The 56,522-nt window shown below is 73.1% G+C and carries 53 protein-coding genes and 1 riboswitch (2 of these 54 only partly in view); of the genes, 30 read left to right on the top strand and 23 right to left on the bottom strand.

Annotated features, from left to right (window positions below):
• Positions 1-38: the final stretch of an S-adenosylmethionine:tRNA ribosyltransferase-isomerase gene (locus AC07FV_RS05675; RefSeq protein ID WP_479084844.1), read on the top strand. The gene continues 1,042 nt to the left of window position 1, outside the view; 38 of the gene's 1,080 nt are visible here — the last part of the coding sequence; the start codon falls outside the window, past its left edge; it ends in the stop codon at positions 36-38.
• 354 nt (positions 39-392) lie between these two features.
• On the top strand, positions 393-1,103 hold the full coding sequence (locus AC07FV_RS05670) for a transglycosylase SLT domain-containing protein (protein ID WP_479084843.1): 711 nt from the start codon (positions 393-395) through the stop codon (positions 1,101-1,103).
• Positions 1,104-1,221: 118 nt separating this feature from the next.
• Here AC07FV_RS05670 and AC07FV_RS05665 read toward each other — a convergent pair whose 3' ends face one another.
• Positions 1,222-3,825 (bottom strand): ABC transporter ATP-binding protein/permease, encoded by a 2,604-nt coding sequence (locus AC07FV_RS05665; protein WP_479084841.1) that lies wholly within the window; start codon positions 3,823-3,825, stop codon positions 1,222-1,224.
• Between the two features lie 241 nt (positions 3,826-4,066).
• Between AC07FV_RS05665 and AC07FV_RS05660 the strand changes: the two genes are divergently transcribed.
• Positions 4,067-5,869 (top strand): streptophobe family protein, encoded by a 1,803-nt coding sequence (locus tag AC07FV_RS05660; protein ID WP_479084839.1) that lies wholly within the window; start codon positions 4,067-4,069, stop codon positions 5,867-5,869.
• A 184-nt stretch (positions 5,870-6,053) separates the two neighbouring features.
• Entirely contained in the window at positions 6,054-7,298 is a 1,245-nt protein-coding gene (gene serB, locus AC07FV_RS05655) for a phosphoserine phosphatase SerB (protein ID WP_479084838.1), read from the top strand.
• Positions 7,299-7,458: 160 nt separating this feature from the next.
• On the opposite strand, the gene AC07FV_RS05650 is transcribed toward serB, so the two are convergent.
• The 4 genes from AC07FV_RS05650 to AC07FV_RS05635 form a co-directional block, all read right to left on the bottom strand.
• On the bottom strand, positions 7,459-7,977 hold the full coding sequence (locus AC07FV_RS05650; RefSeq protein WP_479084836.1) for a SixA phosphatase family protein: 519 nt from the start codon (positions 7,975-7,977) through the stop codon (positions 7,459-7,461).
• A gap of 100 nt (positions 7,978-8,077) precedes the next feature.
• Positions 8,078-8,287 (bottom strand): hypothetical protein, encoded by a 210-nt coding sequence (locus tag AC07FV_RS05645; RefSeq protein WP_479084834.1) that lies wholly within the window; start codon positions 8,285-8,287, stop codon positions 8,078-8,080.
• 194 nt (positions 8,288-8,481) lie between these two features.
• A complete protein-coding gene (locus AC07FV_RS05640; RefSeq protein ID WP_037922852.1) occupies positions 8,482-8,598 on the bottom strand; it encodes an SGM_5486 family transporter-associated protein in 117 nt (38 codons plus the stop codon).
• Positions 8,599-8,720: 122 nt separating this feature from the next.
• On the bottom strand, positions 8,721-10,124 hold the full coding sequence (locus tag AC07FV_RS05635) for a CynX/NimT family MFS transporter (RefSeq protein ID WP_479084832.1): 1,404 nt from the start codon (positions 10,122-10,124) through the stop codon (positions 8,721-8,723).
• A gap of 46 nt (positions 10,125-10,170) precedes the next feature.
• Here AC07FV_RS05635 and AC07FV_RS05630 point away from each other — a divergent pair, with 46 nt between their 5' ends.
• A complete protein-coding gene (locus AC07FV_RS05630) occupies positions 10,171-10,863 on the top strand; it encodes a FadR/GntR family transcriptional regulator (RefSeq protein ID WP_479084830.1) in 693 nt (230 codons plus the stop codon).
• On the opposite strand, the gene AC07FV_RS05625 is transcribed toward AC07FV_RS05630, so the two are convergent.
• The 3 genes from AC07FV_RS05625 to fabG all read right to left on the bottom strand — a co-directional run bounded on the left by AC07FV_RS05625 (position 10,841) and on the right by fabG (position 12,893).
• Positions 10,841-11,206, bottom strand: a complete 366-nt coding sequence (locus AC07FV_RS05625) for a hypothetical protein (protein WP_479084828.1) — start codon at positions 11,204-11,206, stop codon at positions 10,841-10,843. The genes AC07FV_RS05630 and AC07FV_RS05625 overlap by 23 nt on opposite strands.
• Before the next feature lie 194 nt (positions 11,207-11,400).
• Positions 11,401-12,168 (bottom strand): enoyl-ACP reductase FabI, encoded by a 768-nt coding sequence (gene fabI, locus AC07FV_RS05620; protein WP_479084826.1) that lies wholly within the window; start codon positions 12,166-12,168, stop codon positions 11,401-11,403.
• Positions 12,169-12,173: 5 nt separating this feature from the next.
• Positions 12,174-12,893 (bottom strand): 3-oxoacyl-[acyl-carrier-protein] reductase, encoded by a 720-nt coding sequence (gene fabG / locus AC07FV_RS05615; protein ID WP_384693396.1) that lies wholly within the window; start codon positions 12,891-12,893, stop codon positions 12,174-12,176.
• A gap of 289 nt (positions 12,894-13,182) precedes the next feature.
• Here fabG and AC07FV_RS05610 point away from each other — a divergent pair, with 289 nt between their 5' ends.
• Genes AC07FV_RS05610 through tyrS form a run of 3 tightly spaced genes read left to right on the top strand, consistent with a single transcriptional unit; the run spans position 13,183 to position 17,409 of the window.
• Positions 13,183-14,706, top strand: a complete 1,524-nt coding sequence (locus tag AC07FV_RS05610) for a TldD/PmbA family protein (protein ID WP_479084825.1) — start codon at positions 13,183-13,185, stop codon at positions 14,704-14,706.
• Positions 14,703-16,097 (top strand): metallopeptidase TldD-related protein, encoded by a 1,395-nt coding sequence (locus tag AC07FV_RS05605; protein WP_479084824.1) that lies wholly within the window; start codon positions 14,703-14,705, stop codon positions 16,095-16,097. The genes AC07FV_RS05610 and AC07FV_RS05605 overlap by 4 nt, the downstream gene beginning before the upstream one ends.
• A gap of 43 nt (positions 16,098-16,140) precedes the next feature.
• Entirely contained in the window at positions 16,141-17,409 is a 1,269-nt protein-coding gene (gene tyrS / locus AC07FV_RS05600) for a tyrosine--tRNA ligase (protein ID WP_479084822.1), read from the top strand.
• Positions 17,410-17,504: 95 nt separating this feature from the next.
• Here the strand turns inward: tyrS and AC07FV_RS05595 are convergent, their stop codons facing one another.
• Positions 17,505-17,786, bottom strand: a complete 282-nt coding sequence (locus AC07FV_RS05595; protein WP_383647416.1) for a GlsB/YeaQ/YmgE family stress response membrane protein — start codon at positions 17,784-17,786, stop codon at positions 17,505-17,507.
• A 261-nt stretch (positions 17,787-18,047) separates the two neighbouring features.
• Here AC07FV_RS05595 and AC07FV_RS05590 point away from each other — a divergent pair, with 261 nt between their 5' ends.
• Together AC07FV_RS05590 and AC07FV_RS05585 are read left to right on the top strand one after the other, a co-directional pair.
• Positions 18,048-18,446, top strand: a complete 399-nt coding sequence (locus AC07FV_RS05590) for a DUF3099 domain-containing protein (protein WP_384693383.1) — start codon at positions 18,048-18,050, stop codon at positions 18,444-18,446.
• Positions 18,447-18,658: 212 nt separating this feature from the next.
• Complete coding sequence (locus tag AC07FV_RS05585; protein ID WP_391972499.1) at positions 18,659-18,886, top strand: hypothetical protein; 228 nt, start codon at positions 18,659-18,661, stop codon at positions 18,884-18,886.
• A 46-nt stretch (positions 18,887-18,932) separates the two neighbouring features.
• Here the strand turns inward: AC07FV_RS05585 and moaA are convergent, their stop codons facing one another.
• The 3 genes from moaA to AC07FV_RS05570 all read right to left on the bottom strand — a co-directional run bounded on the left by moaA (position 18,933) and on the right by AC07FV_RS05570 (position 22,088).
• Positions 18,933-19,922 (bottom strand): GTP 3',8-cyclase MoaA, encoded by a 990-nt coding sequence (gene moaA, locus AC07FV_RS05580; protein ID WP_479084821.1) that lies wholly within the window; start codon positions 19,920-19,922, stop codon positions 18,933-18,935.
• A 178-nt stretch (positions 19,923-20,100) separates the two neighbouring features.
• Complete coding sequence (locus tag AC07FV_RS05575; RefSeq protein WP_479084819.1) at positions 20,101-21,735, bottom strand: solute symporter family protein; 1,635 nt, start codon at positions 21,733-21,735, stop codon at positions 20,101-20,103.
• On the bottom strand, positions 21,732-22,088 hold the full coding sequence (locus AC07FV_RS05570) for a DUF485 domain-containing protein (RefSeq protein WP_356607657.1): 357 nt from the start codon (positions 22,086-22,088) through the stop codon (positions 21,732-21,734). Before AC07FV_RS05570 ends, AC07FV_RS05575 begins: the two co-directional genes overlap by 4 nt.
• Positions 22,089-22,351: 263 nt before the next feature.
• Between AC07FV_RS05570 and AC07FV_RS05565 the strand changes: the two genes are divergently transcribed.
• The 9 genes from AC07FV_RS05565 to AC07FV_RS05525 all read left to right on the top strand — a co-directional run bounded on the left by AC07FV_RS05565 (position 22,352) and on the right by AC07FV_RS05525 (position 33,320).
• The gene (locus tag AC07FV_RS05565) at positions 22,352-23,926 is read left to right on the top strand and encodes a S8 family peptidase (protein WP_479084817.1); all 1,575 of its coding nucleotides are present in this window, start codon (positions 22,352-22,354) and stop codon (positions 23,924-23,926) included.
• Between the two features lie 52 nt (positions 23,927-23,978).
• The gene (locus AC07FV_RS05560; RefSeq protein ID WP_479084816.1) at positions 23,979-25,499 is read left to right on the top strand and encodes a S8 family peptidase; all 1,521 of its coding nucleotides are present in this window, start codon (positions 23,979-23,981) and stop codon (positions 25,497-25,499) included.
• Between the two features lie 166 nt (positions 25,500-25,665).
• Positions 25,666-27,072 (top strand): CoA transferase, encoded by a 1,407-nt coding sequence (locus AC07FV_RS05555; protein ID WP_479084815.1) that lies wholly within the window; start codon positions 25,666-25,668, stop codon positions 27,070-27,072.
• Between the two features lie 130 nt (positions 27,073-27,202).
• Positions 27,203-28,210, top strand: a complete 1,008-nt coding sequence (locus AC07FV_RS05550; protein WP_479084814.1) for a CopD family protein — start codon at positions 27,203-27,205, stop codon at positions 28,208-28,210.
• A 181-nt stretch (positions 28,211-28,391) separates the two neighbouring features.
• A complete protein-coding gene (locus AC07FV_RS05545) occupies positions 28,392-29,384 on the top strand; it encodes a DEDDh family exonuclease (RefSeq protein WP_479084812.1) in 993 nt (330 codons plus the stop codon).
• 95 nt (positions 29,385-29,479) lie between these two features.
• Complete coding sequence (locus AC07FV_RS05540) at positions 29,480-29,713, top strand: hypothetical protein (protein ID WP_071528763.1); 234 nt, start codon at positions 29,480-29,482, stop codon at positions 29,711-29,713.
• A 204-nt stretch (positions 29,714-29,917) separates the two neighbouring features.
• Positions 29,918-30,709 carry an SURF1 family cytochrome oxidase biogenesis protein gene (locus tag AC07FV_RS05535; RefSeq protein WP_479084811.1) on the top strand — a complete coding sequence of 264 codons (792 nt, stop codon included), beginning with the start codon at positions 29,918-29,920 and terminating at the stop codon, positions 30,707-30,709.
• Positions 30,710-30,772: 63 nt separating this feature from the next.
• Positions 30,773-32,560 (top strand): glycoside hydrolase family 15 protein, encoded by a 1,788-nt coding sequence (locus tag AC07FV_RS05530; protein ID WP_479084809.1) that lies wholly within the window; start codon positions 30,773-30,775, stop codon positions 32,558-32,560.
• Positions 32,561-32,564: 4 nt separating this feature from the next.
• Positions 32,565-33,320 (top strand): SDR family oxidoreductase, encoded by a 756-nt coding sequence (locus tag AC07FV_RS05525; protein WP_383647447.1) that lies wholly within the window; start codon positions 32,565-32,567, stop codon positions 33,318-33,320.
• 37 nt (positions 33,321-33,357) lie between these two features.
• Here AC07FV_RS05525 and amaP read toward each other — a convergent pair whose 3' ends face one another.
• The 5 genes from amaP to AC07FV_RS05500 are packed head-to-tail and all read right to left on the bottom strand — an operon-like array spanning position 33,358 to position 35,683.
• A complete protein-coding gene (gene amaP / locus AC07FV_RS05520) occupies positions 33,358-33,945 on the bottom strand; it encodes an alkaline shock response membrane anchor protein AmaP (RefSeq protein WP_479084807.1) in 588 nt (195 codons plus the stop codon).
• Complete coding sequence (locus AC07FV_RS05515; protein WP_479084805.1) at positions 33,942-34,607, bottom strand: DUF6286 domain-containing protein; 666 nt, start codon at positions 34,605-34,607, stop codon at positions 33,942-33,944. Before AC07FV_RS05515 ends, amaP begins: the two co-directional genes overlap by 4 nt.
• Positions 34,607-34,987: a hypothetical protein gene (locus tag AC07FV_RS05510; protein WP_479084804.1), complete on the bottom strand. Its 381-nt coding sequence runs from the start codon at positions 34,985-34,987 to the stop codon at positions 34,607-34,609. Before AC07FV_RS05510 ends, AC07FV_RS05515 begins: the two co-directional genes overlap by 1 nt.
• Entirely contained in the window at positions 34,984-35,169 is a 186-nt protein-coding gene (locus tag AC07FV_RS05505) for a hypothetical protein (protein WP_383647457.1), read from the bottom strand. Before AC07FV_RS05505 ends, AC07FV_RS05510 begins: the two co-directional genes overlap by 4 nt.
• A 31-nt stretch (positions 35,170-35,200) precedes the next feature.
• A complete protein-coding gene (locus AC07FV_RS05500; protein WP_383647459.1) occupies positions 35,201-35,683 on the bottom strand; it encodes an Asp23/Gls24 family envelope stress response protein in 483 nt (160 codons plus the stop codon).
• Between the two features lie 87 nt (positions 35,684-35,770).
• On the opposite strand from AC07FV_RS05500, the gene AC07FV_RS05495 reads away from it, so the two are divergent.
• Positions 35,771-36,499: a nucleopolyhedrovirus P10 family protein gene (locus AC07FV_RS05495; protein ID WP_479084802.1), complete on the top strand. Its 729-nt coding sequence runs from the start codon at positions 35,771-35,773 to the stop codon at positions 36,497-36,499.
• A gap of 17 nt (positions 36,500-36,516) precedes the next feature.
• Here AC07FV_RS05495 and AC07FV_RS05490 read toward each other — a convergent pair whose 3' ends face one another.
• The 3 genes from AC07FV_RS05490 to AC07FV_RS05480 form a co-directional block, all read right to left on the bottom strand.
• Positions 36,517-37,320 (bottom strand): enoyl-CoA hydratase/isomerase family protein, encoded by an 804-nt coding sequence (locus AC07FV_RS05490; RefSeq protein WP_479084801.1) that lies wholly within the window; start codon positions 37,318-37,320, stop codon positions 36,517-36,519.
• A 159-nt stretch (positions 37,321-37,479) separates the two neighbouring features.
• Complete coding sequence (locus tag AC07FV_RS05485; protein WP_053128672.1) at positions 37,480-37,701, bottom strand: helix-turn-helix domain-containing protein; 222 nt, start codon at positions 37,699-37,701, stop codon at positions 37,480-37,482.
• Positions 37,702-38,035: 334 nt separating this feature from the next.
• Entirely contained in the window at positions 38,036-39,634 is a 1,599-nt protein-coding gene (locus tag AC07FV_RS05480) for an ABC-F family ATP-binding cassette domain-containing protein (protein ID WP_383647467.1), read from the bottom strand.
• Between the two features lie 301 nt (positions 39,635-39,935).
• On the opposite strand from AC07FV_RS05480, the gene AC07FV_RS05475 reads away from it, so the two are divergent.
• Complete coding sequence (locus AC07FV_RS05475; protein WP_479084799.1) at positions 39,936-40,349, top strand: VOC family protein; 414 nt, start codon at positions 39,936-39,938, stop codon at positions 40,347-40,349.
• Between the two features lie 18 nt (positions 40,350-40,367).
• Here the strand turns inward: AC07FV_RS05475 and AC07FV_RS05470 are convergent, their stop codons facing one another.
• The 3 genes from AC07FV_RS05470 to AC07FV_RS05460 form a co-directional block, all read right to left on the bottom strand.
• Positions 40,368-41,798, bottom strand: a complete 1,431-nt coding sequence (locus tag AC07FV_RS05470; RefSeq protein WP_479084798.1) for a hypothetical protein — start codon at positions 41,796-41,798, stop codon at positions 40,368-40,370.
• 166 nt (positions 41,799-41,964) lie between these two features.
• Entirely contained in the window at positions 41,965-43,092 is a 1,128-nt protein-coding gene (locus AC07FV_RS05465) for an alpha/beta hydrolase family protein (protein WP_479084796.1), read from the bottom strand.
• Positions 43,093-43,315: 223 nt separating this feature from the next.
• A complete protein-coding gene (locus tag AC07FV_RS05460) occupies positions 43,316-43,996 on the bottom strand; it encodes a class II aldolase/adducin family protein (RefSeq protein WP_479084901.1) in 681 nt (226 codons plus the stop codon).
• A 237-nt stretch (positions 43,997-44,233) separates the two neighbouring features.
• On the opposite strand from AC07FV_RS05460, the gene AC07FV_RS05455 reads away from it, so the two are divergent.
• The 9 genes from AC07FV_RS05455 to cobI all read left to right on the top strand — a co-directional run.
• Positions 44,234-45,469 carry an inorganic phosphate transporter gene (locus AC07FV_RS05455; protein WP_479084795.1) on the top strand — a complete coding sequence of 412 codons (1,236 nt, stop codon included), beginning with the start codon at positions 44,234-44,236 and terminating at the stop codon, positions 45,467-45,469.
• Positions 45,470-45,505: 36 nt separating this feature from the next.
• Positions 45,506-45,727 (top strand): hypothetical protein, encoded by a 222-nt coding sequence (locus AC07FV_RS05450; RefSeq protein ID WP_383647486.1) that lies wholly within the window; start codon positions 45,506-45,508, stop codon positions 45,725-45,727.
• Positions 45,728-45,878: 151 nt separating this feature from the next.
• Positions 45,879-46,018, top strand: a riboswitch (cobalamin riboswitch).
• Positions 46,019-46,190: 172 nt separating this feature from the next.
• Complete coding sequence (locus AC07FV_RS05445; RefSeq protein WP_479084793.1) at positions 46,191-47,156, top strand: cobalamin biosynthesis protein; 966 nt, start codon at positions 46,191-46,193, stop codon at positions 47,154-47,156.
• Entirely contained in the window at positions 47,153-48,697 is a 1,545-nt protein-coding gene (locus AC07FV_RS05440) for a cobyric acid synthase (protein WP_479084791.1), read from the top strand. The genes AC07FV_RS05445 and AC07FV_RS05440 overlap by 4 nt, the downstream gene beginning before the upstream one ends.
• Positions 48,694-52,371 (top strand): cobaltochelatase subunit CobN, encoded by a 3,678-nt coding sequence (cobN, locus tag AC07FV_RS05435; RefSeq protein ID WP_479084789.1) that lies wholly within the window; start codon positions 48,694-48,696, stop codon positions 52,369-52,371. The genes AC07FV_RS05440 and cobN overlap by 4 nt, the downstream gene beginning before the upstream one ends.
• A complete protein-coding gene (locus tag AC07FV_RS05430; protein ID WP_479084787.1) occupies positions 52,368-54,377 on the top strand; it encodes a putative cobaltochelatase in 2,010 nt (669 codons plus the stop codon). The genes cobN and AC07FV_RS05430 overlap by 4 nt, the downstream gene beginning before the upstream one ends.
• A complete protein-coding gene (gene cobO / locus AC07FV_RS05425) occupies positions 54,377-54,976 on the top strand; it encodes a cob(I)yrinic acid a,c-diamide adenosyltransferase (RefSeq protein WP_479084785.1) in 600 nt (199 codons plus the stop codon). Before AC07FV_RS05430 ends, cobO begins: the two co-directional genes overlap by 1 nt.
• Positions 54,970-56,361: a cobyrinate a,c-diamide synthase gene (locus AC07FV_RS05420; protein ID WP_479084784.1), complete on the top strand. Its 1,392-nt coding sequence runs from the start codon at positions 54,970-54,972 to the stop codon at positions 56,359-56,361. The genes cobO and AC07FV_RS05420 overlap by 7 nt, the downstream gene beginning before the upstream one ends.
• Positions 56,358-56,522 carry the 5' portion of a precorrin-2 C(20)-methyltransferase gene (cobI, locus tag AC07FV_RS05415; RefSeq protein WP_479084783.1) on the top strand. It continues 585 nt past the right edge of the window, so only the first 165 of its 750 coding nucleotides appear in the window; its start codon is at positions 56,358-56,360; its stop codon lies beyond the right edge, outside the window. The genes AC07FV_RS05420 and cobI overlap by 4 nt, the downstream gene beginning before the upstream one ends.

Below are 56,522 nucleotides of genomic sequence, written 5' to 3'. Positions count from 1 at the left end.
GGCACGAGTTCGGCGACGTCCATCTCCTCCTGCCGTAGGAGGAGACCTCCAAGGGCTTCACGCAATGGATTGCTCCAGCAACACATCGTGAGAACGACGAGGGGTGGATGTGAGCCCTCGCATAGGGCGCACGTCACGTACGAAGGGGAGTAGGAGAAGGACTCGTCCGTTTTGAGCGGGGCAGACAGTCCAATCTGCCCCGTTTTGCCCTTCCCTGATCCACTACCCGGGATCGTACGTCACACCTTTGCCTCAGGATTTTGCGGCCGCTAAGAATTGCTCTCGTCGCTCAGCGCCGCGGGTTGTCGCCCCGCGGTGCTCGTGCCGGAAGCATCCTGTCCCCCGCCGGACGAGAGCGACCTCCGCGCTAATCCGAAGAGGTCTATCCCGCCATGCCCAAGAACATCTTCACCCGTGGTCACAGTCGTCCCCTGACCCGCACCCACAAGCTCGCGATCGCCGGTGTCGGCACGCTCGGCGCCGCCGCCGTCGCGCTCACCGCGGTCCCCGCCAGCGGACAGACGACCACGAGCGAGGCCGCTCCGACGGCCAAGGTGGCGTACAGCACCAAGCAGATCCAGGACGTGCACGCCGGCGTCACCGGCCAGCTCGCCGGTGCCAGCCAGAAGGTCGCCGCCATCGAGGCGAAGAAGGAGGCCGCCGCGACCGCCGCGAAGGCCACCGCGGCGAAGAAGGCGGCCGCCGAGAAGGCCGCGGCCAAGCGTGCGGCGAAGGAGACCGCCAGCCGGTCCACCCAGCGCACCGAGGTCAAGAAGTCCTACCCGGACAACCTGGACGGCTGGATCCGCGAGGCCCGGGACATCATGAAGAAGCACGGCATCCCCGGCTCCTACGAGGGCATCCACCGGAACATCATCCGGGAGTCCTCCGGCAACCCGAGGGCCATCAACGACTGGGACATCAACGCCATCAACGGCATCCCGTCGAAGGGCCTGCTCCAGGTCATCCCGCCGACCTTCGAGGCCTACCACGTGGCCGGCACCCCGAAGAACATCTGGGACCCGGTCGCCAACATCGTCGCCGCGTGCAACTACGCCGCGGACAAGTACGGCACCATGGACAACGTCGACAGCGCGTACTGAGGTCGGCGCGGACCTCTTCACGACGTCGCCGACGCCGCACCGTACGCCGAAGGGCGGCACCCTCCTGACGGGGTGCCGCCCTTCGGGGCGTTCACGGGGCCGGCGGCCGGCCCCGCGGTCACTTCCGCATGACCTCGGGCTCGTGACGGCGCAGGAAGCGCGCCACGAAGAAGCCGCAGATCACGCCGAGGGCGATCAGCGCGGTCATGTCCATGGCCCAGGCGCCGACGGTGTGCTCCCACAGGGGGTCGGTCTCGGCGCCCTGCTCGGGCGGGCTGATCCTGTTGAAGTCCAGCGTGGCGCCGGCCGCGGCCACCGCCCAGCGCGAGGGCATCAGGTACGAGAACTGGTTGACGCCGACCGCGCCGTTCAGGGCGAAGAGGCAGCCGGTGAAGACGACCTGGATGATCGCGAACATGACCAGCAGCGGCATGGTCTTCTCGGCGGTCTTCACGAGCGCCGAGATGATCAGGCCGAACATCATCGAGGTGAAGCCCAGCGCCATGATCGGCAGTGACAGCTCGACCAGGGTCAGGCCGCCGAGGACGAGTCCCTCCTCGGGGATCTCCCGGGTGGCGAAGCCGATGACGCCGACCAGCAGGCCCTGGAGCACGGTGATCATGCCGAGCACGAACACCTTGGACATCAGGTACGCCGAGCGGGACAGGCCGGTCGCGCGCTCCCGCTCGTAGATCACCCGTTCCTTGATCAGCTCGCGGACCGAGTTCGCGGCGCCGGCGAAACAGGCGCCGACGGCGAGGATCAGGAGCACCGTGGTCGCGGTGCCGTTCGGGATGATCCGGCCCGTCTGCGGGTTGGCCGGGTTGGGCAGCAGGCCCTTGTCGGCGTCGATGAGCAGGCTCACCGCGCCCAGCACGGCCGGCAGGATCACCATCAGGGCGAGGAAGCCCTTGTCGGAGACGATCACCGACACGTAGCGGCGCACCAGCGTGACGAACTGCGACATCCAGCCCTGCGGCTTCGGCGGCTTCATCGCCTGCATGGCCGGCATCTGTACGGCCTGCGGCGCGACGGCGTCGATGTCGGCGGCGTACATCTGGTAGTGCTGCGAGCCCTTCCAGCGGCCCGCCCAGTCGTAGTCGCGGTAGTTCTCGAAGGCGGAGAAGACGTCGGCCCAGGTGTCGTAACCGAAGAAGTTCAGCGCCTCCTCGGGCGGGCCGAAGTAGGCCACCGAGCCGCCCGGCGCCATGACCAGCAGCTTGTCGCAGATCGCCAGCTCGGCCACGGAGTGGGTGACGACGAGGACGGTGCGGCCGTCGTCGGCCAGGCCGCGCAGCAGCTGCATGACATCGCGGTCCATGCCCGGGTCGAGGCCGGAGGTCGGCTCGTCCAGGAAGATAAGGGACGGCTTGGTGAGCAGCTCCAGGGCGACGGAGACGCGCTTGCGCTGGCCGCCGGACAGGGAGGTGACCTTCTTGTCCCGGTGGATGTCCAGCTTCAGCTCGCGCAGCACCTCGTCTATGCGGGCGTCGCGCTCGGCGGCCGTGGTGTCGGCCGGGAAGCGGAGCTTCGCCGCGTACTTGAGGGCCTTCTTGACGGTCAGCTCCTTGTGCAGGATGTCGTCCTGCGGGACCAGACCGATGCGCTGGCGCAGCTCGGCGAACTGCTTGTAGAGGTTCCTGTTGTCGTACAGGACCTCGCCCTGGTCGGCGGGCCGGTAGCCGGTGAGCGCCTTGAGCAGGGTCGACTTGCCGGAGCCCGAGGGGCCGATGACCGCGATCAGCGACTTCTCGGGCACCCCGAACGAGACGTCCTTGAGGATCTGCTTGCCGCCGTCGACCGTCACGGTCAGGTGGCGGGCGGAGAAGGAGACCTCACCGGTGTCGACGAACTCCTCGAGCCGGTCCCCGACGATCCGGAACGTCGAGTGGCCGACGCCCACGATGTCGGTCGGGCCGAGCAGCTGGGAGCCGCCCTTGGCGATGGGCTGACCGTTGACGTACGTGCCGTTGTGCGAGCCCAGGTCGCGGATCTCCATGCGCCCGTCGGGCGTCGAGTGGAACTCCGCGTGGTTGCGGGAGACCTGAAGGTCGGAGACGACCAGCTCGTTCTCCAGGGCACGGCCGATGCGCATCACGCGGCCGAGCGAGAACTGGTGGAACGTGGTCGGGCTGCGGTCGCCGTGGATCGGCGGCGCCCCCGCCGCGCCACCGGGTCCCTGCTGCTGGGGGAAGTGCGGCGCACCCTGCTGCGGCTGCTGCCAGCCGGCCTGCTGCTGCGCCTGCGGCGCGGGCTGGTGGTGCTGCGCCTGATGCTGCGGGGCCTGGTGCTGCGGCGTCTGGTGCTGCGGCTGCTGCGCGGGGGCCTGCTGGGCCCAGCCGGCGCCCGCGCCCTGCGCGGCGTACGGCTGCTGCTGCGACTGCTGCTGCTGCGGCTGCTGCTGGGCGTGCGGCGTGCCGGCCGCGGCCTGGGCGCCGGTCAGGCTGACGCGCGGTCCGTCGGTCGCGTTGCCGAGGTTCAGCACCGAGCCGGCGCCGAGCTCCGTCCGCTGGATCCGCTGACCGTGCACGAAGGTGCCGTTGGTGCTGCCGTGATCCTCGACGACCCAGCCGCGGCCGTCGAAGCTGATCGTGGCGTGCCGCCAGGAGACCCTGGCGTCGTCGAAGACAAGTTCCCCCTGCGGATCGCGCCCGAGCGCGTATGACCGGGACGGATCGAGCGTCCAGGTCCGTCCATTTGATTCCAGTACGAGTTCCGGCACTCCATGCCCCACTGAGTTGTCCCCCGATGTACCCCCGTCGCGGGGAGTCTAGGGATGTCGAACATCGGGGGGAACTATTTCAGGCTCGGCCCCCTGACCGAAAGTCGGGCCTCGTGAAGACTCCGTAGGTGCCCGGCGCCCGTTTCCGTCGAGGGGGTTGAAACCTGCTCGGAGAGTGGTAATCCACGCGAGAGGGACATGCGCGGCGGGTCCGCCGCGTCGCGGATCGGGGGGTCTGCCCATGAGCGCGTCCACGAACGTCGCAGCCGGTGGGTACGGGGCGAGGGTGCCCTGGGGTGACGTCCTGATGTCGGCGATCGCCTCTGTGAGCTGGGCGTTGGCAGGGATGGCGGGTACGGCGGCCCTCGCGCTGCGGTTGCTGGGAGCGGACGCCGCGGGCTCGCCGGGGCCGATGACCGCGGCGGTCGTGGCCCTGGGGGCGGGGGGTTCGGTGACGCCGTCCGGGGATGTGTCCGCCTTCGGGCTGAAAGGGGCGGAGGCGCACACGGCCGTCGAGATCACGCCACTGGGCGTCGGCCTGGTCGGAGCGCTGTTCCTGTCCTTCTTCTTCCTACGGTCCCTGCGCGCCGCCGGAGTTGTGGTGGCGCCGGGCGAACTCCTCGCGCGTGCGGGTGCGGTGATCACCCTGTTCGTGGCGATGACGGGCGGACTGGCCTGGGTGGGGCACGGCGTCGTGACGATCGACGGCGGCTCGCTGCGGCTCGGCGACCTGTCCCGCGGGGGCGGTGGTGAGGATGATGGCGGTGGCGGCGGCATCGGGATTCCGGGGCTCGGGGACATCGGGGACGTCGAGGGGTGGCTGCCCGACCGGATCGGTGGCCTCGTGGACGCCGAGGCCACCGTCCGCTTCACCGTCGACACGGTGCCGACGCTGCTGGGTGGGTTGCTCTGGTCCACCGGGGTCCTGCTCATCGCCCTGCTGGCCTCGCGCCGCACCCCTCTGCCGCGTGGGTTCGAGGCGGTGCACCGTGTGGTGCGGCCGGCCGTGTCGGCCCTGGTCTCGGTCGCGCTGACGGCGGTCGCGGCCGGCTTCGCGGCGGCCGCCTATGCGGCGATCGGCGACGACCATCCGCGGCGGATCGCCGGGGCCGCGTTGCTGGGCGCCCCGAACGGGGTCTGGCTTGGCGTTCCGATCGGCCTGTCCGTGCCGTGGGAGGGGCGGGCCACGGGTGAGCTGGTCCGCGTCCTGCCCGACCCGCTGGACGAACTGCTGGCCGGCGGCTCCGGCGAGCCGGTCACGCTCGGGCGGCTGGCGGAGCTGGACGGACGGGTGTGGCTGCTGGGTGTGGCAGCGGCGCTGATGATGCTGCTGGCCGGGGTGCTGACGGCGGTACGGACTCCGGTGGCGCTGGACGACGCACGCTCCCCCGGTTTCGTCGCGCGGTGCGCGCTGCGGCTGGGGGTCGCGACCGCGTCGGCCCTGCCGCTGCTGGCCTGGCTGACGGAGGTGTCCGTGGACGCCTCGCTGTCGGTGCTCGGCGTCGACGCGTTCGGCGCGGGCGTCGACCTGCGCGGTCACCTCGGCACGGCACTGCTGCTGGGCGCCGTGTGGGGTGCGGCGGCGGGGGCCGCGGGGGCGCTGCTGGCACGGGCGACCGGGGTGAGCGGGGCGCACGCGACAGCGTTGGCACGGGGTGCCGGGGCGTTCGGCGTGGCAGGTGTGGCAGGTGCGTCCGGTGCGGTGGGTACGGTGGGCGGGGTGGGTGGCTGTGCGGGCTCCGCACCTCACGCGGGGCCGAGCCCGGAGCCGTACCGAGGGCACGGTGGCAGTGCGCACGGACACGGTGGCACAGCGTCGGCCCCCGGTGGCGAGGAGCCGCGCGACAGGAGTGAGCGGCCGCCGGGCCCCGGCATCTACGACGCCCCCACCGTGGCCGGAGCGCCGCCGCCGGCACCGTCCCGGCGTCCTCCGCGGCCCGGGGCGCGTCCGGAGGACCGGGCACGGGCACGCTGGGGCGAGGGCCCGCCTCCCCCACCTCCCCCGCCTCCGGCTCCACCGCGTCGCCCCAGGGGCGGAGGGTGAGGACGACGGCCGAGCCGCCCGGCCCGGCCCGGCCCGACCCCGTCGAAGCCCCACCCCGCCGAAGCCGCCCCGGTGCCGCACCACACCCCCTCCGCCCCCTCTGCCCTTTCCGCCCTGTCCGCCCTGTCCGTCAGACGGACCTCGGCAGCGGGAGGCACCGGGTGCCGGATACGGTGGGAGCACCATGAGCGCTTCGCAGACCTCTGACGTTCCCACGCTTCTCGTCAAGATCTTCGGCAAGGACCGACCGGGCATCACGGCCGGCCTGTTCGACACCCTCGCCGCCTACTCCGTCGACGTGGTCGACATCGAGCAGGTCGTCACCCGTGGCCGGATCGTGCTGTGCGCGCTCGTGACCGAGCCGCCCCAGGGGCTGGAGGGTGATCTCCGGGCGACCGTCCACAGCTGGGCGGAGTCGCTGAAGATGCAGGCGGAGATCATCTCCGGCATCGGCGACAACCGGCCGCGCGGTCTCGGCCGGTCCCTGGTCACCGTGCTGGGCCACCCGCTCACCGCGGAGGCGACGGCCGCCATAGCGGCCCGGATCACCGGGACCGGCAGCAACATCGACCGTATCTTCCGGCTGGCGAAGTATCCGGTGACCGCCGTCGAGTTCGCGGTGTCCGGCGTGGAGACCGAACCGCTGCGCACCGCGCTGGCCACCGAGGCCGCGGCGCTGGGCGTGGATGTCGCCGTCGTCTCGGCGGGGCTGCACCGGCGGGCACAGCGCCTGGTCGTGATGGACGTGGACTCGACCCTCATCCAGGACGAGGTCATCGAGCTGTTCGCCGCGCACGCCGGCTGTGAGGACGAGGTCGCCGAGGTGACGGCGTCCGCGATGCGCGGTGAGCTGGACTTCGAGCAGTCCCTGCACGCGAGGGTGGCCCTGCTGGCGGGGCTGGACGCCTCGGTGGTGGACAAGGTGCGCGGCGAGGTGCGGCTGACGCCGGGGGCTCGCACCCTGATCCGTACGCTGAAGCGGCTCGGCTATCAGGTCGGCGTCGTCTCCGGCGGGTTCACCCAGGTCACCGACGCGCTGAAGGACCGGCTGGGGCTGGACTTCGCCCAGGCCAACACCCTGGAGATCGTCGACGGCAGGCTGACCGGCCGGGTCACCGGCGAGATCGTCGACCGGGCGGGCAAGGCCCGGCTGCTGCGCAGGTTCGCCGCCGAGGCGGGCGTGCCGCTGTCACAGACCGTGGCGATCGGTGACGGTGCCAACGACCTGGACATGCTCAACGCGGCCGGACTCGGGGTCGCCTTCAACGCCAAGCCGGTGGTGCGCGAGGCGGCGCACACCGCGGTGAACGTGCCCTTCCTGGACACGGTCCTGTACCTGCTGGGCATCACCCGTGAGGAGGTCGAGGCGGCGGACACGCTGGACGAGGACCTCGACGAGAACGTAGGACTTCCGCTCGACCGGATCTGACCCGGCGGAGCACGCGCGCCCGGGCGTACCGGGCGGACCGGGCCACCCGGCTCCCGCTACCCGTACCCGTACCCGTACCCGTACCAGTGCAGCACCGCACGCGAGGGACCGCGGACCCGGTCCGCCCCAGTGGCCGACCGGGTCTGTCGCGGGGGGCGGATCAGTCGGTGGGTGCCCAGTACTCGGCCAGGGAGGCGATCCCCGGCTCCACGTCCTTCCAGGAGCCCGTGAAGGTCAGGACGGCGAAGGCCGCGGTCGGGAAGCCCCGGTGGCCCATCCGCTCACGGACGTCGCCCTCGGCCGAGCCGGCCAGGATCTCGGCCAGCCCTTCCATGCCCGGGTTGTGCCCGATCACCAGCACGTTCCTCAGGTCGTCGGGGGTCTCGTTGAGCACGGCGATCAGTTCGCCGGGTGAGGCCTCGTAGACCCGCTCCTCGTAGACGGTTTTCGGCCGGTGCGGGAACTCCTGGACGGCGAGCTTCCAGGTCTCGCGGGTCCGGGTGGAGGTCGAGCACAGGGCCTGGTCGATGGCGATGCCGGTGTCCGCCAGTCGGCGTCCGGCCTCTGCGGCGTCCTTGCGGCCCCGATCGGCGAGCGGCCGCTCGTGGTCGGTCACCTGCGGCCAGTCGGCTTTCGCATGCCGGAAAAGGACGATCCTGCGGGGTTCTGCGACGCTCATGTAATCCAGCTTCGCATGAAACAGGCCACGGGGCGCTGGGAGTTGACATGCGGATTCACCACCGGACCGACCCGCGGCGCGCGACCGGCCCCGATCCGCGTCAGCGCGCGGTCAGCTCCCGCAACCGCTCCAAGAATTGCGCGGTGGCGGGCTCGCCGGTGGCCGCCGCGTGGGCGTCCACGGGATTGAGTATGAGCAGGAGCAGCACGACGAAGGCCAGCACGGGCAGGGCCAGGGCCCACCAGGGCAGCCGGATGTCGACGCCGCCCCGGGTCGCCTGGGGAGGCCGGGTCTGGGTAGGGGCCGACATGAGTGCCTCCGCTGGTTCGAGCGTCCCTGGTCCGGGCTCCGCGCCCGCCTGTCCGGGCACATCTCGAAACTACGGAATCCGCGGGCACCAACCCATCCGGAAGTCCACCCACTTGACCCTGACCCTCACCCCCTAAGGGATACGGGGGTTAACCCCACCTTCCGGGCCCGGGGCCGGGGCCGCGGGCGCCGGGGTCACGGCGAGGCGATGGTCGCGATGACGCCGATGATCACGAAGATCGCGAGAAAGGCTCCGAAGACGATCAGCATCTTCTTCTGGCCGTGCTGGGGGTTCGGGTCGAGGACTGGCATACGGCAAGTCTCGCATCCGCCGCCGCGGCCGGGGCGAGCGGCCCGAAGGAAAGGCGTCCACGGTTGGGGCGGCCTCCCGTGGAACGGCGCTCAGGGCCGGCGCACGGGGTCCGCGGGCCGGGTCAGCGCGCCGCCTCCTCCTCGACCGTACGGTTCCGGCCCGCCAGGACGCCCACCACGATCTGCGGCACCATCAGGGCGCTCATCAGCGCGATCGGCAGCCCCCAGCCGCCGCTGTGCTGGTAGAGCACGCCCACCAGCAGCGGACCCGGGATGGAGATCAGGTAGCCGGTGCTCTGCGCGAAGGCGGACAGCTGGGCGACGCCCGCGCCGGTCCTGGCCCGCATCCCGACCATGGTCAGCGCGAGCGGGAAGGCGCAGTTGGAGATGCCGAGGAGCAGGGCCCAGACCCAGGCGCCGCCGGCCGGGGCGAAGTACAGCCCCGCGTACCCGGCGAGTCCGCACACGCCCAGCACGACCACGATGGGGCCCTGCTGGGGCAGGCGTGTGGCCACCCGGGGGATGACGAAGGCCAGCGGCACGCCCATCATCATGATGACGGCGAGCAGCAGCCCGGCGGTGCCCGCGGAGACGCCCGCGTCCCGGAAGATCTGCGCCATCCAGCCCATGGTGATGTAGGCGGCCGTGGCCTGGAGGCCGAAGAAGACGGCGAGTGCCCAGGCCGTACGGCTGCGGGTGATCCGCAGCGGGGGCTGCTCGGCGGACTGCCGCGCCGGCCCGTCCGCGCGCGCGGCTCCGGGCTCCCCCGCGCCCCCTCCGGCCGCGTCGGGGGTGCCGGGCGCGGCCGGCGCCGTCCGCTGCCGCACGAACGGGAGCCACGGCAGGACGGCCACCGCTCCCAGTACGGCCCACACCGCGAGGCCGGGCTGCCAGTCGCCGCCCAGCGCGCTCGTCACGGGCACGGTCGCCGCGGCCGCGATCGAGGTGCCGAAGGCCAGGGCCATCGAGTACAGGCCGGTCATGGAGCCGACCCGGTCCGGGAAGAAGCGCTTGACGATGACCGGCATCAGGACGTTGCTGACCGCGATGCCCATCAGCGCGAGGGCGGTGCCCGCCAGGAAGCCCGCGGTGCCGCCGGCGAACGGACGTATCAGCAGGCCGGCGGTGATGGCGACCATGCCCGCGCAGACCACCGCGCCGGGGCCGAAGCGGCGGGCCAGCCGCGGGGCGGTGACGCCGAAGACGGCGAAGCACAGCGGGGGCACGGAGGTGAGCAGTCCCGCCACGCTGCCGCTCATGCCGAGCCCGTCGCGGACCTCCTCCAGGAGCGCGCCCAGGCTCGTGATGGCGGGGCGCAGGTTGAGCGCGGCCAGCACGATGCCCAGGAGGAGCAGGCGGGTCGTCCACGTCGTCCACGGGCGCGCGCCGGGCGCTTCGGGCGTCTCGCCGGGCGCCTGGGGGCCCCGGGTCGGCGACTCGCCGAGGGGCGTGGAGCTGCGGGGTTCCGTCCTTGTCTCCGTCCGTGTCTCCGTCCGGGTTTCGTCACTAGCCATGAGGCCCATCATAGAATCATGGGATGATTGGTTGTCCACTCGCGTGCGAAGGTGAGCCATGCCCCTGAGCCATCCCCGCCGTTCGGCGCTGTCCGAGCAGGTCATCGCGGCGCTGCGCCAGCAGATCGCCTCGGGCGAGTGGCCGGTGGGTTCCCGCATCCCGACCGAGCCCGAGCTGGTCGAGCAGCTCGGCGTGGCCCGCAACACGGTCCGTGAGGCGGTCCGCGCGCTGGCTCACAACGGCCTGCTGGACATCCGTCAGGGCTCCGGCACGTACGTCGTGGCGACCAGCGAGCTGGCGGGCGTGATGCAGCGCCGCTTCGCCGAAGCCGATCCGCGGCACATCGCCGAGCTGCGTTCCACCCTGGAGTCCGCCGCCGCCCGGCTCGCCGCCGAGCGGCGCACGGAGAAGGACCTCAAGCAGCTCGACGCGCTGCTGGTACGGCGCGAGGAGGCGTGGGAGTCGGGCGACACGGAGGCCTTCGTCACGGCGGACGCGACCTTCCACCTGGCCGTCGTGGCCGCCTCGCACAACGACGTGATGACCGCGATGTACGCGGACCTCGGCGAGGTGATGCGGGACTGGCTGCGGGTGGATGTGGGCAGCGAGCTGACGCCGGAGACGCACATGGACCACACGCGGCTGGTCGACGCGATCCGCGCGGGGGACGCCGGGACCGCCGGGAGGGAGGCGGCCGGCTACCCGTTCGTGTGCCGCCCGGGCCGGGTCAGCTCCCGGGAGCGTGGCTGACCCAGGCCGACCGGACTTCCTTCCAGCACCGTCCGTCCAGGCGTACGGTCTGTGCGGGCCCGGCGCGGACCGCCGAACCGTCGCTGTCCAGGTCCCACCAGTCGGCGCACTCTATGTGCAGGCGCACGTGGTCGGCCTGCGGATAGGGGTTGTGGCAGTGGGCGGTGACGTCGGAGGCGTCGACGCGGACCCGGCACTCGGCACCGAACGGCTCCGCCGCCGCGTCCGAGGGGCCGTCCGCGTCCCCGGCGGGCACACGCGCGTAGGACACGGCTTCGTACGGCAGGAAGAACACCCAGGCGAGGGCGACGGTCGCTGAGGCCAGGCGGTGGAGTGGACGCACAGGGGACCTCCTCGGCCGTACGGGGGGAGGGACAGCGCGTGGTGAACCCGTACCCCAGCGTGCGCCGCCGCCCGCCCCGCCGCCCGGCCGGTTGAGCCGAACGGGTGACATGCCGGAGTTCGGCGCCCGGGTGACATGCCGAGGGCCCGCACCCCGGTGGGACGCGGGCCCTCGGTGACGCGCGAGGCGTGCGGTCAGGCGCCGATGGCGTGCAGGCCGCCGTCGACGTGGACGATCTCGCCCGTGGTCTTCGGGAACCAGTCGCTCAGCAGCGCGACGACACCGCGGCCGGCCGGCTCCGGGTCCTTGAGGTCCCACTCCAGCGGGGAGCGGTCGTCCCACACCGAGGCCAGTTCACTGAAGCCCGGGATGGACTTGGCGGCCATGGAGCCGAGCGGGCCGGCCGAGACCAGGTTGCAGCGGATGTTCTGCTTGCCGAGGTCACGGGCCATGTAGCGGCTGGTGGCCTCCAGGGCGGCCTTGGCCGGGCCCATCCAGTCGTACTGCGGCCAGGCGAACTGCGCGTCGAAGGTGAGACCGACGACCGAGCCGCCGTTCTGCATCAACGGCAGGCAGGCCATGGTCAGCGACTTCAGGGAGTACGCCGAGACGTGCATGGCGGTGGCGACCGACTCGAACGGCGTGTTGAGGAAGTTGCCGCCGAGCGCGTCCTGCGGGGCGAAGCCGATGGAGTGGACGACGCCGTCCAGGCCGCCGAGCTCCTCGCCGACGATGTCGGCCAGGCGGCCGAGGTGCTCGTCGTCGGTGACGTCGAGCTCGATGACCTTGGTGGGCTTGGGCAGCTTCTTGGCGATGCGCTCGGTCAGCGTCGGCCGCGGGAACGCGGTGAGGATGACCTCGGCCCCCTGCTCCTGGGCCAGCTTGGCGGTGTGGAAGGCGATGGACGCCTCCGTCAGCACACCGGTGATCAGGACGCGCTTGCCCTCGAGAATTCCGCTCATGGTGATCAGTGACCCATTCCCAGTCCGCCGTCAACGGGAATGACGGCTCCAGTGATGTACGAGGCGTCGTCCGAGGTGAGGAACCGCACCGTCGCGGCGATCTCCTCCGGCTGCGCGTACCGGCCGAGCGGCACCTGCGACACGATGCCGGCCCGCTGCTCGTCGGTGAGCACCTTGGTCATGTCGGTGTCGACGAAGCCCGGCGCGACGACGTTGAAGGTGATGTTGCGCGACCCCAGCTCGCGGGCGAGGGAGCGGGCGAAGCCGACGAGGGCCGCCTTGGACGCGGCGTAGTTCGCCTGGCCCGCGGAACCGAGGAGGGCGACCACCGAGGAGACCAGGACGACGCGGCCCTTCTTGGCGCGCAGCATGCCGCGGTTGGCGCGCTTGACGACCCGGAAGGTGCCGGTGAGGTTGGTGTCGACGACGGAGGTGAAGTCCTCCTCGGACATGCGCATCAGGAGCTGGTCCTTGGTGACGCCGGCGTTGGCGACCAGCACCTCGACGGGACCGTGCGCGTCCTCGATCTCCTTGTAGGCCCGCTCCACCTGCTCACTGTCGGTGATGTCGCACTTGACGGCGAGGCAGCCCAATTCGGTCAGGGCCTCCGGCGGCTCACCCGAGCGGTACGTGATCGCGACCTTGTCACCGGCGTCGGCGAATGCGCGGGCGATGGCGAGGCCGATGCCCCGGTTGCCTCCGGTGACGAGAACCGAGCGGCTCAACGGATCACCCTTTCCATAGCGTTCTGGTACCCGCCCGAGAACACCCGGTCGACGGGCGGCGATGACAGGCGGCTTCCTCGGAAACCTATCGGTCCGCCCCTGTCCGCAGAGAATCGGGCACCCACAGTGGCTCAGGGGGCTGACTGTCGGGTCCCTACAGAAAGGGCGCCGCGGTCGGTGTCCCGCCCGCCGCGAAAGGTGTGGTCCCCGTCCGCCCTCACGCGACATGATGCGGCGAGTCCCCGGTGTCGCGGCAGACGACCGGTCACGTCGACAGAAAGAGACGCAGGTGCCTCATAGCATCGACGAAGCCTTCACGGCACTCCCCCTACGCGCCCTCGCCGACGCCGCCCTGGCACGCGCGCGTGCCCTCGGCGCCGAGCACGCGGACTTCCGGCTGGAGCGGGTGCGCAGCGCCTCCCGGCGCCTGAGGGACGCCAGGCCCGCCGGGTCCTCGGACACCACCGACCTCGGATACGCGGTACGCGTGGTGCACGGCGGTACGTGGGGCTTCGCGTCCGGTGTGGACCTGACGATGGACGCCGCCGCCAAGGTCGCCTCGCAGGCGGTGGCGATGGCGAAGCTGTCCGCGCAGGTGATCCGGGCGGCCGGGTCGGACGAGCTGGTGGAGCTGGCCGACGAGCCCGTGCACGCCGACCGGACGTGGATCTCGTCGTACGGGATCGATCCGTTCACCGTGCCCGACACGGAGAAGTCGGCCCTGCTGGCCGACTGGAGCGCGCGGCTGCTGGCGGCCGACGGGGTGGACCACGTGGACGCCTCGCTGCTCACCGTGCACGAGAACAAGTTCTACGCCGACACCGCCGGGACCGTGACCACCCAGCAGCGGGTACGGCTGCACCCGGTGCTCACGGCCGTGTCGGTGGACGACTCCAGCGGCGAGTTCGACTCCATGCGCACGCTGGCCCCGCCCGCGGGGCGCGGCTGGGAGTACCTGACCGGCACCGGCTGGGACTGGGACGCCGAGCTGGCCGAGATCCCCGAGCTGCTGGCCCAGAAGATGCGCGCGCCGAGCGTCGAGGCGGGGCTGTACGACCTGGTCGTGGACCCGTCGAACCTGTGGCTGACCATCCACGAGTCGATCGGCCACGCCACCGAGCTGGACCGCGCCCTCGGCTACGAGGCCGCCTACGCCGGCACCTCCTTCGCCACCTTCGACCAGCTCGGCAAGCTGCGCTACGGCTCGGAGCTGATGAACGTCACCGGCGACCGCACCGCCGAGCACGGGCTCGCGACCATCGGGTACGACGACGAGGGCGTCGAGGGCCAGTCCTGGGACCTGGTGAAGGACGGCACGCTGGTGGGGTACCAGCTCGACCGGCGGATCGCGCGGCTGACCGGGTTCGAGCGGTCCAACGGGTGCGCCTACGCCGACTCCCCCGCCCACGTGCCGGTGCAGCGCATGGCCAACGTGTCGCTGCGGCCGGACCCCGGCGGCTTGTCGACGGAGGACCTGATCGGTGGCGTGGACCGCGGGATCTACGTCGTCGGCGACCGGTCCTGGTCCATCGACATGCAGCGCTACAACTTCCAGTTCACCGGTCAGCGCTTCTTCCGGATCGAGAACGGGCGGCTCGCCGGTCAGCTGCGGGACGTGGCCTACCAGGCGACGACCACCGACTTCTGGGGGTCCATGGCGGCCGTCGGCGGCCCGCAGACGTACGTCCTGGGCGGTGCCTTCAACTGCGGCAAGGCCCAGCCGGGCCAGGTCGCGGCGGTCTCCCACGGCTGCCCGTCCGCGCTCTTCAAGGGAGTCAACATCCTCAACACCACGCAGGAGGCGGGTCGATGAGCGCGCGCACGAACAGGCCGCACGAGATCGTCGAGCGGGCGCTGGAGCTGTCCCGGGCGGACGGCTGCGTCGTCATCGCCGACGAGGAGTCCACGGCCAACCTGCGCTGGGCGGGCAACGCGCTCACCACCAACGGCGTCACGCGCGGGCGCACGCTCACCGTGGTCGCCACCGTCGACGGCCGGGAGGGTTCGGCCACCGGGGTCGTGTCGCGGTCGGCCGTCACGGTGGACGAACTGGAGCCCCTGGTGCGCGCCGCCGAGGCCGCCGCGCGCGACGCAGGACCGGCCGAGGACGCGCAGCCGCTGGTCACGGACGTGCCCGCCTCGCCCGACTTCACCGACGCACCCGCCGAGACCACGTCGGCCGTGTTCGCCGACTTCGCGCCGGCCCTCGGGGAGGCGTTCGCCCGCGCGCGTGCGGGCGGCCGGGAGCTGTACGGCTTCGCCAACCACGAGCTGACGTCGACCTACCTGGGCACGTCGACCGGGCTGCGGCTGCGGCACGACCAGCCGAACGGGACGCTGGAGGTCAACGCCAAGTCGCCGGACCGCACCCGGTCGGCGTGGGCGGGGCGCGCCACGCGGGACTTCAAGGACGTCGACCCGGCGGCGCTCGACGCCGACCTGGCCGTACGGCTCGGGTGGGCCGAGCGGCGCGTGGAGCTGCCCGCGGGACGGTACGAGACGCTGCTGCCGCCGACCGCGGTCGCGGACCTGCTGATCTACCAGTACTGGTCGGCCTCGGGGCGGGACGCGGCCGAGGGGCGCACGGTGTTCTCGAAGCCGGGGGGCGGCACGCGCCTCGGCGAACGGCTGGGCGAGCTGCCGCTGACCCTGCGCAGCGACCCGCACGAGCCCGGACTGGAGTGCGCCCCCTTCGTGGTCGCCCACTCCTCGGGCGGCGACCAGTCGGTGTTCGACAACGGGCTGCCGGCCGGGGCCACCGACTGGATCCGCGCGGGCGAGCTGAACCGGCTGACGACCACCCGGCACAGCGCCGGCCTGACCGGGCTGCCCGTGGCGCCGGGGCTCGGCAACCTCATCCTGGACGGCGGCTCCGACCGCTCCCTGGAGGAGATGGTCGCCGGCACCCGGCGCGGCCTGCTGCTCACCTGCCTCTGGTACATCCGCGAGGTCGACCCGGCGACGCTGCTGCTGACCGGGCTGACCCGGGACGGCGTCTACCTCGTGGAGGACGGCGAGGTCGTCGGCGAGGTGAACAACTTCCGGTTCAACGAGTCGCCGGTGTCCCTGCTGGGCCGGGTCACGGAGGCCGGGCGCACCGAGAAGACGCTGCCCAGGGAGTGGGGCGACTGGTTCACCAGGGCGGCGATGCCCGCGCTGCGGGTGCCGGACTTCAATATGAGCTCTGTCAGCCAGGGCGTATAACCTCGTACCCGCACACAAGACCATTCGAGGAGACACGAGAACCGTGACGGACATCGTCGACGAGCTGAAGTGGCGTGGGCTGTTCGCCCAGTCCACCGATGAGGATGCTTTGCGCAAGGCGCTCGCGGACGGTCCCGTCACGTTCTATTGCGGTTTCGACCCGACCGCGCCCTCCCTGCACGTGGGGCACCTGGTGCAGGTGCTCACCGTGCGCCGGCTCCAGCAGGCCGGTCACCGGCCGCTGGCGCTGGTCGGCGGGGCCACCGGCCAGATCGGCGACCCGCGGCCGACCGCGGAGCGCACGCTGAACTCGCCGGAGACCGTCGCGGGCTGGGTGGAGCGGCTGCGCGGCCAGATCGAGCCGTTCCTGTCCTTCGAGGGTGAGAACGCGGCCGTGATGGTCAACAACCTCGACTGGACCGAGGGGCTCTCCGCCATCGAGTTCCTGCGGGACATCGGCAAGCACTTCCGGGTCAACAAGATGCTGACCAAGGACTCCGTCGCCCGGCGTCTGGAGTCCTCCGAGGGCATCAGCTACACGGAGTTCAGCTACCAGCTGCTCCAGGCGATGGACTTCCTCCAGCTCTACCGGAGGTACGGCTGCACGATGCAGCAGGGCGGCAGCGACCAGTGGGGCAACCTCACGGCCGGCCTGGACCTGCTGCACCGGCTGGAGCCGGACTCCTCCGTCCACGCCTACGCGACGCCGCTGATGACGAAGGCGGACGGCACCAAGTTCGGCAAGACCGAGGGCGGCGCGGTCTGGCTGGACCCGGAGATGACGACGCCGTACGCGTTCTACCAGTTCTGGCTGAACGTGGACGACCGGGACATCTCGACGTACTCGCGCATCCTGTCCTTCCGTTCCCGCGAGGAGCTGCAGGAGCTGGAGCGGCAGACCGAGGAGCGTCCGCAGGCCCGGGCCGCGCAGCGGGCGCTGGCCGAGGAGCTGACGACGCTGGTGCACGGCGCCGACCAGACGGCCGCCGTGATCGCCGCCTCCAAGGCCCTCTTCGGCCAGGGCGACCTCGCCGAGCTGGACGACCGGACGCTGGCCGCGGCCCTCTCCGAGGTGCCGCACGTCCAGGTCACCGAGCTGGGCCCGGTCGTCGACCTGTTCGCGGAGGTCGGCCTGGTCGCCAGCAAGTCCGCCGCGCGCCGCACGGTGAAGGAGGGCGGCGCCTACGTGAACAACGCCAAGGTCGTCGGCGAGGACGCCGTCCCCGCGGCGGAGGACCTGCTGCACGGACGCTGGCTGGTGCTGCGCCGCGGCAAGAAGAACCTGGCCGCGGTGGAGCTGACGGGCGCCTGAGCCCATGGGGAGGGGCGGCTCCCGGCGCCACGCGGCTGCCGGGATGCCGCCCCTTCGCCGTACTCCCCCGGGGGGCGTACGCCTCGCGCGGGACGTCAGGCCCGTTCGCGTCGCTTGTTGCCCCGCACCGCCATGTAGGCCGCGTCACCGACGGCGACGATGATGATCGCGGCCACCAGCTGGAAGATGTGCCGCCACCAGTCGATGCCCGAGGTCGCGTCCACACCGGCCGCCCGGGCGATCGCGTTGCCGGCGATGGCGCCGAGCATGCCGAAGATGGTGGTCAGCCACAGAGGGCTGTGCTGCTTTCCGGGAATGATCGCCTTGGCGATCAGACCCAGCACGAATCCGACGATGATCGCCCACAACCAGCCCATGACTGCCTCCTCATACGGCTCAACGCGAGCATTAGCGCCAGTCTTCGGTCGTACCGCGATCGGCGCATGCCGGGTACGGCCGAACGGGGGACGCGGCCGCGCGTGCCGTGCGGGCCGTGGGAGCCGGACGGAGGGTGCCCCGGTCTCGTGGGCGGCGCAGGCGCGGCGTAACGTGGAGAGTTGTCCGGGACCGGTGTCCCCGAGCGGCCGCGGACGTCAGCGGGGCGGGGTCGGTCCGATCTGGGCGGATGGTGGAACGAGATGCGGAAGCAGAGTGCCGGCGGCAGTGCCGAGGTGTTCCGGATCACCGGGGCCCGGACGGGCCTCCAGGAGGACGTGCGCGGAAGACAGCGCCGCTACATCATCTCGATGTCCGTCCGCACGGTGTCGGTGGTCCTCGCGGCCTGCCTGTGGAACGTGGAGCGGCACGTCGCGATCGTGGCCCTGGTCCTCGGCCTGGTCCTGCCGTACATCGCGGTCGTGATCGCGAACGCGGGGCGCGAGAACGCGCCATCGTTGCCGTCGACGTTCGTGACGGTGCCGACCCCGCCGATGATCATGCCGCCCCGGGACGAGGACGGCCCGGCGGCCTCCGGACCGGAGGACTCCCTGTCCGATCCGGCGTCGGGCACAGCCGGTGAGTCGCGCCACCGAGCGTGATCGCCGAGCGGGTCTCGGGCGGGGGCGTCGGTTCCGCGCCAGGCTCGGGAAGTGCTCAGATGAATCGTGTTGTTCCGGTGCCGGGCGATGGGTGGCCCATGCCATACTTCGTGTGCGCTCCGCATCCCCCGTCGGAGCGACGGACCGACGCCGGGCAGCTCCCCCCGTGGCTGCTCGGCGTCGCCTTTTGTGCGTGACTGTGAGACGAAGCTGTGAGTGACGAAACCACCCCGATCTGCTCCGCCAAGGGCTGCCGCACCGCCGCCGTGTGGGTGCTCGCGTGGAACAACCCGAAGATCCACACGCCCGAGCGGCGCAAGACGTGGATCGCCTGCGACGAGCACCGGGAGCACCTGTCCCAGTTCCTCGGGGTGCGGGGCTTCCTGAAGGACGTGGTCCCGCTGGCCGAGTGGGAGGCTCCGGCGGACTCCCAGGGGTGACCCGGCAGGCTCCGGCGGACTTCCGGGGACGCACTCGGCGGGGTGCTCAGCCCCCGATGGCCGACATGGGCCGGTCGGGCTGTACGAACGTCGGGTCGTCGAGGCCCGCGCCGGCCTTCTTCCCCCACATGGCCAGGCGCCAGATGCGGGCGATCTCCTCGTCGGGGGCGTCCGAGCGCAGGGCGGCGCGCAGATCGGTCTCCTCCTGGGCGAAGAGGCAGGTGCGCACCTGGCCGTCGGCGGTCAGGCGGGTGCGGTCGCAGGCCGAGCAGAACGGGCGGGTCACGGAGGCGATGACACCGACGCGGTGCGGGCCGCCGTCCACCAGCCAGCGCTCGGCGGGGGCCGAGCCCCGCTCCTCGGAGCCCTCGGCGGTCAGCTCGAAGCGGGTGCGCAGGGAAGCCAGGATGTCACCGGCGGTGACCATGCCGTCGCGCTTCCAGCCGTGCTGGGCGTCCAGCGGCATCTGCTCGATGAACCGCAGCTCGTAGTCGTGCTCGACGGCCCAGGCCAGCAGGTCGGGGGCCTCGTCGGCATTGAGGCCGGGCATCAGGACGCTGTTGACCTTCACCGGGGTGAGGCCGGCGTCCCGGGCGGCCTCCAGCCCCTCCAGGACGTCCTTGTGGCGGTCGCGGCGGGTGAGGGTCTTGAAGACGTCCGGACGCAGGGTGTCAAGCGAGACGTTGACCCGGTCCAGGCCGGCCGCCTTCAGGGCGGTCGCCGTGCGCTTCAGACCGATGCCGTTGGTGGTGAGGGACATCTGGGGGCGCGGCTCCAGGGCGGCGACGCGCTCGACGATGCCGACCAGGCCGGGGCGCAGCAGGGGCTCCCCGCCGGTGAACCGGACCTCCTCGATACCGAGGGAGGTGACGGCGATGTCGATGAGGCGGACGATCTCGTCGTCCGTGAGCAGGTCGGGCTTGGCCAGCCACTGGAGGCCCTCTTCGGGCATGCAGTAGGTGCAGCGCAGGTTGCAGCGGTCGGTGAGCGAGACCCTCAGGTCGGTGGCCACTCGGCCGTAGGTGTCGATGAGCACGTGGGCCCCCTCCCTCGACGCGGATCGGTGGAGCACCTCTCTCCTCCGACACCTGCGAGCCTACGTGACCGGTCCGACATCGACAGCGGCCCGATCCCACGACGTGCGGCGCGGCCGCGTCGTAGGGATCTACGAGCGGCCGCGTCGCGGGGTGTCCGGAGTTTCGTCCGTACGGGGCTCAGTGGGCTCCGGTGCCGGTCAGGGACCGGACCTCCAGCTCCGCGTACTTCGCCTCGTCGGGCTTCTCCTTCGACAGGACCGTGCCGAGGAAGCCCATCAGGAAGCCGAACGGGATGGAGATGATGCCCGGGTTCTTCAGCGGGAACCAGGCGAAGTCGACGTCCGGGAACATCGCCTTCGGGTCGCCGGAGACCACGGGCGAGAAGAGCACCAGGCCGACGGCGACGATCAGACCGCCGTAGATCGACCACAGCGCGCCCTGGGTGGTGAAGCGCTTCCAGAAGAGGCTGTAGAGGATGGTCGGCAGGTTCGCGGAGGCGGCGACCGCGAAGGCGAGGGCGACCAGGCCGGCCACGTTCAGGTCGCGGGCGAGGGCGCCGAGGGCGATGGAGACGATGCCGATGAAGACGGTCGCCCAGCGGGCCGCCCGCATCTCCTCCTTCTCGGTGGCCTGGCCCCGGCGGATGACGTTGGCGTAGATGTCGTGCGCGAAGGACGAGGACGAGGCGAGGGTGAGGCCGGCGACCACGGCGAGGATGGTCGCGAAGGCCACCGCCGAGATCGTGGCGAGCAGGATCGCGCCCCAGGTCGAGTCGACGCCGCCCACGTGCAGGGCGAGCAGCGGCGCGGCCGTGTTGCCGGACGGGTTGGACTCGATGATCTCCTTGGGCCCGACGAGCGCGGCGGCACCGAAGCCGAGCGCGATGGTCATCAGGTAGAAGGCGCCGATGATGCCGATCGCCCAGTTCACGGACTTACGGGCGGCCTTGGCGTTGGGCACGGTGTAGAAGCGGATCAGGATGTGCGGCAGGCCGGCGGTGCCGAGCACCAGGGCGATGCCCAGGGAGATGAAGTCGAGCTTGGTCGTGCCGCTGGCGCCGTACTGGAGGCCGGGCTCCAGGAAGGCGGCGCCGTGGCCGCTCTTCTCGGCGGCGGTGCCGAGCAGGTCGGAGATGTTGAAGTCGAACTTCAGCAGCACCAGGAAGGTGATCAGGAGGGTGCCGCCGATCAGCAGCACGGCCTTGACCATCTGGACCCAGGTGGTGCCCTTCATGCCGCCGATGGAGACGTAGACGATCATCAGGATGCCCACGAGGGCCACGATGAGGATCTTGCCCGCGTCGGAGGTGATGCCGAGCAGCAGCGAGACGAGGACGCCCGCGCCCGCCATCTGGGCCAGCAGGTAGAAGATCGAGACGACGATCGTGGAGGTGCCGGCGGCGGTGCGCACGGGGCGCTGGCGCATGCGGTAGGCGAGGACGTCGCCCATGGTGTAGCGGCCGGAGTTCCTGAGCGGCTCGGCCACCAGGAGCAGGGCGACCAGCCAGGCGACCAGGAAGCCGATGGAGTAGAGGAAGCCGTCGTAGCCGAAGAGGGCGATGGCGCCGGCGATGCCGAGGAAGGACGCGGCGGACATGTAGTCGCCGGAGACGGCGAGTCCGTTCTGGAAGGCGCTGAACTGGCGGCCGCCCGCGTAGAAGTCGGCGGCGTCCTTGGTCTGCCGGCCCGCCCACACGGTGATGCCGAGCGTCGCGAGGACGAAGACCGCGAAGAGGGTGATGATCAGCGGCCGGTGCTCGCTGGCCTCGTTGGCGGCGAGTTCGGCGGCGAAGACGGTCTGTGCGGGGCTCATGCGCCGCCCTCCATCCGGGTCTTGATGGCCTCGGCCTTGGGGTCGAGCTTCGCGGCGGCGTGCCGCGAGTACCACCAGGCGATGAGGAACGTGGTGAGGAACTGGGCGAGGCCGAAGACGAAGGCGACGTTGATGTTGCCGAAGAGTTCGGTGCCCATGAAGCCGCCGGCGTAATTCGACAGCAGCACGTAGAGCAGGTACCAGGCCACGAAGGCGATGGTCAGCGGGAAGGCGAAGGAGCGGAAGGAGCGGCGCAGTTCGGCGAACTCGGCGCTCTGCTGCACCTCGGAGAACTCCTCGGCGGAGGGAAGTGGGCGTTCCTCTTTCGAGGGGGGCGGTGCGTCGGTGGCCACGGAGTCTCCTCGTACGACGGACATGACGGCTGGACCTCGGTTTCTCGCGGGGGCCTGGACGTGCTCGGGCTCCCTGTCCAACGACACGGCGCGCCCCCAGGACCGGTTCAACACGCGGGGCACTTTCCGAAGTCACCGGCGGTTGGTCATTGCTGGCCAGCGGGTACGGGAGATAGCTTCGCCCTGCACCACTCCGTCATGTACCTGCCCGGGCACCACCTGTGACTCGGGCCGGTTTCGTTTCAGGATGATGTGGAGACCCCATGGCTCATCTGCCCACGCCTGCTTCCTCGCGGTCCCCGCGTTCCAGACGGCGGCTCGCTCTCGCCGTACCGGTCGTGCTCTCGCTCACCGCGTCGCTCGGTTTCCTGCCGGCGGCCGCCTCGGCCGCCCCGCACGCGGAGACCGCCGCCGACGCGGCGCCGGCCGCCCGGGCCGCGGACGCGCCCCGGCTGGCCTACGTCGTCAACACGAGGACGGACCACCGCACGATCGCGTCGGTGAAGCGGGCGATAGCCGAGGCCGACGGCAGTGTCGTCGCCACCTACCAGAAGATCGGCGTGATCGTCGTCCACTCGGCGAACCCGGACTTCGGCGCGGAGATACGCAAGGCGCGCGGGGTGCAGTCGGCGGGCGCGACCCGCACGGCGCCACTGACCGCCGCCGGGACCACGGACCAGGGCGCCGCCGAGCTGCTCTCCGCCGAGCAGGCCGCGCGGACCGCGAAGGCCTCGAAGGCGGCGGGCGCGAGCGAGCCGCTGGAAGCGGACCAGTGGGACCTGCGCGCGATAGGCGCCGACAAGGCCGCGAAGATCAACCCGGGCAGCTCCAAGGTCACCGTCGCCGTGATCGACACCGGCGTCGACGACACCCACCCCGACCTCGCCCCGAACTTCTCCGCCGCCCAGTCGGCCAACTGCGTCGGCGGCAAGGCGGACACCAGCGAGGGCGCCTGGCGGCCGTACACCGCCGAGGACTACCACGGCACCCATGTGGCCGGTGAGATAGCCGCCGCCCGCAACGGCATCGGCGTCGCCGGTGTCGCGCCGGGCGTGAAGGTGTCGAGCATCAAGGTGAGCGACCCGGACAACGGCCTGTTCTACCCGGAGAACGTGGTGTGCGCGTTCGTGTTCGCCGCCGACCACGGCGTGGAGATCACGAACAACAGCTACTACGTGGACCCCTGGCTCTACAACTGCATGGACGACCCGGACCAGCGCGCGATCGTCGACGCGGTCAACCGGGCCCAGCTCTACGCCCAGCGCAAGGGCACCCTGCACCTCGCCTCGGCCGGCAACTCCAACCACGACCTGGACTCCGACGCGATCGTCGACGACTCCAGCCCGGACGACTCCACGCCGGTGACGCGGACGATCGACCCGCACGAGTGCTTCGACGTGCCGACCCAGCTGCCGGGCATCGTCACGGTCAGCGCGACGGGTGTCGACGAGGACAAGTCGTACTACTCCTCGTACGGCAAGGGCGTCGTCGACGTCGCGGCGCCGGGCGGTGACGGGCGCTACCAGATCCCGGACACGCCGTCGAAGAACGGCCGCATCCTGTCGACCATGCCGAACAACGAGTACGCCTGGCTCCAGGGCACCTCGATGGCCTCGCCGCACGCCGCGGGCGTCGCCGCGCTGCTGAAGTCGAAGTACCGGCACGCCTCCCCGGCCGCGCTCCAGGCGCTGCTGAAGGCCCAGGCGGACAACCCGGGCTGCCCCGCCTCCTACGACCAGGACGGCGACGGTGACCAGGACGCCACCTGCGAGGGCGGCGAGCGGGTCAACGGCTTCTACGGCTTCGGCATCGTGAACGCGCTGCGCGCGGTGAAGTGACCGGCCCCCACCGCTGCTTCAGCCCTTCCGGAACGAACTGGAGACATCGCACATGACAGCGCACCACCCGCGTCACCGCCGCGCCCTGGCGATCCCGGCCGGCCTGGCCGTGGCCGCGTCCCTCGCCCTCCTGCCTGCCGTCCCGGCCGGCGCGGCGGAGGCCGCTCCCCCGGCCCCGGCCGACGCGTCGTCCTCGCTCAGCTACGTCGTCAACGTGAGCCCCGGGCACGGCCCCTCGGCTCAGGTGAAGAAGGCGATAGCCAAGGCCGGCGGCACGATCGTGACGTCGTACGACCGGATCGGCGTCGTCGTCGTCCACTCCGCCGACCCCGACTTCGCCAAGAGCGTGCGCAAGGTGCGCGGCGTGCAGTCGGCCGGCGCCACCCGCACCGCTCCGCTGCCCTCGGCCGCCACCACCGACGTAGGTACCCCGAAGGTGCTCAGCGGACGGGAGGTCGCCGCCGCGGAGGCCGCCGAGGGCCAGGACCCGCTGGAGGGCCTCCAGTGGGACCTGCCGGCCATCAAGGCGGACCAGGCGCACAAGAAGTCGCTGGGCAGCAAGAAGGTGACCGTCGCGGTGATCGACACCGGCGTGGACGACACCCACCCGGACATCGCCCCGAACTTCGACCGGGACGCCTCCGTCAACTGCGTGTCGGGCAAGCCGGACACCACCGACGGCGCCTGGCGGCCGAGCGCGGCGGAGAGCCCGCACGGCACGCACGTGGCCGGTGAGATCGCCGCCGCCAAGAACGGCGTCGGCATGACCGGCGTGGCGCCCGGCGTGAAGGTCTCGGGCATCAAGGTGTCCAACCCGGACGGCTTCTTCTACACCGAGGCCGTGGTCTGCGGCTTCATGTGGGCGGCCGAGCACGGCGTGGACGTGACCAACAACAGCTACTACACCGACCCCTGGTACTTCAACTGCAAGGACGACCCGGACCAGAAGGCGCTCGTCGAGGCCGTCACCCGGGCCTCGCGGTACGCGGAGAAGAAGGGCGCGGTCAACGTCGCCGCGGCGGGCAACGAGAACTATGACCTCTCCGCCGACGAGATCACGGACCCCTCCTCCCCGAACGACACGACGCCGGGCGACCGGGTGGTGGACCCGTCCGAGTGCCTGGACATCCCGACCCAGCTGCCGGGTGTCGTCACGGTCGCGTCGACCGGTGCGAAGGGCCTGAAGTCGTCCTTCTCCAACCACGGCCTGGGCGTCATCGACATCGCCGCGCCCGGCGGTGACTCGACGGCTTACCAGACCCCGGCGCCGCCCGCCACCAGCGGGCTGATCCTGGGCACGCTGCCCGGCGGCAAGTGGGGCTACATGGCCGGTACGTCGATGGCGTCGCCGCACGTCGCGGGCGTCGCCGCCCTGATCAAGTCGACGCACCCGTACGCCTCCCCGGCGCTGGTCAAGGCCCTGCTGTACGCCCAGGCCGACGCCACGCCGTGCACCAAGCCGTACGACATCGACGGTGACGGCAAGGTCGACGCGGTGTGCGAGGGCTCGAAGAACCGCAACGGCTTCTACGGCTGGGGCATGGCCGACGCGCTGGACGCGGTGAGCTGGTGACCGTCGCCTGAGCGGTGACCACACGCGCGCGTGAAGCGGGCCGGGAGCAGCTTCCCGGCCCGCTTCGTGCGTGGGGGGGGGAGGGTGAGGGGCGGGGGGATGTGGAAGGCATGGCGGGCAGGGCAGGACAAGGCGGCAGGCGGACGGACGGGATGGACGGGCGATCGTGACGGGAAGCGTCGACATCAGGCACGCGTGGTCCGCGCTCGGGGGTGATCCCGCCCTGGTGAGCGCGGTGTCCGAGGTGGTACGCCCCGGGATGCTCGACGCGCGGCTTCCGGTGCGGGACCTCGCGCGGGCGTGCGTCGGCGCGTGCGCGCTGGCCGCGGCCGAACTGGCGGCGCGGCGCGCGGGCCGGTCCGAGGTGCCCGGCGTGCGGGTGGACGACGGCGCCGTCGCCGCGGCCTTCACCAGCGAGCGGCACCTGCGGGTCGGCGGGCGGGAACCGGTGGCGTTCGCCCCGCTGTCCCGGCTGTGGCGGACGGCCGACGGGTGGGTGCGCACCCACGCCAACTATCCGCACCACCGGCAACGGCTCCTGGCCGCACTGGGCGCGCCGGAGGACGTGGGCGCCCTGGAGGCGATGCTGGCCGGGCGGTCCGCGACCGAGGTGGAGGAGAGCGTGTACGCGGCCGGCGGGCTGGCCGTCGCGCTGCGCACGCCGGAGCAGTGGGCGGCGTCCGGACAGGCTGCGGCGGTGGCCCGGCGGCCGTTGGTGGAGCGGGGCCGGCTGGACGCGTCACCCGCGCGGGTGCTCCCGCCGCCGGTCCCCCGGTCCTCCTCGTCGCCCCTGCTGCCCGCCGCGGGGCTGCGCGTCCTCGACCTGACCCGTGTCCTCGCGGGACCGGTCGCCACCCGCACGCTGGCGCTGCTCGGTGCCGACGTGCTGCGCGTGGATCCGCCGGGGCTGCCGGAGCTGCCGGACCAGCACGCGGACACGGGCTTCGGGAAGCGGTCCGCGGCCCTGGACCTGACGCGCCATCAGGCGGAGTTCGAGGAACTGCTCCGCACGGCCGACGTGGTCGTCACCGGGTACCGGCCGGGCGCACTGGACCGGTTCGGGCTGACCCCCGAGGCGTTGGCGGCCCGCCGACCGGGGCTGGTGGTGGCGCGGTTGTCGGCGTGGGGCACGGACGGGCCGTGGGCCGGCCGGCGCGGCTTCGACAGCCTGGTGCAGGTCGCCACCGGGATCTCCGTGATCGAGGGCGCGGCCGGGCGGCCGGGCGCGCTGCCCGCGCAGGCCCTCGACCACGGCACCGGGTACCTGCTGGCGGCCGGGGTGCTGCGGGCGCTGACCGAGCAGTCCTACGAGGGCGGCGGCCGGTACGTGCGGGTCGCGCTGACCCGGACCGCGGCCTGGCTGACGGGCGGTCTCCGGCCGGACGGGGAGGACGGGACGGGGGACACCGCACGGGAGGCGGCAGGTTCGGGGCCGGAGCCCTGGCTCGCCGAGCGGGACAGCCGGCTGGGGCGGCTGCGCTACGCCCTGCCGCCGGTCTCGTTCACGGGCGGGCCGACCGACTGGGCGCGGCCGCCGGGACCGTGGGGCGCGGACACCGCGCGGTGGACGTGACGCGTCGCCCACCCGCTGACGGCCCTCCCGAACCGTACGGCCACCGCGTACGTCTTCCGGTACGAGCACCGGGCCGCCCGGGGGCCTCCGGAACTTGCCCGAATCCGGAGGAGCTGGTGAAGATCTCGAGGTGACCTTGATGAGACCCCCGTCCCGGGCCGCCGAGACCGGCCGGCACGCGCGGCCCTCCGGCACCGGCCGGACGGCGGCCGTGCTCGTGCTGGTGGTGCTGGGCGCGTCGATACCCGCCCTCGGCCCCGCCCCCGCCCTGCACGGCACCGGGGAGGCGGAGGCCCCCGGAGCCGGCGGCATAGCCCTGCTGCGCACGGTGCTCTTCGCCGCGCTGAGCGTCCCGCTCGGCGAGCTGTTCGTGAACCGGCTGGCCCGTTCACTGCCCGGCGCTCCTCCGTGGCGCCCTCGCAGCCTGGCCCCGTACGCGGCCGCCGCCGGTTTCGTCGCCGCGCTGGGCCTGGCGTCGGTCGTGGCCACCGGCAACCTGGTGCCGGGCAGTGCCGCCGACATCGACGTCGGCGGCCTCTACGCCTCCCGCGACGGCAAGCTCGCGCTCCTGGAGGTCAACGCGTTCCTCGCGGCCGGCCTCCTCGCCACCTCGCGCCGACCCGGGCTCCAGGTCTGGCCGCCGGCCGCGGTGATCGTCGCGGAGGCGCTGCGCGCGCACCCCACCACCGAGCACGCTCCGCTGGTCGGATCGGCCCTGACCCTCGTCCATCTGACGTGCGCGTCCCTGTGGGTGGGCGGTCTCCTGTACGCGCTGCGGACCCTGCGGAGGTGGCGGGGCGCCGAGGCGGGACCGGCGCTGCTCGGGCTCTACGCGCGCGTGGCGGCCGTCCTGCTCGCGGCCATCACGGCGACGGGGGTGTGCAGTTCGCTGCGGCGCATGCCGCCGGGCACGATCGCCGACCAGTTGACCGACACGGCGTACGGGCGGGTCCTGCTCGCCAAGGTGGTCCTCGTGGCCGCAGTCGCCGCCCTCGCCCTGTGGGCCAGGGTCCGGCTGAGCCGCGCGCCCGACCCGCTGGACGCCTGCGCCCCCGCGCGCGCGGAGGTCGTCGCGCTGGGCGTGGTGGTCGCGGTGTCGGGGCTTCTGACGGCCCTTCCGGTGCCGATCCGGTGGTGAACCCGGCGCCCGTGACCGAGCGCGCGCACGAGTGACGTACGGCCGCACGGCGCGTGTGCTCCGTCACACCGTCGCGAACCGCTGTCCGTGGGACGGAAGTTGACGGAGGGACCGTTTCGCCGGGTGCCGCGGAGCCCCTGCGGGACCTCGGTGTCGGTCCCGGCCCGTATCCTCGTGAACCATGCTCGAAGACCGTACGGCCGCAAGCCCGGCCGCCACCGTGTGGCCGGCCGCGTATCCGCAGGGGTACGCGGTCGTCGACGTGGAGACCACCGGCCTGGCCCGCGACGACCGCATCATCTCCGCGGCCGTCTACCGACTGGACGCCCGCGGTGAGGTCGAGGACCACTGGTACACGCTGGTCGATCCCCAGCGCGACCCGGGCCCGGTGTGGATACACGGCCTGACGAGCGAGGCGCTGCGCGGAGCGCCGCTCTTCCCGGACGTCGCCGAGGAGTTCGCGGCCCGGCTCGACGGACGGGTGCTGGTCGCGCACAACGCCGTCTTCGACTGGCAGATGATCGCCCGCGAGTACGCGCGCGCGAAGCGCGAGGCCCCGGTGCGTCAACGGCTGTGCACCATCGCGCTCGCCAAGGCGCTGGACCTGCCGCTGCCCAACCACAAGCTGGAGTCGCTGGCCGCCCACTTCGGCGTCGTGCAGCAGCGGGCGCACCACGCGCTCGACGACGCCCGGGTGCTGGCGGAGGCGTTCCGGCCGAGCCTGCTCGCGGCGGCGGCGGGCGGCGTACGGCTGCCGCTGCTGGAGTGCCGGCCGCTGACCGAGTGGTCGGACCGGCCCGCGTCCGCGCCCAGGATCGGACAGCAGGCCGGCTACGGCGGCTACCGGCAGAGCAGTTGGCGCCCCTCCCGCAAAAGGCCCGCATGCCCCTATCCCAACCCGGGCCGGTACGAAGAGGGCAAAAGACTCAAGCAGGGCATGCGGGTCGCCTTCTCGGGTGACACCTCCGTGGAGCGGGACCTGCTGGAGGACCGCGCGACGGAGGCCGGACTGCACGTCGCCGGCAGCCTGTCCCGGCTGACAAGCCTGCTGGTCACCAACGACCCGGACTCGGGCACCTCCAAGGTGGTCAAGGCCCGCCAGTACGGCACGCCGGTGGTCGACGAGGCGGCGTTCGGGCAGCTGCTCGCCGACGTGGAGCCCGCGGACGCCTGAGCCCTCGCGCGCTCGCGACGTACGGACGGGTGATTCCGGGCGACTCGCCCGGCGCCCGCTCGCCCGCGCCGCGGCGACGGCTCACCCTGTGGCCCATGGCGACATGTGAAGTCTGCGGCAACAACTACGGAATGACCTTCGAGGTCCACGCCCAGGGAGCGGTGCACGTCTTCGACTGCTTCTCCTGCGCGATCCACCGGATGGCCCCCATCTGCGAGCACTGCCGGGTGCAGATCATCGGCCAGGGCGTCGAGGTCGAGGGGCACTGGTACTGCGGCGCCCACTGCGCCCGCGCCGAGGGAAGGGCGGGGATCGTCGACAAGGTCTGAGCGCTTCGCGTGACCGCCCGGCGAAGCCGTCGGTGAACCAAGCCGCGGCATTGGCACCGAACGTGCTCCCCGCAGACGTGGGGGCGGCCCGCGGTAGGCCCCACGGCGCTGCAAGCCGGTCGTGTGCTCCCCGCCGACGCGGGGTCACGGTTCTCGCGGGGACCTCCCCGCGAGGGCCGATCCCGGCCAAGGTACCGTCGATGCGTGTACCGCTTCCTGTTGTCCCGCCAGTGGGTGATCCTCACGCTGGTCGCCGTGCTGCTCATCCCCACGATGATCTGGCTGGGCTTCTGGCAGATGGACCGCTACGAGGAGCGCACCGCCCGGAACGACCTGGTCGCGCGGGCGCTCGACGCGGCCCCCGTGCCCGCCCGGTCGCTGACCGCTCCCGGTAAGAAGATCACCACGGACGAGCGGTACCGCACCGTCACCGCGAAGGGCCGCTTCGACACCGACCACGAGGTCGTCGTCCGGCGCCGCACCGACTCCGACGACAACATCGGCTACCACGTGCTGACCCCGTTCACGCTGAACGACGGCGAGGTCCTCCTGGTCAACCGGGGCTGGATCCCCGCGGACAGCGCGAGCCAGACCGAGTATCCCGAGGTCCCGGCGCCGCCCCGGGGAGAGATCACCGTCACCGGGCGGCTGATGCCCGACGAGACGACCGAGGCCAGCGGCATCAAGGACCTCGCGGGCCTGCCGGACCGGCAGATCATGCTCATCAACAGCGAGCAGCAGGCGGAGCGCCTGGGCGCCCCGGTGCTCGGCGGGTACGTCGTCCTCCTGGAGCCGGCGCCGGAGGGTGACACCCCGGAGCGGATCGGCAGGCCCGGCAACGAGGACGCCGCGCTGAACTTCGCGTACGCGATCCAGTGGTGGCTGTTCGCCGCGGCCGTCCCGGTCGGCTGGTGGTTCCTGGTCCGGCGCGAGCAGCGTGACCGGGAGAGCGCCGAGGACGAGGAACCGGCGCGGGCCGAGCCGGCGGCGGTGTAGCGGCCCGCCGAGAGCGCCCGGGCGGAGCCGATTGCTCCGCCCCTGGTCGGGAAGACGGCAACCGTGCACCCCACCATCGAGGACTACGCGCTCATCGGCGACCAGCAGACCGCTGCCCTCATCGGCACGGACGGCTCCGTGGACTGGCTGTGCCTGCCGCGTTTCGACTCCGCGGCATGCTTCGCCAAACTCCTCGGCGACGAGGACAACGGCCACTGGCGCATCGCCCCCAAGGGTGCCGAACGCTGCACGCGGCGCGCCTACCGGCCGGACACCCTGGTCCTGGACACCGAGTGGGAGACCGAGGGCGGCTCGGTACGGGTCACCGACTTCATGCCCCAGCGCGACCGCGCCCCGGACCTGGTGCGCGTCGTGGAGGGGCTGAGCGGCGAGGTCACCCTGCACAGCGTGCTGCGGCTGCGCTTCGACTACGGCTCGGTCGTCCCGTGGGTCCGCAGGACCGACGGACACCGGGTGGCCGTCGCCGGACCGGACTCGGCCTGGCTGCGCAGCGAGCCGGAGGTGCGCAGCTGGGGCGAGGACTTCGGGACGCACGCCGAGTTCACCGTCGCCGCGGGCGAGAAGGTCGCCTTCGTCCTCACCTGGCACCCCTCGCACGAGCCCCGTCCCCCGCTGATCGACCCGTTCGTCGCCCTGGAGCACAGCGTCGAGGACTGGCGGGCGTGGGCCGCCCACTGCCGCTACGACGGGCCGTACCGGGACGCCGTCGTGCGCTCCCTGATCACCCTCAAGGCGCTGACGTACAAGCCCACCGGCGGGATCGTCGCGGCCCCCACCACCTCGCTGCCCGAGGAACCGGGCGGGGTGCGCAACTGGGACTACCGGTTCTGCTGGCTGCGCGACTCCACCCTCACCCTGGGCGCCCTGCTGTCGGCCGGCTATCTGGAGGAGGCCGAGGCCTGGCGCGACTGGCTGCTGCGCGCCGTCGCGGGCAACCCCGCCGACCTTCAGATCATGTACGGCCTGGCGGGCGAGCGGCGGCTGCCCGAGTTCGAGTTGCCGTGGCTGCCGGGCTTCGCCGGCTCGGCGCCGGTACGGATCGGCAACGACGCGGTCAACCAGCTCCAGCTCGACGTGTACGGCGAGGTGATGGACTCGCTGTCGCTGGCCCGGCTGGCGGGCATGCACCCCCAGCCGCAGATGTGGGAGTTGCAGTGCGCCCTGATGGACTTCCTCGCCACGGCCTGGCGGGAACCCGACGAGGGGCTGTGGGAGGTGCGCGGCGGGCGCCGCCAGTTCGTGCACTCCAAGGTGATGGCGTGGGTGGCCCTGGACCGGGCGGTGCGCACCCTGGAGGAGCATCCCGAGCTGGGCGGGGGCGACCTGGAGGGCTGGCGGGCGCTGCGCGACGAGGTGCACCGGGAGGTGTGCGAGAAGGGCTACGACTCCGAGCGCAACACCTTCACCCAGTTCTACGGCTCCACGGAACTGGACGCGGCCGTGCTGCTCATCCCCCGCGTGGGCTTCCTCCCCCCGGACGACCCGCGAGTCGTCGGCACGGTCGACGCGATCGGCGCCGAGCTGACCCGGGACGGCCTGGTGCGCCGCTACAGCACCGAGGGGGACCCCGTCGACGGGCTGCCGGGCGGCGAGGGGACCTTCCTGGTGTGCTCGTTCTGGTACGCGGACGCCCTGCACGCGACCGGCCGGACGAAGGAGGCCCGGAAGCTGTTCGAGCGGCTGGTGGCGCTCGTCAACGACGTCGGGCTGCTGGCCGAGGAGTACGACCCGGTCTCCGGCCACCAGCTCGGCAACTTCCCGCAGGCGTTCAGCCACGTCGGCCTGGTGAACACGGCCCTCGCCCTGTTCGGGGACGAGGAGGCAGGATAGGGCCATGGATCTTGGACTGAAGGACCGGGTGTACGTCGTCACGGGAGCGACCCGGGGGCTGGGCAACGCCTCCGCGCGCGAGCTGGTCGCGGACGGGGCGAAGGTGGTGGTCACGGGGCGGGACGAGGAGAGCGTCGCGCTGGCCGCCGAGGCGCTGGGCGCGGGCGCCGTCGGGGTGGCCGCCGACAACGCCGACCCCGGGGCCGCGGAACGGCTGATCGCGACGGCCCGTGAGCGCTTCGGCCGGTTCGACGGCGTGCTGATCAGTGTGGGCGGACCGCCGCCCGGGTTCGTCGCCGACAACACGGACGACCAGTGGCAGACGGCGTTCGAATCGGTGTTCCTCGGCGCGGTCAGGCTGGCCCGCACGGCGGCGGCCGAGCTGGAGCCGGGCGGCGTCATCGGGTTCGTGCTCTCGGGCTCGGTGCACGAGCCGATCCCGGGCCTGACCATCTCCAACGGCCTGCGGCCCGGCCTGGCCGGCTTCGCCAAGTCCCTCGCCGACGAGCTGGGCCCGCGCGGCATCCGCGTCGTCGGGCTGCTGCCGGGCCGGATCGACACCGACCGGGTGCGCGAGCTGGACGGCCTGTCCGCCGACCCGGAGGCGACCAGGGCGGCGTCCGAGTCCCGCGTCCCGCTGCGCCGCTACGGCGCCCCCGAGGAGTTCGGCCGCGCGGCGGCGTTCCTCCTCTCCCCCGCGGCCTCCTACGTGACGGGCGTGATGCTGCCGGTGGACGGCGGCGTACGGCACGGCTTCTAGGGCCGTTTCCGGGCGGGCGCCGGGCGGAGCGCGTGGTTCAGTTGACCCGTTCCGCCCGGTGCCTGACGCCCTGGAGGTGGACCTCCGACGGGAGGGACCGGAGGCTCGCCGAGGTACGGGCGTTGCTCAGGGCGCGGGTGGTGAGGTCGTCCAGCGCGGTGCCGGGATCGACGTGGGGTGCGAGCAGCAGCCGGACCCGGGTCGCCGGGGCGTCGCGGCGGCCGACGAGCCTGACCCTGGCCCGTTCGACCCCGTCCACCCGGCCGGCCTCCCCGGCGAGGGCGGCCTCCAGGGCCCGGCCCCGCAGTACGGCGCCCTCGCCGTCGCCGGTGTCGACGAGGACCTCGCCGAGCCGGCGGCGGCGCAGCACGGCCACCAGCCACCACAGGGCGAGCAGCAGCAGGACGGCGAGCACGGCGATGACGACCGGCCACCACCAGCCGGCGTCCCGCCAGCGGGTCCGCTCGGCGGTGCTGAGCAGCACGTCGTGCGGCCCGTCGTGGAGCCACCAGGAGGGCGCGGGGGCGCCCAGGCCGATGGCGAGGACCGAGCCGCCCAGGGCGACCAGGACCAGACCCACCAGGCCCAGCAGGACACGGTCGACGGTCCGCAGCACCGCCCTCACCCCTTCCGTCCGGGCCGCGCCACCCGTACCGACAGGGCGGGCCGCCGGGCCAGTCCCAGCCCCTCCACCGCGTCGTCGAGCACGCCGTCCAGTTCGGTCCGTACGTCGTCCAGTTCCCGGAAGTGCGACAGTGCCCGCACGCGGGCCTTGCGGCGGCGCACCCGCACCCGCACCGACTGCACGCCGGCGACCTCCATGGCCCGGTCCCGCAGCACCGTGGCGGCGGCGTCCCGGTGGAGCCCCGCTCGTACGTCCGGGTGGGTGCGCCGCATCGGCAGCACCTCGCGCAGACCGGGGGTGAGGGCCAGCAGGAGCAGCCACAGTCCCAGGGCCGCGGCGACGCCCGCGCCGACCAGCACCCAGGTGTCGTCGAGGGGGCGGTCGGCGAGCTGCCGGGCCAGGTCGCGCCGCCATCCGAGGGCGGTCCGGCCGGTGCGCACGGCGACGACGTCGTAGAGGAAGGCGCCCGCGGCGAGCAGGAGCAGCAGCGCGACGATGCCCGCGGGGATCCTGCGGGCGGACCAGAAGCGGCCGTGCGGTCCGCTCCCGGCGTCCGACGCGGGCCGGGGCGGGGCCTTGTCGGGGGGTGTCTCCGGCTCCGTGCCGGGTTCCACGACCGGCATGCGCCGGGTGCTGCCGTCCGTGCCCTGGGGCTCGCTCATCACGTCCTCCCCTGTCTCTCGCCGTACTCCGCCGCCAGGTGCAGCCGCTCCACCTGGACGGCGACCTCCGGCACCGACATGCCCACCAGCGCGCGCACCCGCTGGACGACCTGGTGCCGCACCCGCCGGCAGCGGGCGCCCACGTCGCAGGGGTAGTCGAGTTCGAGGTGGACCCGGACGTGGGCGGTGTCGTGGTGGACGACGACGGTGGCGTGCGGGCGCTCCGCGTCGGGGTGGAGCGGGCCGACGGCCTCGCGCGCCGCCTGCGCGGCGACCTTGGCGACGACCCGGTCGGCGATCCTCGTGGCGCCGCGCCGGCCCGGCTCCACGACCGACGGGGGGTCGAGGAGCTCACCGGCCCCCTCGCTCACGCCGGTCACCGCCGGCGGTCGTCGCGGGTGCGGAAGAAGTCGCCGAGTTCCATGTCCCCCTCCAGAAGGCGGCCGACGACGAAACCGACGGCCCCCAGGGCCGCCACCAGCACGAAGGCACCGAATCCGCCGAAGTAGCCGGCGAAGCCCAGTGCCATGCCGGCGATCATGCCGACCACGGCCATGTTCATGGTGCGCTCCCCTCGGTCCGCTCGGTCCGCGTCACTTGATCCGGGGCTCCGGCTCCTCGTCCTCCTCGTCGGGCAGCTTCACGTCGCTCACCGCGATGTTGACCTCGACGACCTCGAGGCCGGTCATCCGCTCCACCGCCGCCACCACGTTCTCCCGCACATCCCGGGCCACGTCCGAGATCGACACGCCGTACTCGACGACGATCTCGAGATCGAGCGCGGTCTGCTTCTCGCCGACCTCGGCCTTGACGCCGCGCGTCACGCCCGACTTCGTCCCGCCGGGCACCCGGTCGCGCACGGCGCCGAAGGTGCGGGACATCCCGCTGCCCATCGCGTGCACACCGGCGACGTCGCGTGCCGCCATCCCGGTGATCTTCTCCACGACGCCGTCGGCGATGGTGGTCCGTCCCCGCGCTCCGGGGTCTCCGCCGCCGCGCCGCATCGTCTGGCCCTTGACCGTCCCGGTGGGGTCCGTCGTCCCCTGCGCGGTGCGGCCGCTGTCCATGTCACTCATCGCCGTACGTCCTTTTCGGTCGTAGTCCTGAAACCACCGTAGGCGGGGTTGCGGCCTCGCGCGCCGTGGATGCGGCAGGCTGGAGGAATGACGACGGCGGACCGATGGACGCGCACGGTGCGGGAGCAGTTGGGGCTCGGCAGGCTGCTGCCCCTGGGCGGCCGGGAGGACGGTGCCTGGATCGCGGAGCGGGCGGCACGCGAGGTCCTGCTGGCCGCCGCCCGCCGGGTGACGGGCGTGCATCCGGGCACCCTGCGGATCGCGGCCGCCGACCCCGCTCGGTCCGCGGAAGCGGCGGTACCGGCACCGCCGAGCGCGCTGCCGCCCGGGCCGCTGCGGGTGACGGCCGACTTCGCGGCGACCGTCGACTCCGCGGCGGCGGAACCGCTGCCGGCGACGGCCGCGCGGCTGCGCGCCGTGCTGGCGGAGGCGGCGCGGGAGCTGGGTCTCACGGTGACGGACGTGGACCTGCGGGCGACGGCCCTGCTGGACGCGGCCACCGGGCCGGAGCCGGCGCGGGGGCCCGAGCCGCGGCCCCGTCCCGCCGTGGACCGGGGGGACGGTGACGAGGGCCGTGCGGCCGACGCCGCGCTGGGCGTCCCGGGCGTGACCCGGCTGACCGCCGGCCTGGGCCGTCCGGTCGACCTCACGGAGCTGCCCTCGTCGGGGGCACTGCCGCGCCGGCACGTCCGGGTGGAACTGGCGGTGGGCGCGGGGCACCGGGCCGTGGAGGTAGCCCGGCAGGTCCGCACGGCGGTGTCGGACGCCCTGTCCGACCGTCCGTCGGTGGCGGTACTGGTGACGGCGGTGGACTGAGGGCGTCCGCGCCCGGGCTACTCCCCGAGGCCGGCCAGGTCGCGCAGCCGACGGGCCTGGGCGGCGCGTTCGGCGGCGCGCTGGGACTCGTAGTCCCGGTGCTGGGCGCCCTGGAGCAGCGCCTTCGTCTCGATCACCGCGTCGCGCGGCGCGGCGAGCACGGCCGACACCAGGTCGCGTACGGCGCCGTCGAGCTGGTCGGCGGGCACGGCGAGGTTGGCCAGCCCGGAGTCGACCGCCTCCTCGGCCGCGACGAAGCGGCCGGTCACGCAGATCTCCAGCGCCCGGGCATAACCGACCAGGGACACCAGGGGGTGCGTGCCGGTCAGGTCCGGGACGAGGCCGAGACTGGTCTCGCGCATGGCGAACTGCACGTCCTCGGCGACGACCCGCAGGTCACAGGCGAGGGCCAGCTGGAAGCCCGCCCCGATGGCGTGCCCCTGCACGGCGGCGACCGACAGGACGTCGCTGCGCCGCCACCAGGTGAACGCCTCCTGGTACTCGGTGATGGTCGCGTCCAGCTCGGCGTCGCCGCCCCGTGCGAGGTCGATGAACGACGGTTCGCCGTCGAAGCCCTCGGGCGTGAACGCCTGCCGGTCGAGCCCGGCCGAGAAGGACTTTCCCTCGGCGCGCAGCACCACTACACGGACGGAGCCCGGCAGCAGCCGGCCCGCCTCGGCCAGCGCCCGCCACAGGGCGGGGCTCTGCGCGTTGCGCTTGGCCGGGTTGGTGAGCGTCACCGTGGCGATCGCGTCGTCGACGGTGAGCCGCACGCCGTCCCGGTCGAGTACGGGACCAAGGTCGTGGGCGGGCGAAGCCATGGGGCGCCTCCGGAAGATGCGGTCGTCGTCCCCACCGTGCGGCGGCCCTTCGGCCGTGCGGACGGCAGAGCTAAGTGACTGCACAGTAACCACCCGGACGGTCTGCCGACCGGCCGGGTGGCCACCTTCACTTTCGGAGTCGAGGGGCCGCCCGGGGAATCAGGCCGTAGTGGCCTTTTTGCCCCGGGTAGCCCCGCCACGCCCTCGGAGCGTGACGCCCGACTCGCTGAGCATGCGGTGCACAAAGCCATACGAGCGGCCGGTCTCCTCGGCCAACGCCCGGATGCTCGCACCGGCGTCGTACTTCTTCTTCAGGTCTGCCGCGAGCTTGTCGCGCGCGGCGCCGGTCACCCGGCTGCCCTTCTTCAGAGTCTCGGCCACCCGTGCCTCCTCAAGGAAGTGCGCTCTGGTTCTCCTCATGATCACCCCTAGCGGCCCGCATGGCCACCCATTCGGCAAGGTCGATGAGACAGGGATGTGACGACAGGAGCGGGCCCGCACATACGGAACGCGGAATTCCGGAGCATCGCGTCCGTGTGACCGAACGCGCTTCTCCGCGAACTTCCAGGTCAGAACGGCGAAACGGCCGGACCCCCGGGGATGGGGGTCCGGCCGCGAAATCCGTGTATGACACACCTCGTGATGAGGAGATCTCACACAGATGGTGGATCACGGATCGGCCGAATGATCCATACGCAGTGGATCATTCATTCGATCAAGCCAGGGCGACGAGATCCGCGTAGTCGGCGCCCCAGAGGTCCTCGACGCCGTCCGGGAGCAGGATGATCCGCTCCGGCTGGAGGGCCTCGACGGCGCCCTCGTCGTGGGTGACCAGGACGACGGCGCCCTTGTAGGTGCGCAGCGCGCCGAGGATCTCCTCGCGGCTGGCCGGGTCGAGGTTGTTGGTCGGCTCGTCGAGCAGCAGCACGTTGGCCGAGGAGACCACGAGGGTGGCCAGCGCGAGGCGGGTCTTCTCACCGCCGGAGAGCACCCCGGCCGGCTTGTCGACGTCGTCGCCGGAGAACAGGAAGGAGCCCAGCGTCTTGCGGACCTCGACGAGGTCGAGGTCGGGGTTGGCCGAGCGCATGTTCTCCAGGACGGTGCGCTCGGGGTCGAGGGTCTCGTGCTCCTGCGCGTAGTAGCCGAGCTTGAGGCCGTGGCCCTCGACGACCTCGCCGGTGTCGGGCTTCTCGACGCCGCCGAGGAGCCGGAGCAGGGTCGTCTTGCCCGCGCCGTTGAGGCCGAGGATGACGACGCGGGAGCCCTTGTCGATGGCCAGGTCGACGTCGGTGAAGATCTCCAGCGAGCCGTACGACTTGGAGAGGCCCTCGGCGGTCAGCGGGGTCTTGCCGCACGGCGCGGGCTCGGGGAAGCGGAGCTTGGCGACCTTGTCGGACTTCCGCTCGGCCTCCAGACCGGCCAGCAGCTTGTCGGCCCGGCGGGCCATGTTCTGCGCGGCGACGGTCTTGGTGGCCTTGGCGCGCATCTTGTCGGCCTGGGAGTGCAGCGCGGACGCCTTCTTCTCCGCGTTCTGCCGCTCGCGCTTGCGGCGCTTCTCGTCGGCCTCGCGCTGCTGCTGGTAGAGCTTCCAGCCCATGTTGTAGACGTCGATCTGGGAGCGGTTGGCGTCCAGGTAGAACACCTTGTTGACGACCGTCTCGACCAGGTCGACGTCGTGGGAGATCACGATGAAGCCGCCGCGGTAGGTCTTCAGGTAGTCGCGCAGCCAGACGATCGAGTCGGCGTCGAGGTGGTTGGTCGGCTCGTCGAGGAGCAGGGTGTCCGCGTCCGAGAACAGGATCCGGGCCAGCTCGATGCGGCGGCGCTGACCGCCGGAGAGCGTGTGCAGGGGCTGGCCGAGCACGCGGTCGGGCAGGTTGAGCGCGGCGGCGATGGTGGCGGCCTCGGCCTCGGCGGAGTAGCCGCCCTTGGTGAGGAACTCCGTCTCCTGGCGCTCGTACTGCTTGAGCGCCTTCTCGCGGGTGGCGCCCTGGCCGTTGGCGATGCGCTGCTCGTTGTCGCGCATCTTGCGGATCAGGGTGTCGAGGCCGCGCGCGGACAGGATGCGGTCGCGGGCCAGCACGTCGAGGTCGCCGGTGCGCGGGTCCTGGGGCAGGTAGCCGACCTCGCCGGAGCGGGTGACGGCACCGGCGGCGGGCTGGCCCTCGCCGGCGAGGACCTTGGTGAGGGTGGTCTTGCCGGCGCCGTTGCGCCCGACCAGGCCGATGCGGTCGCCCTTGGCGATGCGGAAGGTGGCGCTCTCGATGAGGACGCGGGCACCGGCGCGCAGCTCGATGCCGGAGGCGGAGATCACGGTCAGACTCCTGGGCGGGTGGGTGACGGGGTGGGCGGCTGGAGGACGTTCCCGCCGTCTAATGCGCGAGGAGAATGGCCATGGGGCCAGTCTAACGGGGCCGTGCAACCACTTTTCCCGGATTCCGGTGCCGGTGGGGTCCCCTGTTCGGGGTCCCGGTGTTCGACGGCACGGGTCCGGGGCGCTGTCGGTGGGCGGTGCGAGACTGGGCGGCAGGGCCGGATCGCGGGCTCCCGCGGGTGGTGGTGCGGGTCTTCGCGGCGTCCGGCCCCAGGCACCGACGCACGAGGGAGTGATCGGCATGGCAGGCATCGACGGCGGCGGCCCGAGCATCTGTCCGACGCTGCTGTACGCGGACGCCAGGGCGGCCCTGCGGCAGCTCACCGGGGCCTTCGGGTTCATCGAGCTGGCCGTGTACGAGGGCGAGGGCGGCACGGTGGCGCACGCCGAGCTGGCCCAGGGCAACGGCGCGGTCATGCTCGGCTCCAAGGGCACGGGCAGCCGCTTCGACGAGGCGATGAAGAACGCCGGCCCGACGGGGGTCTACGTCGTGGTGGAGGACGTCGACGCCCATCACCGGCGGGCCGTGGAGCACGGCGCGGAGATCCTGGTGCCCCCCACGGACCAGGACTACGGGTCGCGGGACTACATGGCCCGGGACCTGGAGGGCAACATCTGGAGCTTCGGGACGTACGCGCCGGAGGTGCCCCGCTAGGCACCGCCGCCGCCCGGGTCAGCTGCCGCCGGTGTGCACCTGGAAGGCGGCTCTGCGCACGGCCTTGGCCAGGGCGGGGTCCGGGTGCGCGGCGGCGAGGGCGACCAGGACCTGCACGGTGCGGGGGTGGCCGACGGCCCGCACCTCGTCGAGGAGGGCGGGGACGGTGGGCTGCACTGCGGACTCCAGGTGCCTGACGAGCAGCGGGGCCTCACCGTGGTCGGCGACGGCGGCCGCGGTGTCCACCCAGAGCCACGTCGCCTCGTGACGGGTGAGGACCTCGTGGGCGTCCTCGGGGTCGATCCCGTCGTGCTCGGCCAGCCACAGCAGGGCGTACGGGCGCAGCGTCGGCTCGTCGACGACGGCGCGGACGTCGGGCTCGGCGGGGGCGCCGACGACGCGCAGCGCCTCGAAGGCGAGGCCGCGCAGCAGGGCGTCGTCGCCGCGGGCGGCACCGAGCAGCTCGGTGACGGCGCTGCCGACGGGGCGGGCGGCGAGCCAGGCGCGGTACTCGGCGCGGGCGGCGTTCGGACGGAGCTGGGCGCAGCCGCGGAGCATGTCCTCGGCCGCCTGCTCGATGTGGCCGGCGGGGCTCTGCGCGGCGACGCAGATCTGCTCCAGCTTGACCCAGACCGCCCAGTTGCCGAGCGGCGTGAGGGTGGCGTGTCCGTCGCCGCAGGTCAGGGCGCCGACGGAGGCGAGGGCGCGCAGGGCCCAGTCGAGGAGGGGGGCGAGCGGGGTGCCGGGGCCCGTCTCCGGGGCCGGCGCGGCGGCGGAGGTCTGCTGCGGGATGCCCGGCTCCAGGCGGGGGCCGTAGGGCACCTCGCAGCGTTCGGTGCGCAGTTCGGTGACGCGCTGCTCCAGCAGGTCCAGGAGCTGCGCCACCGGGACGGGGCCCGCGGACAGCTGGAGGAAGGAGAGCACCTGGGGCATCGCGGAGACGACCTCGGCCACGGCGGCGGGCTCCTGCCCGGCGGGCTCGGGGTGGGCCAGCGACCAGGCGTCGAAAAGGGCGACCCAGCCGCGCAGCACGGCGCTGTCGTCACGGTTCCAGGCGCGCAGCCGCCAGCCGGGGCGGGCGCTGCCGCCGTGCACCTCGATCAGTCCGGCGAGCCGGGCGGTGTCCCAGTCGGCGCGGACCTGCGTCACGCTCAGGCCCAGCTCCCGGGCCGCCTGCTCGGCGGTCGCGTCGGAGAGGGTGGCCTTGCCGTCGGCGGTCGCGCTGCCGCGGCCGGGGCCGAGGGCGCTGTCGGCCCAGCGGGCGACACGGGCCGCGTCCGCCAGGCCGGAGCGTGCCATTCTGGCCAGTTCCGACCGGACCGGTGTGCCCTCCGGGGGGCGCGGCGCGGCGCGGCGCGGACGCCGCTGGTTCATCGCTGGTGGGGCGGCGGCCAGGGGTCGTGGGCGGACGAGTCGGAGCCTGGAGTCGCGCGGGATACGGGACGTCACGGGTGCAGTCTTCCGGTTGACGGTCCGAAAACCCAAACGGAACGTCCCGTAGGGCTCCGGGGACGGCGCAGGTGCGGGGCCTGGAGCGGGTCACCGCTGGGAACAGGCCAGTGGTACGACGCTAAACGGAACCTGAGCGGCGGGCGGTGGGACACCGGCGCCGGGGTCACACCAGCGGGGTCATGAAACGGCGCAGGGTCTCCTCGTAGCGGTCGGGGTCGGCGTTCCACATGGCGCCGTGCGGGGCGTCCTCGACGGTGTGGAGGGCGACCAGGCGCGGGTGGGTGTCGGCGAGGCGGCGGGAGAGCCGCCAGGGGGCCACCGCGTCGTCGGGGCCGTGGAAGATCAGGGTCGGGACCGCCGGGCGGTACAGGCCGGCGGTACCGGCGTCGTGGTCGGCGCGGAGTCCGGCGCGACCCTGGGCCGCGCGGACGGCGAGCGGCAGGAGCGCGCCCGGGGTCCGGCGGGCGGCGGCCAGGGCGCGCAGTGTGGTCTCCCAGCTGAGGACCGGCGAGTCCAGCACGAGGCCCGCGATACGGTCGCGCACGCCGGAGAGCGCGGCGGTGCGCAGGGCCATGGTGGCGCCGGTGGACCAGCCGAGCAGCACGACCTGGCGGGCGCCGTGGTCGAGGGCGTAGCGGACGGCCGCGTCCACGTCCCGCCACTCGGTCTCCCCGAAGTGGTGCAGGCCGTCCGGCGAGGAGGGGGCGCCGACGTCGCCGCGGTAGGCGAGGGCGAGCACCGGGACCTGCCGCCGGCTCAGGGGCGCCATCAGGTTCATGGCGTGTTCGCGGGTGGCGGCCAGTCCGTGCACGGCGATGATCCACGTCGGGCGGGAGCCGGGCAGGAACCAGGCCGGCAGGGGGCCGAGTTCGCCGGGGACCTCGACGTCGGCGTGTTCCAGGTCGAGGGCGGTGCCCGGGTCGCCGACGTAGAGGTTCGGCGTGAACCACGCGCGGTCGCCGGAGACGAGGGTGCCGTGCGTGACCCGTTCGAGGCGGCGGACGACGGTGTCGGCGCCGTGTTCGGCGGTGCCGAGGACCGGTCCGACCACCGCGTGGGAGCCGTCGCCGGCGAGGCCGTACCGGCCGGGGCGCAGCGCGGCGAGGTCCCGGGTGAGGGTGATCTGCCCGGCGGCGGTGCCGTGCACGGTGAGCCGGGGTTCGGTGGGCAGGGGCCTGCCCGGCGGCGCCTTGAGCGCGGCGTCGCTGGCGAGCCGTCCGGCGGCGACGCTCGCCGCCCCTGCGGCCAGGGCTGCGGTGACGGCGGCGGCCGTCGCGGGGAGGATGCGCACGTCTCTCAGTTTCCCGAGGGACCGCGGTGTAAGCCACCGGGACGGCGGCGGGCGGTGCCGTCCGGGGCGGCCGGGCGTCGGGGCCGTGGCGCGGGTGGGTGCGCGGCGGGACGGGACGCGACGGTCCTTCGGATCTTCCGACGGCCTTGGGGCCGTTCGGGTCTCGCCCCTCCTCCGTTGCCCCTCCCTTCGCGGCCCGCCGCCGACCGCCCGGCCGGGACCGTCAGGCCCCCTGGCCGTACCCCCGGAGCCGCTCCGTCACCTCGGCGAGCTGCTCCTCGGTCAGCAGGGACGGGGAGCGGCCCGGCACCGCGGAGGCCGTCAGCCACAGGCGGCACATCCACTCCAGCTGGGCGGTGCGGTCGTAGGCCTGGTCCAGGGAGGCGCCGTAGGTGAGCGTGCCGTGGTTGCGCATGAGGCAGCCGGTGCGGCCGGTGAGGGCGTCGAGCACGGCGCGGGCCAGTTCGTCGGTGCCGTAGGTCGCGTAGCGGGCGACCCGGACCGGGCCGCCCAGCGCGGCGGCCATGTAGTGGACCAGCGGGAGTTCGGGGACCAGCAGCGAGACCGCCGTCGCGTGCACGGCGTGGGTGTGGACGACGGCCCGGGCCTCGGTGGCGCGGTACACGGCGAGGTGCAGGGGCAGTTCGCTGGTGGGGACCAAGGTCCCGAGCACCTGTCGGCCGTCGAGGTCCACGCCGGTCGCGTCGGCCGGGGCCAGCCGGTCGTACGGCACCCCCGAAGGGGTGACCAGCACCGTGTCGCCGACGCGCACCGAGACGTTGCCGGAGGTGCCGACCACCAGTCCGTCCGCCACCGTCCGCCGGGCCGTGGCGACGAGGGTCTCCCAGGCCTCTGCCACCTCCGGGTCCGCCCGTCCGTCCGTCGATCGCGTCACAGTCACCAGCTCCTCCCCGCAGGCCGCGTGCGCCCCTGCCGTCCCGTCGATCACCCATTCCCGGCCGTCCTCGGCGATCCTGCCAGGCACGTCTCCGCAGAGCAGCGGCGCGAGCACGGAGCGGGCACGGAGCGGAAGGCGGCGTCCCTCGTTCCGGTCACTGTGGCGCCCTTCTCAGTTCATCTTCCGTTCACTCTGGTTACCTACGTTCGACCAGCCAATGACCTCGAACGATTGCCTGGGTAAATGGAAAGCTTCTCGCTGATCCTCGCGATTGTGGTGGTAACCGCTCTCGCGTTCGATTTCACGAACGGTTTCCACGACACCGCGAACGCGATGGCAACGACCATTTCGACCGGTGCGCTCAAGCCCAAGGTGGCGGTGGCGATGTCCGCCGTCCTCAACCTTGTCGGCGCCTTCCTCTCGGTGGAGGTCGCCAACACGATCTCCAAGGGTCTCGTCGACGAGACCGGCATCCGTCCCGAGGTCATCTTCGCCGCCCTCGTCGGCGCGATCCTCTGGAACCTGCTGACCTGGCTGGTCGGGCTTCCGTCCAGCTCCTCGCACGCCCTCATGGGCGGCCTGATCGGTGCCGCCGTCGCCTCGGCCGGCCTCGGCGCGGTCCACGGCGACGTGCTCGTCACCAAGGTCCTCCTCCCGGCGATCGCCGCCCCGCTCGTCGCGGGCATCGCGGCGATGCTGGGCGCGCGGCTGACGTACCGGCTCGGCCGCAAGGCCGACGGCAAGGCCGCCGCGAAGGGCTACCGCGCCGGGCAGATCGCCTCCGCCGGCCTCGTCTCGCTGGCCCACGGCACCAACGACGCCCAGAAGACGATGGGCATCATCACCCTGGCCCTGGTCGCGGGCGGCGCCCTCGCCCCCGACTCCGACCCGCCCATGTGGGTCATCCTCTCCGCGGGCATCGCCATCGCGCTGGGCACCTACCTCGGCGGCTGGCGCATCATCCGCACGATGGGCAAGGGTCTGACCGACCTCCAGCCTCAGCAGGGCTTCGCCGCCCAGACCAGCGCCGCCACGGTCATCCTGGCCTCCTCGCACCTCGGCTTCTCCCTCTCCACCACGCACTCGGTCTCCGGTGCGGTGATGGGCGCGGGTCTCGGCCGCAAGGGCGGCGTGGTGCGCTGGTCCACGGCGACCCGGATGTTCGTCGCCTGGGGCCTGACCCTGCCGGCCGCGGCCCTGGTCGCCGCGATCGCCGAGTGGGTCTGCGGCCTGGGCGACTGGGGAACCGCCGTCGTGGCCGTCTTCCTGGTCGGCTCCAGCGCCGCCATCTGGAAGATCTCCCGGCGCGAGGTCGTCGACCACACCAACGTCATCGACGAGCCCGAGCCGTCCGGTGTGGTGACCACGGCGATGGCCGCCGTCTCCCCGCCGCCGACCGGGGCGGCCGACGAACTGGCCGCCGCCGTCCCGGCCGCCGCGCCCGACGCCAAGTCCCCGTCGGCCACCACCACCGTCTGAGCCCGCCCCCGGGTACGAAGGAAGAAGCGAACCTCCATGAGCATCGACTGGGCAGCTCTCGGCTCCGTCTTCGGAGTCAGCCTCGTGGCCACCGTGGTCCTGGTGGGCCTGTTCACGCTCGGCATCGCCGGACTCTCCCGCCAGGAGCGGGCCACCGCCCAGGGCGGCTCCGCGGCCCTCGCGGTCACCGGCGCGTACGCCTGCTTCGCGGCCTGCGCGGCGGCGGTGGCGTACGGCATCTACCTGATCGTCGCCTGAGCGTCGCGCGAACGATCACCGCACACCCGTGAGGCGGGGTGCGGGACGGGCTCCCACCGTCCCGCACCCCGCCTCTTCGCGCGCCGGCGCACACCACTCGCATGTGGGGCTTCGCACACTCCCCCGTCGCAGGTCAACGCCAGGTTGACGGGTGTTCGCGGGCCGTGGTGGACTGCCGGAGCCATTACGGCGGCAGGAGAGGAAGCCCGGTGCGATTCCGGCGCGGTCCCGCCACTGTGACCGGGGAGCCCATCCCCGGGAGCCAGGAACTCTCACCGCCGGTCTCTTCCAGCCAGGGCGCGGACACCCTGAGTGAGGACGTATCGCCATGCGCGGCTGCTCCTGCAGGCACCTCGGCACGGCCCGGTATCCCGGGCGCTCCGGTCACCCCGGGCCCTCCGGCCGTCCCGGCGACTCCGGGCACGCCGGCCTCACCCCTCCCCGCCCCGCGGCCGGCTGAGCCGTGCGCGCCGAACGCGTCTTCGCGTACGGCGCCGCCGCCGGCCTCCTCGGCGACCTCCTCCTCGGCGATCCGCGCCGCGGGCACCCGGTCGCCGCGTTCGGCCGTGCCGCCGGTGCCGTGGAACGGGTGCTGTGGCGTGACCACCGGGGCCGGGGCGCGCTGCACACCGCCCTGTGCGCCGGTGGCGCCGCCGCCCTCGGGGCCGTCGCCGCCCGCGCCGTACGCCCCTCCCCCGCCGCCTCCGTCGCGCTGACCGGCGCGGCCACCTGGGCCGTCGTCGGCGGCACTTCGCTGGCCCGGGAGGCGCACGCCATCGGGCGGGCCCTGGAGGCCGGTGACGTCGAGGCGGCCCGGGCGCGGCTGCCGCACCTGTGCGGACGGGACCCGCAGGCCCTGGACGCCGACGGGATCGCCCGGGCCGTCGTCGAGTCCGTCGCCGAGAACACCTCGGACGCGGTGGTGGGCGCCCTCGTGTGGGGTGCCGTCGCCGGAGTGCCCGGGCTGCTCGGCTTCCGCGCGGTGAACACCCTGGACGCCATGGTGGGCCACAGGTCCGCCCGGTACCGGCGGTTCGGGTGGGCCTCGGCCCGGCTCGACGACCTCGCGGGCTGGCCCGGCGCCCGGCTGACCGCCGTCCTCGCCACCGTCGCCGGCGGCGATCCACGGGGCGCCGTGCGGGCGTGGCGTGCCGACGCCGGGCGGCATCCGAGCCCCAACGCCGGTCCCGTGGAGGCGTCGTTCGCGGGCGCCCTCGGCGTGCGGCTCGGCGGGACGCTCTCCTACGGCGGGCGGGTGGAGCACCGGCCGGTCCTCAACGGGGCCGCCGGTCGCGCCGTACGGGCCGGTTCCGGCGACGTCGACCGGGCCGTCCGGCTCTCCCGGCGCGTGGGCTGGCTGGCGCTGGGCGTGTGCGCCGGCGCGCGGCTGCTCGCCCACCGGGCACTCACGAAGGGACGTGACTCATGAGCGGTGGCCTCCTCGTCGCCGGCACCACCTCCGACGCCGGCAAGAGCGTCGTCACCGCCGGGATCTGCCGCTGGCTGGTGCGGCAGGGCGTCAAGGTCGCGCCGTTCAAGGCGCAGAACATGTCGCTGAACTCCTTCGTGACCCGCGAGGGCGCGGAGATCGGGCGGGCGCAGGCCATGCAGGCGCAGGCGTGCCGGCTGGAGCCGACCGCGCTGATGAACCCGGTGCTGCTCAAGCCGGGCGGGGAGCGCAGCAGCCAGGTCGTGCTGCTCGGCAAGCCGGTCGGCGAGATGAGCGCCCGCGGCTACCACGGCGGGCGCCAGCGGCAGTTGCTCGGCACGGTGCTGGACTGCCTGGCCGAGCTGCGGGGCACGTACGACGCGGTGATCTGCGAGGGGGCGGGCAGTCCGGCCGAGATCAACCTGCGCCGGACCGACATCGTGAACATGGGGATCGCCCAGGGCGCCGGGTTCCCCGTGCTGGTCGTCGGCGACATCGACCGCGGGGGCGTCTTCGCCTCCTTCTTCGGCACGGTGGCCCTGCTGTCGCCCGAGGACCAGGCGCTGGTCGCCGGGTTCCTCGTCAACAAGTTCCGGGGCGACGTGTCGCTGCTGGAGCCCGGCCTGGACATGCTGCACGGCCTCACCGGGCGGCGCACCTACGGTGTCCTGCCCTTCCGGCACGGGCTCGGCATCGACGAGGAGGACGGGATGGGGGTCCCCCCGCGCGAGCGAAGCCGAGCGTGGGGGAGTGTGTCCCTGCGCGGGGCGGTGCGGGAGTCCGTCGTCGCGCCGCCGGTCGGCGAGGACGTGCTGCGGGTCGCCGTGTGCGCGGTGCCGCTGATGTCCAACTTCACGGACGTGGACGCGCTCGCCGCCGAACCCGGTGTCGTGGTGTGGTTCGTGGACCGGCCGGAGGAGCTGGCGGACGCCGACCTCGTGATCGTGCCGGGGACGCGCGGGACGGTCCGGGCCCTCGCGTGGCTGCGGGAGCGCGGGCTCGCGGACGCCCTCGTCCGCAGGGCCGCCGAGGGCCGCCCGGTGCTCGGGATCTGCGGGGGGTTCCAGGTGCTCGGCGAGCACATCGAGGACGAGGTCGAATCGCGCGCCGGGCACGTGGACGGGCTCGGACTGCTGCCTGTGCGGGTGCGGTTCGCCCGCGAGAAGACCCTCACCCGGCCGGTCGGCGAGGCCCTCGGCGAGCACGTCGAGGGGTACGAGATCCACCACGGGGTCGCCGAAGTGACCGCGGGCGCCCCCTTCCTGGACGGCTGCCGGGTCGGGCAGACCTGGGGCACGCACTGGCACGGCTCGCTGGAGTCGGACGGCTTCCGGCGGGCGTTCCTGCGCGAGGTGGCCGCCGCCGCGGGCCGCCGCTTCGTGCCGGCCCCCGACACCTCGTTCGCCGCGCTGCGCGAGCAGCAGCTCGACCTGCTCGGCGACCTGATCGAACACCACGCGGACACGGACGCGCTGTGGCGGCTCATCGAGTCCGGCGCGCCGCAAGGCCTGCCCTTCATTCCACCGGGAGCACCCGCATGAGCACTGTGTTGTTGTTGTCGACCGCCGACACGGACCTGCTGGCGGCCCGCGCCTCCGAGGCCGGGTACCGGATCGGCAACCCCACCCGGGTCGACGTGCGGGAGGAACTGCCCGCGCTCGTCGAGGGCGCCGACCTCGCCGTCGTACGGCTGCTGGGCGGCAAGCGGGCCTGGGAGGACGGGCTCGCCGCGCTCAGGGCCGCCGGCATCCCGACCGTCCTGCTGGGCGGCGAGAGCGTGCCGGACGCGGAGCTGATGGCCGAGTCCTCGGTACCGGCCGGCGTGGTGGCCGAGGCGCTGCGCTACCTGGTCGAGGGCGGCCCCGACAACCTCACCCAGCTCGCCCGGTTCCTCTCCGACACCGTGCTGCTGACCGGCGAGGGCTTCGACGAGCCGCGGAAGATGCCGGAGTACGGCGTCCACGGCGAGCGCCCGTTCACCGAGGGCCGGCCGACGGTCGGTGTGCTCTTCTACCGGGCCCACCAGCTGAGCGGCAACACCGCCTTCGTGGACACGCTCTGCGACGCGATCGAGGCGCACGGCGCCAACGCGCTGCCCGTGTACTGCGGTTCGCTGCGCGGCGCGGACGCCGGGCTGTACGAGCTGCTGGGCCGGGCCGACGCCCTGGTCGCCACCGTCCTCGCGGCGGGCGGCACGCACGCCTCCGAGGCCTCGGCGGGCGGCGACGAGGAGGCCTGGGACATCGGCGCGCTGGCCGACCTGGACGTCCCGGTGCTGCAAGGGCTCTGCCTGACCACGTCGAGGGCCGCCTGGGAGGCCTCGGACGCCGCCCTCTCCCCCATGGACGCGGCGATGCAGGTCGCGATCCCGGAGTTCGACGGGCGGCTGGTCACCGTGCCGTTCTCCTTCAAGGAGCAGGGGCCCGACGAGGTCCCCGTCTACGTCGCCGACCCCGAGCGGGCCGGGCGGGTCGCCGGGATCGCCGTGCGGCACGCGGCGCTCGGGCACAAGGCGAACGCCGACAAGAAGCTCGCGCTGGTCTTCACCGCGTACCCGACCAAGCACTCCCGCGTCGGCAACGCGGTCGGCCTCGACACGCCGGCCTCGGCGGTGCGGGTGCTGGACGCCCTGCGGGAGTCGGGGTACGCGGTCGACGGGTACCCGGACAACGGCGACGAGCTGATCCACCGGCTGATCGAGGCGGGCGGCCACGACGTCGAGTGGCTGACCGAGGACCAGCTCGCCGCGGCGCCCGCGCGGGTGCCGCTGGCCGACTACCGCGCCTGGTTCGGGACGCTGGACCCGGAGCTGCGGGAGGCGATGACCGAGGCGTGGGGCGAGCCGCCGGGCTCGCTGTACGTCGACGGGGACGACATCGTGCTCGCCGCGCTGCGGTTCGGGAACGTCGTGGTGATGATCCAGCCGCCGCGCGGCTTCGGCGAGAACCCGATCGCGATCTACCACGACCCCGACATGCCGCCGTCCCACCACTACCTGGCGGCCTACCGGTGGCTCGACCGCAGCTTCGGCGCCGACGCGGTCGTGCACATGGGCAAGCACGGCACGATGGAGTGGCTGCCGGGCAAGGGCCTCGGGCTGAGCGCGGGCTGCGCGCCGGACGCCGTGCTGGGCGACCTGCCGCTGATCTACCCGTTCATCGTCAACGACCCCGGCGAGGGCACCCAGGCCAAGCGGCGCGGCCACGCCACGGTGGTCGACCACCTGGTCCCGCCGATGGCGCGGGCCGACACCTACGGCGACCTGGCCAAGCTGGAGCAGCTGCTCGACGAGTACGCGCTCGTCTCCGACCTGGACCCGGTCAAGGCGCCGGCGGTCCGCGCGCAGATCTGGACGCTGGTGAAGGCCGCCGAACTCCATCACGACCTGCACGTGGACGACCAGCCGGACGACGACGCGTTCGACGAGTTCGTCATGCACATCGACGGCTACCTGTGCGAGATCAAGGACGTGCAGATCCGCGACGGCCTGCACGTCCTCGGCGGCGGCCCGGTCGGCGAGCCGCGGGTGAACCTCGTCCTCGCGGTGCTGCGCGCCGCGCAGGTGTGGGGCGGGCAGGCCAACGCCCTGCCGGGCCTGCGGGCGTCCCTCGCCGAGCACTTCGGGCTGGTGGAGAAGGAGCTGCTGGCCGAGCCGGGCGCTCCGGTGAAGGTGCCGGTGGAGCTGACCGACCTGGTGGACGGTCCGGCGCGCTCGGCCGCGGACGCGGTGGACCTGCTGGAGCAGCTGTGCCGGCGGTGCGCGGAGGGGATGGAGTCCCGGGAGTGGGACGTGGCGGCCGTACCGGCCCTGGTGCGGGAGGTGCTGCGCACCGAACTCCCCGAGGCGGTGCGGGTGCTGGAGTTCGCCTGCCGGGAGGTCGTGCCGCGGCTCGCCCGGACGACGGACGAGATCGACCACATCCTGCGGGCCCTGGACGGCGGTTACGTCCCGGCCGGGCCGTCCGGTTCGCCGACCCGGGGGCTGGTCAACGTGCTGCCGACGGGACGGAACTTCTACTCCGTCGACCCGAAGGCGATCCCCTCCCGGCTGAGCTGGGAGGTCGGCCAGTCCCTCGCGGACTCCCTGATCCAGCGCTACCTCCAGGACACGGGTGAGTACCCGAAGTCCGTCGGCCTCACGGTGTGGGGCACGTCGGCGATGCGCACCCAGGGCGACGACATCGCCGAGATCCTGGCGCTGCTGGGCTGCCGTCCCGTCTGGGACGACGCCTCGCGCCGGGTGACCGGCTTCGAGATCGTGCCCCCGGCCGAGCTGGGCCGGCCGCGCGTCGACGTCACGGTGCGCATCTCGGGCTTCTTCCGGGACGCGTTCCCGCACGTCGTGGGGTTGATCGACGACGCGGTGCGGGCGGTGGCGGAGCTGGACGAGCCCGCCGACCAGAACTACGTCCGCGCGCACGCCGACGCCGACACCGCCGAGCACGGCGACCGGCGTCGGGCCACCGCCCGCATCTTCGGTTCCAAGCCGGGCGCGTACGGCGCCGGTCTGCTGCCGCTGATCGACGCCCGCAACTGGCGCTCCGACGCGGACCTCGCCGAGGTGTACGCGGTGTGGGGCGGCTACGCGTACGGGCGCGGGCTCGACGGGCGGGCGGCGCGCGGGGACATGGAGACGGCGTTCCGGCGGATCGCGGTGGCGGCGAAGAACGTCGACACGCGCGAGCATGACATCGCGGATGCTGACGACTACTTCCAGTACCACGGCGGCATGGTCGCCATGGTGCGGCATCTGACGGGGGCCTCCCCCGAGGCGTACGTCGGGGACTCGGCCACCCCGGACCAGGTGAAGACGCGGACGCTGGGCGAGGAGACCCACCGCGTCTTCCGGGCCCGGGTGGTCAACCCGCGCTGGATGGCGGCGATGCGGCGCCACGGCTACAAGGGCGCCTTCGAGATGGCGGCCACCGTGGACTACCTCTTCGGGTACGACGCCACGGCCGGGGTCGTGGACGACTGGATGTACGAGAAGCTCAGCGCCGAGTACGTCTTCGACGCGGAGAACCAGGACTTCATGAAGAAGTCCAACCCGTGGGCGCTGCGGGGCATCACGGAGCGGCTGCTGGAGGCCGCCGAGCGGGGCCTGTGGGCCGAGCCGGACGCTCAGACGCTGGAGCGGCTGCGCGCCACCTATCTGGAACTCGAAGGCGATCTCGAAGGCGATCGCGAAGACGACGCGGAGGGCGACGACCAGTGAGTACCCCGTTCCCGTTCACGGCCGTCGTCGGCCAGGACGACCTGCGGCTCGCGCTGCTGCTGAACGCCGTCTCCCCGGCGGTCGGCGGTGTGCTGGTGCGCGGCGAGAAGGGCACCGCGAAGTCCACGGCGGTGCGGGCGCTGTCGGCGCTGATGCCGGCGGTGGACGTCGTCTCGGGGTGCCGCTTCTCCTGCGACCCGCACTCCCCCGACCCCGCCTGCCCGGACGGCCCGCACGAGTCGGGCGCCTTCGCCCCGCGCCCGGCGCGGATGGTGGAACTGCCCGTCGGCGCCTCCGAGGACCGGCTGGTCGGCGCCCTGGACATCGAACGGGCGCTGTCGGAGGGCGTGAAGGCCTTCGAGCCGGGCCTGCTGGCCGACGCGCACCGGGGCATCCTCTACGTCGACGAGGTCAACCTGCTCCACGACCACCTGGTCGACCTGCTGCTGGACGCCGCCGCGATGGGCGCCTCGTACGTCGAGCGCGAGGGAGTCTCCGTACGCCACGCCTCGAAGTTCCTGCTGGTCGGCACCATGAACCCCGAGGAGGGCGAGCTGCGGCCGCAGCTCCTCGACCGGTTCGGGCTGACGGTCGAGGTCGCCGCCTCGCGCGAACCCGACCAGCGGGTGGAGGTCGTGCGGCGCCGGCTGGCCTACGACGACGACCCGGCCGGTTTCGCCGCGCGCTGGGCCGACGAGGAGGCCGCCGTACGGGCGCGGATCACGGCGGCGCGGGAACTGCTGCCGTCGGTGCGCCTCGGTGACGGGGCGCTGCGGCAGATCGCGGCGACGTGTGCCGCCTTCGAGGTGGACGGCATGCGGGCCGACATCGTGATGGCGCGGACGGCGACGGCCCTGGCGGCCTGGGCCGGGCGGACCGACGTACTGGCCGAGGACGTGCGGCAGGCAGCGCTGCTGGCCCTGCCGCACCGGCGGCGGCGCAACCCGTTCGACGCGCCGGGGCTGGACGAGGACAAGCTCGACGAGACGCTGGAGGAGTTCGGCGGGCCGGGCGACCAGGGCGGGGACGGCGACGACGACCCGGACCCGGGTCCGGGCGGCCCCGGCGGGCAGCCCGAGCCCGACGACGCCCCGCAGGGCGACGGTGACACCGCCGCGCGTCCCGAAACCGGGGAGGGCGGGGAGCCGCAGCCCTCCGGTGGCGGACGTGAGCAGTCCCCCGTACGTGCCGCCGAGCCGTTCCGCACGAAGGTGCTGAGCGTGCCGGGGCTGGGCGAGGGCGCTGCCGGGCGGCGTTCACGGGCGCGGACCGAGCACGGGCGGACCACCGGGGCGCGGCGGCCCCGGGGCGCACTGACCAAGCTGCACCTGGCCGCCACCGTGCGGGCCGCCGCCCCCCACCAGCGGGCGCGGGGCCGGAGCGGGACGGGGCTGGTGGTGCGCCGGGACGACCTGCGGCAGGCGACCCGTGAGGGGCGCGAGGGCAACCTCGTGCTGTTCGTCGTCGACGCCTCCGGGTCGATGGCGGCGCGGCAGCGGATGAGCGCCGTGAAGGGCGCCGTGCTGTCGCTGCTGCTCGACGCCTACCAGCGGCGGGACAAGGTGGGGCTGGTGACCTTCCGGGGTGCGGCCGCCGACGTCGCGCTGCCGCCGACCTCGTCGGTGGACGCGGCGGCGGCCCGGCTGGAGACGCTGCCGACGGGGGGCCGTACGCCCCTGGCGGCGGGGCTGCTCAGGGCGCACGAGGTGCTGCGGGTCGAGCGGCTGCGCGATCCCGCGCGCCGGGCGCTGGTCGTGGTGGTGACGGACGGACGGGCCACCGGTGGCCCGGAGCCGGTGGCGCTGGCCGGACGGGCGGCGCGGCTGCTCGCGGCCGAGGGGACTGCCTCCGTGGTCGTGGACTGCGAGTCGGGGCCGGTGCGGCTGGGGCTGGCCGGGCGGCTGGCGGGTGAGCTGGGCGGTACGGCGGTGACGCTGGACGAGCTGCGGGCGGACTCGATCGCCGGTCTGGTGAAGGACGTGCAGGCGAACAGGAGGGCCGCGTAATGCCTCAGGGACAGCCGAATGTGGTGCCGGACGACGGCCTGACGACCCGTCAGCGGCGGAACCGCCCGCTGGTCGTGGTGCACACGGGCGTCGGCAAGGGCAAGTCCACCGCCGCCTTCGGGCTGGCGCTGCGTGCCTGGAACCAGGGGTGGCCGATCGGGGTGTTCCAGTTCGTCAAGTCGGCGAAGTGGAAGGTCGGCGAGGAGAACGCGCTGCGCGTGCTGGGCGCCTCCGGCGAGGGCGGGTCGGTCGACTGGCACAAGATGGGCGAGGGCTGGTCCTGGGTCCAGCGCGACGCGCAGCTGGACAACGAGGAGAAGGCCCGGGAGGGCTGGGAGCAGGTCAAGCGGGACCTGGCGGCCGAGACGTACAAGCTGTACGTGCTGGACGAGTTCGCCTACCCGATGCACTGGGGGTGGGTCGACACCGACGAGGTGGTGTCGGTGCTGCGGGAGCGGCCGGGGACCCAGCACGTGGTGATCACCGGGCGGAACGCGCCGGAGAAGCTGGTGGAGTGCGCCGACCTCGTCACCGACATGTCCAAGGTCAAGCACCCGATGGACGCCGGGCAGAAGGGGCAGAGGGGCATCGAGTGGTGACCTCCGCCGCTTCCGCCGTGCCCCGGCTGGTCGTCGCCGCGCCCTCCTCGGGCAGCGGCAAGACCACCGTCGCCACGGGGCTGATGGCCGCGCTCGCCGGGCGCGGGCTCGCCGTGTCGCCGCACAAGGTCGGGCCGGACTACATCGATCCCGGGTACCACTCCCTGGCCACCGGGCGGGCGGGGCGGAACCTCGACGCCTACCTGTGCGGGCCCGAGCTGGTCGGGCCGCTGTTCCTGCACGGTGCGCGCGGGTGCGACATCGCCGTGGTCGAGGGGGTGATGGGGCTGTACGACGGGGCCGCCGGGGAAGGTGAGCTGGCGTCCACCGCGCAGGTGGCGAAGCTGCTCGGCGCTCCGGTGGTGCTGGTCGTGGACGCGTCGTCGCAGTCCCGGTCGGTGGCGGCGCTGGTGCACGGGTTCGTGTCCTGGGACCCGGAGGTCCGGATCGGGGGCGTGATCCTGAACAAGGTGGGCTCGGACCGGCACGAGGCGCTGCTGCGGGAGGCGCTCGACTCCGTCGGGGTGCCGGTGCTGGGGGTGCTGCGGCGGGTGCCGCAGGTCGCCACGCCGTCGCGGCATCTGGGACTGGTGCCGGTCGCCGAGCGGGGGACGGAGGCGGTCGACGCCGTGGCGGCGATGGCGGCGCAGGTCTCCGGCGGTTGTGATCTGGAGGCGTTGGTGGCGCTGGCGCGGGCCGCCGGACCGCTGCCGGGGGGCTCCGCCCCCTGGAACTCGGGGCCCGTGCCTACCCCGCACCCGGCCCGGCCGGACGGGGAGTCACCGCCCCGCGTCGCCGTCGCCGGCGGTGCCGCCTTCACGTTCTCCTACGCCGAGCACACCGAACTGCTCGCCGCCGCGGGGGCCGAGGTGGTCACGTTCGACCCGCTGCGGGACGAGGAGCTTCCCGAGGGGACCGCGGGGCTCGTCGTCGGGGGCGGATTCCCCGAGGTGTACGCCTCCGAGCTGTCCGCCAACGAGCCGCTGCGCAAGGCCGTCGCCGAACTCGCGCTGAGCGGCGCTCCCGTCGCCGCCGAGTGCGCGGGCCTGCTGTACCTGTGCCGGGAGCTGGACGGGTCGCCGATGTGCGGGGTGCTGGACGCCTCCGCGCGGATGACCGGGCGGCTGACGCTGGGCTACCGGGACGCGGTGGCCGTGAACGACAGCGCGCTGGCCGTCGCGGGGACGCGGATGCGGGGCCACGAGTTCCACCGGACCGTCGTGGAACCGGGGGCCGGGGCGGCTCCGGCGTGGGGGGTGCGGGCGCCCGAGCGGCGCGTCGAGGGATTCGTGGAGCGCGGTGTGCACGCGAGCTATCTGCACACGCACTGGGCGTCCGAGCCCGGTGTCGCCCGTCGGTTCGTGGAGAGGTGCCGGACGTCATGAGCAGCAGGCTGATCGGTGTGGGGGTCGGGCCCGGAGACCCCGAGCTGGTGACCGTCAAGGGCGTCAACGCGCTGCGGGCCGCCGACGTCGTCGTGGTGCCCGTCATGGCTGCGTCCGACGGAACGGACGGCGGGGAGCGGGGGCGGGCCGAGGCGACCGTG

The organism is Streptomyces sp. NPDC045956, assembly GCF_056430705.1.
Note: the sequence above shows the minus strand (reverse complement) of the source record. Positions and strands in the feature narration are given on the sequence as shown.

What these genes read in the sequence shown, in the direction of transcription:
- AC07FV_RS05670 (WP_479084843.1), top strand. Translation starts at nt 393, where the DNA reads ATGCCCAAGAACATCTTCACCCGTGGTCACAGTCGTCCCCTGACCCGC.
- AC07FV_RS05660 (WP_479084839.1), top strand. Translation starts at nt 4,067, where the DNA reads ATGAGCGCGTCCACGAACGTCGCAGCCGGTGGGTACGGGGCGAGGGTG.
- serB (WP_479084838.1), top strand. Translation starts at nt 6,054, where the DNA reads ATGAGCGCTTCGCAGACCTCTGACGTTCCCACGCTTCTCGTCAAGATC.
- AC07FV_RS05650 (WP_479084836.1), bottom strand. Translation starts at nt 7,977, where the DNA reads ATGAGCGTCGCAGAACCCCGCAGGATCGTCCTTTTCCGGCATGCGAAA.
- AC07FV_RS05645 (WP_479084834.1), bottom strand. Translation starts at nt 8,287, where the DNA reads ATGTCGGCCCCTACCCAGACCCGGCCTCCCCAGGCGACCCGGGGCGGC.
- AC07FV_RS05640 (WP_037922852.1), bottom strand. Translation starts at nt 8,598, where the DNA reads ATGCCAGTCCTCGACCCGAACCCCCAGCACGGCCAGAAGAAGATGCTG.
- AC07FV_RS05635 (WP_479084832.1), bottom strand. Translation starts at nt 10,124, where the DNA reads ATGATGGGCCTCATGGCTAGTGACGAAACCCGGACGGAGACACGGACG.
- AC07FV_RS05630 (WP_479084830.1), top strand. Translation starts at nt 10,171, where the DNA reads ATGCCCCTGAGCCATCCCCGCCGTTCGGCGCTGTCCGAGCAGGTCATC.
- fabI (WP_479084826.1), bottom strand. Translation starts at nt 12,168, where the DNA reads ATGAGCGGAATTCTCGAGGGCAAGCGCGTCCTGATCACCGGTGTGCTG.
- AC07FV_RS05605 (WP_479084824.1), top strand. Translation starts at nt 14,703, where the DNA reads ATGAGCGCGCGCACGAACAGGCCGCACGAGATCGTCGAGCGGGCGCTG.
- AC07FV_RS05595 (WP_383647416.1), bottom strand. Translation starts at nt 17,786, where the DNA reads ATGGGCTGGTTGTGGGCGATCATCGTCGGATTCGTGCTGGGTCTGATC.
- AC07FV_RS05590 (WP_384693383.1), top strand. Translation starts at nt 18,048, where the DNA reads ATGCGGAAGCAGAGTGCCGGCGGCAGTGCCGAGGTGTTCCGGATCACC.
- AC07FV_RS05575 (WP_479084819.1), bottom strand. Translation starts at nt 21,735, where the DNA reads ATGAGCCCCGCACAGACCGTCTTCGCCGCCGAACTCGCCGCCAACGAG.
- AC07FV_RS05565 (WP_479084817.1), top strand. Translation starts at nt 22,352, where the DNA reads ATGGCTCATCTGCCCACGCCTGCTTCCTCGCGGTCCCCGCGTTCCAGA.
- AC07FV_RS05560 (WP_479084816.1), top strand. Translation starts at nt 23,979, where the DNA reads ATGACAGCGCACCACCCGCGTCACCGCCGCGCCCTGGCGATCCCGGCC.
- AC07FV_RS05545 (WP_479084812.1), top strand. Translation starts at nt 28,392, where the DNA reads ATGCTCGAAGACCGTACGGCCGCAAGCCCGGCCGCCACCGTGTGGCCG.
- AC07FV_RS05540 (WP_071528763.1), top strand. Translation starts at nt 29,480, where the DNA reads ATGGCGACATGTGAAGTCTGCGGCAACAACTACGGAATGACCTTCGAG.
- AC07FV_RS05525 (WP_383647447.1), top strand. Translation starts at nt 32,565, where the DNA reads ATGGATCTTGGACTGAAGGACCGGGTGTACGTCGTCACGGGAGCGACC.
- AC07FV_RS05515 (WP_479084805.1), bottom strand. Translation starts at nt 34,607, where the DNA reads ATGAGCGAGCCCCAGGGCACGGACGGCAGCACCCGGCGCATGCCGGTC.
- AC07FV_RS05505 (WP_383647457.1), bottom strand. Translation starts at nt 35,169, where the DNA reads ATGAACATGGCCGTGGTCGGCATGATCGCCGGCATGGCACTGGGCTTC.
- AC07FV_RS05500 (WP_383647459.1), bottom strand. Translation starts at nt 35,683, where the DNA reads ATGAGTGACATGGACAGCGGCCGCACCGCGCAGGGGACGACGGACCCC.
- AC07FV_RS05495 (WP_479084802.1), top strand. Translation starts at nt 35,771, where the DNA reads ATGACGACGGCGGACCGATGGACGCGCACGGTGCGGGAGCAGTTGGGG.
- AC07FV_RS05490 (WP_479084801.1), bottom strand. Translation starts at nt 37,320, where the DNA reads ATGGCTTCGCCCGCCCACGACCTTGGTCCCGTACTCGACCGGGACGGC.
- AC07FV_RS05475 (WP_479084799.1), top strand. Translation starts at nt 39,936, where the DNA reads ATGGCAGGCATCGACGGCGGCGGCCCGAGCATCTGTCCGACGCTGCTG.
- AC07FV_RS05455 (WP_479084795.1), top strand. Translation starts at nt 44,234, where the DNA reads ATGGAAAGCTTCTCGCTGATCCTCGCGATTGTGGTGGTAACCGCTCTC.
- AC07FV_RS05450 (WP_383647486.1), top strand. Translation starts at nt 45,506, where the DNA reads ATGAGCATCGACTGGGCAGCTCTCGGCTCCGTCTTCGGAGTCAGCCTC.
- AC07FV_RS05440 (WP_479084791.1), top strand. Translation starts at nt 47,153, where the DNA reads ATGAGCGGTGGCCTCCTCGTCGCCGGCACCACCTCCGACGCCGGCAAG.
- cobN (WP_479084789.1), top strand. Translation starts at nt 48,694, where the DNA reads ATGAGCACTGTGTTGTTGTTGTCGACCGCCGACACGGACCTGCTGGCG.
- cobO (WP_479084785.1), top strand. Translation starts at nt 54,377, where the DNA reads ATGCCTCAGGGACAGCCGAATGTGGTGCCGGACGACGGCCTGACGACC.